The sequence below is a fragment of the Pseudoalteromonas sp. GutCa3 genome, from assembly GCF_002836155.1.
Lineage (GTDB): Bacteria > Pseudomonadota > Gammaproteobacteria > Enterobacterales > Alteromonadaceae > Pseudoalteromonas > Pseudoalteromonas arctica.
On record NZ_PJBK01000067.1, the window covers coordinates 1 to 57,671 of the forward strand.

General features: G+C 38.4%; 50 protein-coding genes (1 of these 50 running past the window's edge). 14 read left to right on the top strand and 36 right to left on the bottom strand.

Annotated features, from left to right (window positions below):
- Positions 1–65 precede the first annotated feature (65 nt).
- From CXF64_RS09970 to CXF64_RS09980, 3 genes are all read right to left on the bottom strand, one after another.
- Positions 66–1,079 (bottom strand): patatin-like phospholipase family protein, encoded by a 1,014-nt coding sequence (locus CXF64_RS09970; protein WP_101216921.1) that lies wholly within the window; start codon positions 1,077–1,079, stop codon positions 66–68.
- Between the two features lie 282 nt (positions 1,080–1,361).
- The gene (locus tag CXF64_RS09975; protein WP_007583209.1) at positions 1,362–2,351 is read right to left on the bottom strand and encodes an LLM class flavin-dependent oxidoreductase; all 990 of its coding nucleotides are present in this window, start codon (positions 2,349–2,351) and stop codon (positions 1,362–1,364) included.
- A gap of 141 nt (positions 2,352–2,492) precedes the next feature.
- On the bottom strand, positions 2,493–3,236 hold the full coding sequence (locus CXF64_RS09980; RefSeq protein WP_101216922.1) for a siderophore-interacting protein: 744 nt from the start codon (positions 3,234–3,236) through the stop codon (positions 2,493–2,495).
- A gap of 295 nt (positions 3,237–3,531) precedes the next feature.
- On the opposite strand from CXF64_RS09980, the gene CXF64_RS09985 reads away from it, so the two are divergent.
- From CXF64_RS09985 to CXF64_RS09995, 3 genes are all read left to right on the top strand, one after another.
- Positions 3,532–3,951, top strand: a complete 420-nt coding sequence (locus CXF64_RS09985) for a MarR family winged helix-turn-helix transcriptional regulator (RefSeq protein ID WP_007583213.1) — start codon at positions 3,532–3,534, stop codon at positions 3,949–3,951.
- Between the two features lie 81 nt (positions 3,952–4,032).
- A complete protein-coding gene (locus CXF64_RS09990) occupies positions 4,033–4,446 on the top strand; it encodes a S24 family peptidase (protein WP_010552918.1) in 414 nt (137 codons plus the stop codon).
- The gene (locus tag CXF64_RS09995; protein WP_101216923.1) at positions 4,434–5,693 is read left to right on the top strand and encodes a Y-family DNA polymerase; all 1,260 of its coding nucleotides are present in this window, start codon (positions 4,434–4,436) and stop codon (positions 5,691–5,693) included. Before CXF64_RS09990 ends, CXF64_RS09995 begins: the two co-directional genes overlap by 13 nt.
- A 20-nt stretch (positions 5,694–5,713) precedes the next feature.
- Here the strand turns inward: CXF64_RS09995 and CXF64_RS10000 are convergent, their stop codons facing one another.
- From CXF64_RS10000 to CXF64_RS10020, 5 genes are all read right to left on the bottom strand, one after another.
- Positions 5,714–6,175 (bottom strand): hypothetical protein, encoded by a 462-nt coding sequence (locus tag CXF64_RS10000; protein WP_101216924.1) that lies wholly within the window; start codon positions 6,173–6,175, stop codon positions 5,714–5,716.
- Between the two features lie 447 nt (positions 6,176–6,622).
- Complete coding sequence (locus CXF64_RS10005; RefSeq protein ID WP_007377587.1) at positions 6,623–7,141, bottom strand: DUF4240 domain-containing protein; 519 nt, start codon at positions 7,139–7,141, stop codon at positions 6,623–6,625.
- A complete protein-coding gene (locus tag CXF64_RS10010) occupies positions 7,141–7,332 on the bottom strand; it encodes a YwbE family protein (protein WP_007583223.1) in 192 nt (63 codons plus the stop codon). The genes CXF64_RS10005 and CXF64_RS10010 overlap by 1 nt, the downstream gene beginning before the upstream one ends.
- 68 nt (positions 7,333–7,400) lie before the next feature.
- Positions 7,401–7,682, bottom strand: a complete 282-nt coding sequence (locus CXF64_RS10015; protein ID WP_101216925.1) for a hypothetical protein — start codon at positions 7,680–7,682, stop codon at positions 7,401–7,403.
- Between the two features lie 15 nt (positions 7,683–7,697).
- Positions 7,698–7,910, bottom strand: coding sequence for a hypothetical protein (locus CXF64_RS10020; protein ID WP_007583226.1), 213 nt, complete (start codon positions 7,908–7,910; stop codon positions 7,698–7,700).
- Between the two features lie 100 nt (positions 7,911–8,010).
- Here CXF64_RS10020 and CXF64_RS10025 point away from each other — a divergent pair, with 100 nt between their 5' ends.
- A complete protein-coding gene (locus CXF64_RS10025; protein ID WP_101216926.1) occupies positions 8,011–8,820 on the top strand; it encodes an ion transporter in 810 nt (269 codons plus the stop codon).
- Positions 8,821–8,907: 87 nt separating this feature from the next.
- Here CXF64_RS10025 and CXF64_RS10030 read toward each other — a convergent pair whose 3' ends face one another.
- Positions 8,908–10,032, bottom strand: a complete 1,125-nt coding sequence (locus tag CXF64_RS10030; RefSeq protein WP_101216927.1) for a DUF748 domain-containing protein — start codon at positions 10,030–10,032, stop codon at positions 8,908–8,910.
- Between the two features lie 489 nt (positions 10,033–10,521).
- On the opposite strand from CXF64_RS10030, the gene CXF64_RS10035 reads away from it, so the two are divergent.
- On the top strand, positions 10,522–11,685 hold the full coding sequence (locus CXF64_RS10035; RefSeq protein ID WP_101216928.1) for a GGDEF domain-containing protein: 1,164 nt from the start codon (positions 10,522–10,524) through the stop codon (positions 11,683–11,685).
- Positions 11,686–11,917: 232 nt separating this feature from the next.
- Here CXF64_RS10035 and CXF64_RS10040 read toward each other — a convergent pair whose 3' ends face one another.
- The 18 genes from CXF64_RS10040 to CXF64_RS10125 all read right to left on the bottom strand — a co-directional run bounded on the left by CXF64_RS10040 (position 11,918) and on the right by CXF64_RS10125 (position 37,179).
- Complete coding sequence (locus tag CXF64_RS10040) at positions 11,918–13,807, bottom strand: putative bifunctional diguanylate cyclase/phosphodiesterase (RefSeq protein WP_232783797.1); 1,890 nt, start codon at positions 13,805–13,807, stop codon at positions 11,918–11,920.
- A gap of 338 nt (positions 13,808–14,145) precedes the next feature.
- Positions 14,146–15,285 (bottom strand): aspartate-semialdehyde dehydrogenase, encoded by a 1,140-nt coding sequence (asd, locus tag CXF64_RS10045; protein WP_033012476.1) that lies wholly within the window; start codon positions 15,283–15,285, stop codon positions 14,146–14,148.
- Between the two features lie 220 nt (positions 15,286–15,505).
- Positions 15,506–18,208: a TonB-dependent receptor domain-containing protein gene (locus CXF64_RS10050; protein ID WP_101163505.1), complete on the bottom strand. Its 2,703-nt coding sequence runs from the start codon at positions 18,206–18,208 to the stop codon at positions 15,506–15,508.
- A 64-nt stretch (positions 18,209–18,272) separates the two neighbouring features.
- Positions 18,273–22,361: a hypothetical protein gene (locus CXF64_RS10055; RefSeq protein ID WP_101216930.1), complete on the bottom strand. Its 4,089-nt coding sequence runs from the start codon at positions 22,359–22,361 to the stop codon at positions 18,273–18,275.
- Positions 22,362–22,645: 284 nt separating this feature from the next.
- Complete coding sequence (locus CXF64_RS10060) at positions 22,646–23,974, bottom strand: tetratricopeptide repeat protein (RefSeq protein WP_101217057.1); 1,329 nt, start codon at positions 23,972–23,974, stop codon at positions 22,646–22,648.
- A 69-nt stretch (positions 23,975–24,043) separates the two neighbouring features.
- Entirely contained in the window at positions 24,044–24,649 is a 606-nt protein-coding gene (locus CXF64_RS10065; protein WP_101216931.1) for an energy transducer TonB, read from the bottom strand.
- A 9-nt stretch (positions 24,650–24,658) separates the two neighbouring features.
- A complete protein-coding gene (locus CXF64_RS10070; RefSeq protein WP_024591042.1) occupies positions 24,659–25,069 on the bottom strand; it encodes an ExbD/TolR family protein in 411 nt (136 codons plus the stop codon).
- A 54-nt stretch (positions 25,070–25,123) separates the two neighbouring features.
- Positions 25,124–25,651, bottom strand: a complete 528-nt coding sequence (locus CXF64_RS10075; RefSeq protein ID WP_024591043.1) for a MotA/TolQ/ExbB proton channel family protein — start codon at positions 25,649–25,651, stop codon at positions 25,124–25,126.
- Between the two features lie 3 nt (positions 25,652–25,654).
- Positions 25,655–27,034: a MotA/TolQ/ExbB proton channel family protein gene (locus CXF64_RS10080; protein ID WP_101216932.1), complete on the bottom strand. Its 1,380-nt coding sequence runs from the start codon at positions 27,032–27,034 to the stop codon at positions 25,655–25,657.
- A gap of 10 nt (positions 27,035–27,044) precedes the next feature.
- Positions 27,045–27,797, bottom strand: a complete 753-nt coding sequence (locus CXF64_RS10085) for a DUF3450 domain-containing protein (protein ID WP_101216933.1) — start codon at positions 27,795–27,797, stop codon at positions 27,045–27,047.
- A 241-nt stretch (positions 27,798–28,038) separates the two neighbouring features.
- Positions 28,039–28,653, bottom strand: coding sequence for a DsbA family protein (locus CXF64_RS10090; protein WP_101216934.1), 615 nt, complete (start codon positions 28,651–28,653; stop codon positions 28,039–28,041).
- A gap of 13 nt (positions 28,654–28,666) precedes the next feature.
- The gene (locus CXF64_RS10095; RefSeq protein ID WP_101216935.1) at positions 28,667–29,749 is read right to left on the bottom strand and encodes a GGDEF domain-containing protein; all 1,083 of its coding nucleotides are present in this window, start codon (positions 29,747–29,749) and stop codon (positions 28,667–28,669) included.
- Positions 29,750–29,754: 5 nt separating this feature from the next.
- A complete protein-coding gene (locus CXF64_RS10100; protein ID WP_024591048.1) occupies positions 29,755–31,644 on the bottom strand; it encodes a methyl-accepting chemotaxis protein in 1,890 nt (629 codons plus the stop codon).
- 257 nt (positions 31,645–31,901) lie between these two features.
- The gene (locus tag CXF64_RS10105; protein ID WP_007583255.1) at positions 31,902–33,158 is read right to left on the bottom strand and encodes a sugar MFS transporter; all 1,257 of its coding nucleotides are present in this window, start codon (positions 33,156–33,158) and stop codon (positions 31,902–31,904) included.
- An 85-nt stretch (positions 33,159–33,243) separates the two neighbouring features.
- A complete protein-coding gene (locus tag CXF64_RS10110; RefSeq protein WP_101216936.1) occupies positions 33,244–34,137 on the bottom strand; it encodes a substrate-binding periplasmic protein in 894 nt (297 codons plus the stop codon).
- Positions 34,138–34,215: 78 nt separating this feature from the next.
- Positions 34,216–34,728, bottom strand: coding sequence for an RNA methyltransferase (locus tag CXF64_RS10115; protein WP_007583259.1), 513 nt, complete (start codon positions 34,726–34,728; stop codon positions 34,216–34,218).
- Positions 34,728–35,240, bottom strand: coding sequence for a YcgN family cysteine cluster protein (locus tag CXF64_RS10120; protein WP_024591051.1), 513 nt, complete (start codon positions 35,238–35,240; stop codon positions 34,728–34,730). Before CXF64_RS10120 ends, CXF64_RS10115 begins: the two co-directional genes overlap by 1 nt.
- A 97-nt stretch (positions 35,241–35,337) precedes the next feature.
- Positions 35,338–37,179, bottom strand: a complete 1,842-nt coding sequence (locus tag CXF64_RS10125; RefSeq protein ID WP_101216937.1) for a DUF885 domain-containing protein — start codon at positions 37,177–37,179, stop codon at positions 35,338–35,340.
- A 154-nt stretch (positions 37,180–37,333) separates the two neighbouring features.
- Between CXF64_RS10125 and CXF64_RS10130 the strand changes: the two genes are divergently transcribed.
- Both CXF64_RS10130 and CXF64_RS10135 read left to right on the top strand, forming a co-directional pair.
- Complete coding sequence (locus CXF64_RS10130) at positions 37,334–38,611, top strand: Xaa-Pro dipeptidase (protein ID WP_101216938.1); 1,278 nt, start codon at positions 37,334–37,336, stop codon at positions 38,609–38,611.
- 218 nt (positions 38,612–38,829) lie between these two features.
- Positions 38,830–41,250 carry a TonB-dependent receptor gene (locus CXF64_RS10135; RefSeq protein WP_101216939.1) on the top strand — a complete coding sequence of 807 codons (2,421 nt, stop codon included), beginning with the start codon at positions 38,830–38,832 and terminating at the stop codon, positions 41,248–41,250.
- A 128-nt stretch (positions 41,251–41,378) separates the two neighbouring features.
- Here CXF64_RS10135 and adhP read toward each other — a convergent pair whose 3' ends face one another.
- Positions 41,379–42,389: an alcohol dehydrogenase AdhP gene (gene adhP, locus CXF64_RS10140; protein ID WP_007583268.1), complete on the bottom strand. Its 1,011-nt coding sequence runs from the start codon at positions 42,387–42,389 to the stop codon at positions 41,379–41,381.
- Between the two features lie 206 nt (positions 42,390–42,595).
- On the opposite strand from adhP, the gene CXF64_RS10145 reads away from it, so the two are divergent.
- A complete protein-coding gene (locus tag CXF64_RS10145; protein ID WP_010552940.1) occupies positions 42,596–43,141 on the top strand; it encodes a GbsR/MarR family transcriptional regulator in 546 nt (181 codons plus the stop codon).
- 40 nt (positions 43,142–43,181) lie between these two features.
- Here CXF64_RS10145 and CXF64_RS10150 read toward each other — a convergent pair whose 3' ends face one another.
- Both CXF64_RS10150 and CXF64_RS10155 read right to left on the bottom strand, forming a co-directional pair.
- Complete coding sequence (locus tag CXF64_RS10150; RefSeq protein WP_007583269.1) at positions 43,182–44,198, bottom strand: lytic murein transglycosylase; 1,017 nt, start codon at positions 44,196–44,198, stop codon at positions 43,182–43,184.
- Entirely contained in the window at positions 44,191–44,472 is a 282-nt protein-coding gene (locus CXF64_RS10155) for a YcgL domain-containing protein (RefSeq protein ID WP_007583270.1), read from the bottom strand. The genes CXF64_RS10150 and CXF64_RS10155 overlap by 8 nt, the downstream gene beginning before the upstream one ends.
- 155 nt (positions 44,473–44,627) lie before the next feature.
- On the opposite strand from CXF64_RS10155, the gene minC reads away from it, so the two are divergent.
- Genes minC through minE form a run of 3 tightly spaced genes read left to right on the top strand, consistent with a single transcriptional unit; the run spans position 44,628 to position 46,412 of the window.
- Positions 44,628–45,332, top strand: a complete 705-nt coding sequence (minC, locus tag CXF64_RS10160; RefSeq protein ID WP_007583271.1) for a septum site-determining protein MinC — start codon at positions 44,628–44,630, stop codon at positions 45,330–45,332.
- A 5-nt stretch (positions 45,333–45,337) separates the two neighbouring features.
- On the top strand, positions 45,338–46,147 hold the full coding sequence (gene minD / locus CXF64_RS10165) for a septum site-determining protein MinD (RefSeq protein WP_007583272.1): 810 nt from the start codon (positions 45,338–45,340) through the stop codon (positions 46,145–46,147).
- Between the two features lies 1 nt (position 46,148).
- Entirely contained in the window at positions 46,149–46,412 is a 264-nt protein-coding gene (minE, locus tag CXF64_RS10170; RefSeq protein ID WP_004334706.1) for a cell division topological specificity factor MinE, read from the top strand.
- 314 nt (positions 46,413–46,726) lie between these two features.
- On the opposite strand, the gene rnd is transcribed toward minE, so the two are convergent.
- The 3 genes from rnd to CXF64_RS10185 form a co-directional block, all read right to left on the bottom strand.
- Positions 46,727–47,857: a ribonuclease D gene (gene rnd / locus CXF64_RS10175; protein WP_007583273.1), complete on the bottom strand. Its 1,131-nt coding sequence runs from the start codon at positions 47,855–47,857 to the stop codon at positions 46,727–46,729.
- 51 nt (positions 47,858–47,908) lie between these two features.
- Positions 47,909–49,561 carry a long-chain-fatty-acid--CoA ligase FadD gene (fadD, locus tag CXF64_RS10180; RefSeq protein WP_101216940.1) on the bottom strand — a complete coding sequence of 551 codons (1,653 nt, stop codon included), beginning with the start codon at positions 49,559–49,561 and terminating at the stop codon, positions 47,909–47,911.
- Between the two features lie 115 nt (positions 49,562–49,676).
- Positions 49,677–50,528, bottom strand: coding sequence for an alpha/beta hydrolase (locus CXF64_RS10185; protein ID WP_101216941.1), 852 nt, complete (start codon positions 50,526–50,528; stop codon positions 49,677–49,679).
- Between the two features lie 415 nt (positions 50,529–50,943).
- Here CXF64_RS10185 and CXF64_RS10190 point away from each other — a divergent pair, with 415 nt between their 5' ends.
- Entirely contained in the window at positions 50,944–52,233 is a 1,290-nt protein-coding gene (locus CXF64_RS10190; protein ID WP_007580632.1) for an alkaline phosphatase, read from the top strand.
- Positions 52,234–52,489: 256 nt separating this feature from the next.
- Here the strand turns inward: CXF64_RS10190 and CXF64_RS10195 are convergent, their stop codons facing one another.
- The 3 genes from CXF64_RS10195 to CXF64_RS10205 form a co-directional block, all read right to left on the bottom strand.
- On the bottom strand, positions 52,490–52,819 hold the full coding sequence (locus tag CXF64_RS10195) for a hypothetical protein (protein WP_007580633.1): 330 nt from the start codon (positions 52,817–52,819) through the stop codon (positions 52,490–52,492).
- Positions 52,820–52,887: 68 nt separating this feature from the next.
- Positions 52,888–53,589, bottom strand: coding sequence for a tRNA (adenosine(37)-N6)-threonylcarbamoyltransferase complex dimerization subunit type 1 TsaB (gene tsaB, locus CXF64_RS10200; RefSeq protein WP_024607770.1), 702 nt, complete (start codon positions 53,587–53,589; stop codon positions 52,888–52,890).
- A 9-nt stretch (positions 53,590–53,598) separates the two neighbouring features.
- Entirely contained in the window at positions 53,599–55,515 is a 1,917-nt protein-coding gene (locus CXF64_RS10205) for an ATP-dependent DNA helicase (protein WP_101163490.1), read from the bottom strand.
- Between the two features lie 332 nt (positions 55,516–55,847).
- On the opposite strand from CXF64_RS10205, the gene CXF64_RS10210 reads away from it, so the two are divergent.
- On the top strand, positions 55,848–57,131 hold the full coding sequence (locus CXF64_RS10210) for a cation:proton antiporter (protein ID WP_007580638.1): 1,284 nt from the start codon (positions 55,848–55,850) through the stop codon (positions 57,129–57,131).
- 283 nt (positions 57,132–57,414) lie between these two features.
- Positions 57,415–57,671, top strand: partial view of a cytochrome c/FTR1 family iron permease gene (locus CXF64_RS10215; protein ID WP_101217058.1) — the beginning only. It continues 1,600 nt past the right edge of the window; 257 of the gene's 1,857 nt are visible here — the first part of the coding sequence; the start codon lies at positions 57,415–57,417; the stop codon falls past the right edge of the window.

Sequence of the window (57,671 nt, forward strand, 5' to 3'; positions counted from 1 at the left end):
ATGAGGATTAAGAATGGCAAAAAAATAGCGCATAAAGTTATGCGCTTTTTTGTAATTATATTTAATTAGTTATAGCTGTATTGTGTAGGTGCACTGTAATAGTTGTTGCTGTTAATCTGTAAATTTTGCATTGCTAAGTATGAGCGACCGGCATCTAAGCCTAATTTATGATCAAAACGTAAATCATTATTCGAACTACCTAATAATTTGCTATGCAGTTTTTCGTCTGCAAAAATTTGTATTATTTCTACATCACTTGGTGGTTTTGCAATAAACTCTAGCTCATCTAAATACGCTTTCTCGTGCTGTATTAAGTAGTCCAATGTTTTTGGACAATAGCCTGATGCTATAGCAAATGCTCTTAGCTTTTGTACCCATGCAGATTGCGCTTGAAAATTAGCGTCAACCGTTCTTATTACTACAATTTTACGAGCGCCTCGGTTGTAAGCTTCACGTACTGGTAATGGAGCTGCTAAACCGCCGTCTAGATAAAAATCGCTCTGTACTTGCTCTTCAGCAAGGTGTATTTCGTTAGCTGCTTTTGCGTTTAACCAAGGTGTTAACTTTACACCTTGTTTGTATAAAAACGGGAGTGCGCTAGAAGCCTTTAACAAATCACGCCATTGGCCACTCTCACCCGTAGGTGATAGGTAATATGCTTTTCTGTCTCGTGCATTAGTGGCTGTTATAAGTAGCTCACGCGCGCCTAAACTCGTTTTAGCTGTTTTAAAATCTATGGCTCTTTTTACCTCGGTGGTTTTGTCAAAGTACCAATCTAAATCAACTATGTGTTTACCCACTAATCCGCGACCAAGCTGAAAAAAACGTTTGTTACGCGAAAGCCCTCTAATTAGGCGTTTGGCATAGCCTTTTTGACGCGCTAAGTAACTAGTTAAGTTTTGCGAACCTGCAGAGGTGCCAATGAATAAATCGAATGGGTCATATTCTTGCTCTAACCACGCATCAAGTACGCCAGCTGTGAAGATCCCTCGCTGCCCGCCACCTTCAGCAATCAGTGCAACTTTTGGTTGCGCTGTTTTGTTAACTGAATTAGCTGTTGCGCTATTTAGAGACTTCACGGTGAACCTACCTTTATTTAATGATGTTTGGTTTAATACATACATTATAAAAAATAAAAGTGATATCTTAAAATTGATTATTTAAATCAGTTCGATTGAAAAAACAGAACGATATATAAAGCAAAATATATACTAAAAATAGCAATCAAATTTACTTTGAATATTTAAATAACAAATACAGACATCACTTAAAGTTAATAAAATGAGTTAAAAAAGTTTAACTTTTGATGATGTCTGTATGCTAACAAGCCCAGAGTGTACGCTTGCTTAACTAACTATATTTTAGTGCTTTATTTCCATTAAAATTTCGAGTGCACGGTGGCGTTTTTCACTATCGAATACATCATTGGTAAATATAAACTCATCAACTTCTAGCTGTTTCGCTATCATCTCTAACTTGTGTTTAATACTTACATGTCCGCCTACTACGCTTAGACTTAAAAAGTTCTCTACATGAGCGCGTTCTTGTTCGCTCCATAACCCATCCATGCTTTCAACAGGTGGTTTTAGCCACAGCTCGTTACCGCGTATCAGTTCGAGCACACGTTGCTTAGAAGTAGTCGACAAGTATTGCGCTTCATCGTCGGTGTCTGCTGCCACTAAAGGCAGTGCAAGCATTACGTATGGCTTATCAAGTACGCTTGATGCTTTAAATTCGCGCTTATACAACGCTATTGCATCGTGCACGAAGCGCGGTGCAAAATGTCCTGCAAATACATACGGTAACCCTTTTTGCGCCGCTAGTTGCGCGCTAAATAAACTCGAGCCTAATAACCAAATAGGAACGTTTGTGTCCTCACCCGGTATAGCACGTATAGGGTGCGTACCGTTGTAAGGACCTAACAATGTTTGCAGTTCAGTTACTTCACCCGGGAAGTTTTCTGCACGGCTCATATCGTTGTTTAATGCACGACTCGTTACAGGGTCGCTGCCTGGTGCGCGCCCTAGTCCTAAATCTATTCGCCCTGGATATAAGCTCTCTAACGTACCAAATTGTTCAGCAACAACTAATGGGGAGTGGTTTGGCAGCATAATACCGCCCGATCCAACGCGTATCTTTTTGGTATTACCTGCAATATGGCCAACCAAAATAGAAGTGGCAGCACAAATTATTCCTGGCATATTATGATGCTCAGCAAGCCAAAAACGGTTAAAGCCAAGTTCATCTGCACGTTGGGCGTATTTAGTACTTTTATGAAGAGTGTTAGTAACGCTGTCCCCTTTGATCATGGGGGCAAGTTCTAATAACGAAAAAGGAATGGAATTTAACAAAATAGCAGCTCCTAAAAATGCATGCTAATAATGGATTACATCATTAGCATAAAACACTTAAATGGGTCTGCTATTAGGTCAATTCAAGTTACGCAGAGGTATTAAAGCAAAATAGGTATATGTTATTTTGCTCTAAGGTATTCAGGCAAGCTGTGCATCACGTTGGCGCTGCTTTTTATAGCCTTCTGAGTCTACGCCTTTTTTCCAATAACCTGAGGAAACAATATTACTGCGCGGTATATTAAATTGCTCTGTTAGCAGTGTTTTTGCCCTACGTACAAGCCCAGCTTCCAATGCCATAAATACAATGGGAGGCTCTGCTGTAATGTGCAAATTTTGAAGCGCGCTAAGTAGCGCTTCGTCAGCGTTGTCGGTAACAAGCCAATTAACATCGCGGCTTGTTTCTAAATCAATAATGTCTTTTTCGGTGGGTACATGTACAAAAGCATCAATTTTTGAAGTTAAAGGTAATTGCTGCGCATACCCTTTTATTGCATTTACCGATGTTAAATCGCCTAGTAATACATAATGCGAATGCTCATAATTATCTAGCTTTTTAGGGCCTGGTCCTGCAATACCTAGCTCGTCGCCTACTTTTGCAATTTTAGCCCAGTCAGTTGCAGGGCCTTGGTGCATATTTATAACAAAATCAAGCGTTAGCGCCCCTGTTTGTGTATCTACATGCCTTATTGTATATGACCGTATACAGGCTGTTTTTAAGTTAAAATCTACTTCACCATTTTTTGGAAATAGTACTTTTACATAGTTACCAATGTACTGTGAGGTTAAGTCGTTAAAATCTTCAGAGCCTACAACAATACGCTGTAGGTGGGGTGTGATTTGCTGTGTACTTAATACGTTGGCTTTGCGAACTTGTTTACTCATGTATTACCTCGTTTTACAAAACTTAGACTTTAATACCAACCTGCATAAATCTTTGATCAATTTAACGAATTAAATTGCACTATAACGTTGTTAACAATTTTTTATTTAGAACAACTAGATACAAAAATTTTGCCTAGTTCTAGCGTAATTTTCTTAACGTTAAATAGACCCCATATATAAGCAGATTGGTATAATAATTGGCTGCTATAAAAAGCAGGTATTGCACAACGCCCCATTGGTTGATAAAATCAACTATAGCAAATTAATTGACTTTGTCAACTATATTGAGAATTCTATGAATACACCTTTATCAAATACGCTGTTTGAACTAATGCAAAATTACCGTGTCACAATTCGTGAAGCAATTAACGCAGGCGAACTTGGTATTAATGCTATGCACGTACGCTGCATACATATTATCGCGAACGTAAATAACTGTACGGCTAACGATATAGTTACTAAAACACAGCGCGACAAAGCGCAAATAGCACGTTTAATTAAAGATCTTATTGGCTTAAATTTAATTAATAAACAGGCGAGTGAGCACGATAAACGCTGCTTTATTTTGTCGCTCACAGAGCAAGGTAAAGTTCTTTTTGATAAGTTATTAGCCTCAGAGCAGAAAATAAATAATCAAATGTGTAAAAACTTAAACCCTCAACAAATCAAAGACTTTTTAGATACCGCACAACAAATGATCAAAAACATGGATTGATCAGCCATACATTTCTTGGCATAACTTACACAAAACGCATATACTGTACACTTATACAGTATATGCGTTTTAGGTTGTGTTATGTTTGTCATTCCCATTTATATAGAAGCAGGCGTGTGTGGTTTTGAATCCCCCGCAGCGCAGTACACCGAGCTAGGTGTAACCCTTGATGAGCTTTTAATAAAGCATCCAGATGCTACGTTTATTGGTATTGCATCGGGTAACTCTATGCAAGAAGTCGGAATTTTTGAAGGGGACTTATTAGTTATCGACCGTGCAGAGCCTGCAGAAAATGGTGACGTTATTGTTGCTAACTTAAATGGTCTTTTTGTATGCAAACTACTTGATAAAACCAATGCACGGCTGCTTTCAGCTTCTTCTTTACATAAGCCTGTACAACTAACCTCTGCAGACGAATTTCAGCTAGAAGGCGTAGTAACGCTATCAATAAGAATGCACAGGCAAAGCCCAGAGTTACTAAAATGTATGCCTTAGTTGATGCTGTGTCGTTTTATGCCAGTGCCGAAAAAGTATTCGACCCTGCTATTCGCTCCAAACCCGTGGTTGTACTTACCAATAATGATGGCTGTGTATGCGCTATTTGCCCTATTGCTCGGCGCTTAAATATTCCTAAATTTGGCCCGTACTTTAAAGTTAAGCATTTACTTGAGCAAAACAACGTTGTTATTCGCTCTAGCAATTACGAGCTTTATGCTGATTTAAGCGACAAGATGATGAATATTATTGGCCGCTTTTGCGATACACAGCACATATACAGTATTGATGAATCGTTTTTGCACTTTGATGGCTACACATCATTAATTAAAGACTGGCATGAATACGGCCATACAATAAGGCGCACAGTATGGCGCGAAACAAAACTTCCTGTAGGTGTTGGTTTTGGCCCGACCCCTACTTTAGCAAAAGCCGCTAACCATGCCGCTAAAAAGCTCAGTGGCTTTAATGGTGTTGCAGTAATAAATAGCGAGCAAACTCGCCAAGCTATTTTACAAAGAATGAGCTGCGAAGATGTCTGGGGAATAGGCCGGCGACTAGCTAAAAAGCTTAAAATAATGAATATACACACCGCTTGGGACCTTGCTCAGCAAAACCCTAAAGCAATGCGCCGTGCATTTAGTGTGGTTGTTGAACGTACAGTAAGCGAACTTAACGGGATAAGATGTTTAAACTGGGATGATGTACGACAAGACAAGCGGGAGATTTATTCGACCCGTAGTTTTGGAGAGCGCATATGCGAGCCAACAGCCCTTAAAACAGCGCTAATTAACCATGTAACCACAGTGGCTAATAAACTAAGAGCGCAACGCTCGCTTACTCACCAGCTTTATATTTTTGCAGCCAGTGGTGCGCACGAAAACAGATATTATAAAAAGTCGTTTGTGTATAAGTTCCCCTCACCCACTAACGACACTTGCGTGATGGCTAATGCTGTATCTGAGGTATTTAATAATATTTACCAACCGGGGATCCGATTTTATAAGTGTGGTGTGGGCGCGGTAGAGCTAATATCAGAACAGTTTCAGCAAAATGACTTATTTAATAAGAGCCCTGATAATCCAAAGCTTATGCAATGCCTAGATACAATTAACAATCGATACGGAAAAGGGATGCTCAGCCTTGCAAGCAGTAAATTAAATGACCGATGGCACATGAATCGTGATTTTTTATCGCCGCAGTACACTACGCGTTGGCGCGATATCCCTAAAATATACTGCGAATGATTTACTACTTACTAGATGCTTTATTTGCTCTCGTCTGCTTTTTTAAATGTGCACTCTACACTAGGTTCGCTTAATGTATATTTTAGTGTGTTATCAGCTAAAAACTTGATACTTTGACTGATTGTTTTTTCGTTTGCAGGGTTTTCACAACGGCTCATTCTTAAACCGTTTTCAAGGCCATCACTTTTATATTTAAGCGTACTGGTTATAAAACAAAAGTTTGGTTTTTTAATAGTGCGAGTACCATTATGGAGCGATCCAAATACAATTTGTTCTCCAAGTTTAAAACCTGCACTTAAATCACTTACGTCTGTCAAACTCAAATCGCTATTAACGCATAACCCTGAATTGGTCGACACAACTTCGTATGCCCCCAATTTTGACTTTAAAAACGGTATAAATCGTGTTTTATTACTCGGCTCAGAAAAAGCATTTGCACTTGTAAAAGCGACAGTTAATAAAGCGAGTGTTAAATATTTCATTTCGTGGGTGTATCCTCGTGAGTCAGCGTGTTAAATAATAGCAAAATGCCTAATCACTTAGCTTTTATAACTTTTAACAACTATAACAGAGATTTACTATAAAAGGAGAGAAGTCGTATTACAGGAGCGAGCGCGTGAGTAGGACGCGGAAGCTTTGCTCGGTTTTTATTATTCTTACATGGATGTAAGCCATTAGAATAACGCAGGAGCAGTTGTCGAGCCCACTAGGTTACAAATCTCGCGCCGCGATTAAATCCTTCTTGGATTGAACAAATTCAACCACCAAAGGTAAACATGCCCTAGATACTCATTACAAACCATTTTGTTGTTAAGCACTTTATTTAATACGTACTTAAACAACAAAACGATTTATACCAATGCGCCTAATTGTAAGGGTCAATTGAACTCATTAGATTGTTTAACTAGTTATACGAATTGGTATTTATTTTATTGCCAGTACTTTGCAAATAATAAAGGGTAGCTTTGCTTTAAAAACTTAGGTTTGTCTTTAAAACGTTTACCTTTGGGTTCATCACTGCCAGATGGGATAAACGGCAATTCGTCTTCACTGCGTTCTTCAAATAATAAACCGGCTATTAAGTCATACTCATCAATGTACGGATAAGGCTGCTCGTTTAAGTAATAAACAGGTGTACACTGCGCTATAGAATCAGCATTTTCTAAGGCGTTTTCGAAAACTGTTTTACCGCGCGAAATTAACCAACATCTAAATTCGCTAAAGCCGTAATCGTCGTTACATCCAGCCATCACAAAAGCGGCACCAAATAAATCCCAGGTAAAACACTTGCGCATATGTATGCCAAAATGCTTATCAAAATCAATAAGGTGTTGATCGCTTAAATCATTAAGTTTAGTTTTTAGGTTATCGCTCACACTTTGCGGATCGAGCCCTAAATCAGGCGTTGTTACTAATTCCCAAAAAGCCTGTTCTGTTAACGCTGCCATTATAAAATCTCTTTTACTCGGCCAACTTGACCATCTTCTAAACGTACTTTAATGCCGTGTGGGTGATTTGGTGATTTTGTTAAAAGGCGCTCAACAACACCCTCAGTTAATGTGCCGCTGCGTTGATCTTCTTTTAATACAATATTTACTGTGGTACCTGGTGAAATTTGCGAACGCGTAGGAACAGCCATAATTTAAACCCTAAAAATAATTTATCTAATTATAACGTCCATGTGCTATCAAACCAACAAAAGCTCTGTTAATTGGCGGAAAATGAAATATGTGCTGGTTTTGCGTTCAACTTAATACTCGAAAGCTCTTTGAGTATTATATTTGTTAATTCGTTAAGTTGCGGTTTTGCACTTTCAAGGGCTATATCATCATTAAAATAACACTGTACTTTTAACGTATTAGCCTCGTTATTTAAATCAATAGTATGCGTTAGATAATCAAAACCAATTACGCTTTCTTTTATTGCCTCGCATGCATTAGTAAGTGCTAGTCGAATGTGCTTATCGCGCTGCTTTTGAGTTTTAGTCATAAATATAAAGGTTACTTATTTAGTTTCTGCTTGTTGCTGTTTTTTAAACTCTTCGTAGTTAGAGTCTTGTTTATCTAGACATTCGTAATATTCTTTGTCGGCTTTATAGTTACATTCATCAAGGCGCGCCGATTGAACTTCATGAAAACGCGCGTCAGAGCTACAACCAGCTAAAACACATAATCCAACAATAAGTAATGCGCTACTTTTTAGTTTATTGATAAACATTAAATTTCCTTACACTTTCTATATCGAAAAAGCGTTAAATTATTACAATATTATTGTATATTAGCGCCATAAAATCTTAATCTCCAAAGGATCTATTTCTATGATGTCGCAGTTACAAAAGTTGTTTCAGCGTATAGACAAAAGCAAGATATTTCAATCATTTGTTATAGCTGTAATTATTGTTTCTGCCCTGACAGTCGGTGCGCACACTTACTCACTACATCCTACCGTAGAGCTTGCTCTAAATTGGATGGACGTTGGCATTACCGCATTCTTTTTAATTGAGCTAGTAATCCGCTTTATTGCAAGTAAAGGCATAAAACACTTTTTTTCTAAAGGATGGAATATATTCGACACCATCATAGTATTGGGCAGTTTATATCCTGCTGCTGGCTCTACTATGTTAATTGCTCGTTTACTGCGCATATTTAGAGTACTGCGATTGGTATCGATGATCCCAGAGCTGCGCTTATTGGTTAACTCATTGCTTAAAGCCATTCCGCAAATGGGTTATATAGCCCTATTAATGTTTGTTATTTTTTATATATACGCTGCAATGGGCAGCATGATGTTTGCGGAAATAAACCCCGTACTTTGGCAAGACGTATCAATCTCAATGCTTACCTTGTTTAGGGTGGCCACGTTTGAAGATTGGACCGACATAATGTACGAAACAATGGCGGTGCACGAATTAAGCTGGATTTATTACCTTACGTTTATATTTTTAACCGCATTTGTATTTTTAAATATGATGGTAGGTGCCATTTTAGAAGTTATGAGTGAGGAGCACCGCAAAGCGCGAGAAGAGCTCGCAGACGACAGCTCATTACCTGCAACGCAAGGGCAAGTAAACGAACTACAATCCCAAATTGCTGAGCTTAAAGAGCTATTGAGTAACCGCAAAAACTAATCTGATAAGAGTACTAAAGCACCCACTTAAAGTTTAAAAAGTGGGTGCAATTTAAAGATCTAATTGAAATAGAATTACCAAAGAGCTTTAATTTTCCTCGTTATCAGGTTTGTTATCCGTATCTTCAAAAGAAATAACGTTATCTACTTTCATCTTAAACGCATCAAAAAATGCGTTTTCTAATACCGAAATCACAGCTTGAAAAGTCGAAACATCCGTATTATCTAGTTGTCCCTCTATAGGAATACGTGCAGCAACAAGTTTTGACTCATCGTTTTCGAGTATAGAGCCCAGTAAATCAACACTGCCTTCAAATATGGCCGTAAATATGCCGTCGTCATCTTTTTCTATATCTTCGCGCCACGAGAACACACTCAAGTTTTGAACGCCCGCTTTTACATAACCATTCAAGTTATTATCTTTGGCCACAAGTTCCATAGCGCCATCAATGCCTCCCGCTTCAATATCAAACGGTGTATACACTTTAAATACAGTGTCTAAATTTTTAACTGAAAAGCGCTGTACCTCTGCGTTAAAATCAAAATTAGCCTGCTTGCTAAAAGGGTCTAATTTGCCATTAAGCTTCAAAGCGGCCTCGCCCATTAATGCTCCCTCTACGTTTAGAGTAGTCACAAGTGTTTTTGATAGGTTTTGCGCATTCGTAATATTTTCAATTTTGGCGTTAATATTTGATATAAAAGTGGGTTTTTCACCGCTATTGGTTGAGTTAACTAAGGTTAACTTTCCTTGCTCAATTGTTAAGGTATCAATAGAAAACAGTACTAAGTTATTGGCGAGCCCTACCCAGGTAGTTTCGTCTTTTACTTGTTTATTTTGCTCAGAAGCATTGGGGTCTTTATCGTAAATAACTATTTCAGGACGTGTAAAGGCCATGTTTGTTACTAAATTGCCCTTTAAAAGGGCTGACCACGCGAGTGAAAAATCGAGAGTTTGAATACTCAGTAAAGGCTTCGGAGCTGAAGTTGCATCAACAGCGTAAATTTCAACGTCGTCAATCGCGTAGGCACCGCGATATAAGAACAAATCGACATCACCAACATGCCCCGTAACACCTTGCGTATGTTTTAGCTGATAATTTACGTAGTATTGAACTACATAAGGCGCGGCTATTCGCATTAATATAAGCAATACAATCAGCGCTATTACACCTTTAAAATATTTGGCGTGAAATGTTGTAGATGAAAAATGCATTCTAATTTCCTTTGCTAAAAACCAGGACCTATTGACCTTTAAGGATTAAAATTTGTTCTATTTAGGGGCTGCGTATGTTTGGCATTAATGCTGCGTTATCGCATATTTATGAAGAACAACCACACAACATAGACTCAACCTTGTCTAAAAACCAAACGTACAGCTGCACATTTAACCTCGAAAGATAAACAGGCTCTAATTAGTTAAACTTTTTAATTAAGTACATAAATAAACGTGTAAAAATTACTAATATTTGTAACTTAAGTACCTGTTAGGTATAAAATTACAGATAGAGCAAAGTCATATAAGCTTAAAACTTTAAACTACAATCACTACAGCAAAGGATATACCACTATTCAAATACACCGCTTAATGAAGTGATTGCCATGCTTATCTATCTATAGTTTTGCCAACTAATAACCTGCATTGATTCGAATAAACCGCTTTCATCTACTAAAGTAAAATTAACGCAAACAAGAATAAAAATACATGACCCCTATTTTTTATATATTAGTTACCCTCTTTTTAACCAGTGTTATTTGGTCTGTCATATTTTTAATGTCGTGGTTTACGTTAGGTAAAAAGCAATATGCCATGCTTTGGACAATCGCATTCGCACTCTCTGCATGCCAATGGGCAACAATATTAGCAGAACCATTATTTGACTCTCACACACTATATTGGATGTTAGGAAGCAGCTTCTCAGTAGGCTCTGTGCTACTTGGTACATGGGGGCATTGCATTAGGGTAAATTCGAGTATAAAAATTCGCTATTTAATCATCTCGGCAATAGTAACTCTTGCTGCTGTTTATTATTTTACAGCCATAAATGTGCATGTTGGCTTATTTATGTCGTTGTATGTGTATTACGATGTGATCTTACTGATACTAAGTGCGGTTATTATTTTCAGGCATAAGCAAAAATCACTCCCTGCTGAAATAGGCGCTAGTATCACTTATTCGCTATGTGGATTACTTTTATTTGTTGCAGCAAGCATAGCATTACTGCAAGGCAGCCAAGTGAATGAAGAATATATAGCGCTATATACATTAATTAATTTTATGACTGTCCCTGCTGCTCATGTCGGCATGGCCGTATTTATGATATTCATAATGGCGTCTGATTTAGCCGAAAAAATGAACCATCTTGCAATGACTGATGTACTTACGGGCTGCTTAAATAGGCGTGGGTTTTATAATAAAAGCCAAGAGCAACTAAAAGATAAACTTAATAATTATAAGTACGTAAGCTTAATTTATTGGGATATAGATAAATTTAAAAAAATAAACGATGAGTTTGGACATGCAGGAGGTGATGTGGTGTTAGTAGAAGCGGCGAAAATAATGCAAGACTGCATAAATCCAGATGATTTGTTTGGCCGAATTGGTGGCGAAGAATTTACCTTATTAATAGCACGTAACGACGAGCCTACAGCTAAAGCATTCCCCGAAAAACTAAGAAACGCACTCGCCAGTAGTCCCATTCATTTTAATGATAAAGTAATTAATGTTACGGCAAGTTTTGGCGTAATAAATATTAAATGCAATAAAACCGCAATTGAAAGCGCAATAAATGAGGCAGATAAAGCACTCTACCATGCTAAAAATGGAGGGCGTAATCAGGTAGTTCATATAAGCGAATTAAGTCAATAAAGTTCATTATTACTAAGGCCTGCCTATCTTTTTAGCTTGAATTTTCGGCAGCATCTTTAGGCAAATAGCATTAAAAAAACGAGGCGGATTGCTCCGTTTTAAGTTATTTTCATATGAATGTAAGCTAATAGAATAACACAAAAGAAGTTACCGCTCGCAGCGAGCCAGAAACGCACGGCACGCTTAAATCGAACCTAGATAAAACAAACTTTGTGCCTGAAAAGTCAGCGCTCTAACTAATAAGTTTAAGCGCATCGGCAAATCTAACTGGTTTACTGAATATAAAACCTTGATACTTATCAATTTGTAAGCTTTGTAATAACGTTAGCTGAGCGGGGTTTTCTACGCCCTCCGCTATTACTTGGCATCCAATCATATGCGACATGTTAGTTACCGCAGATACAATACTTTTATCTTTTGAGCATTCACAAATGTTATCAATATAAGATTTGTCTATTTTAATGTAATCAACTGACAGCTCCTTTAAAACCGATATAGAAGAAAACCCAGTACCAAAATCATCAATAGAGATACGCACACCGGTATTTTTTATGGCCGTAATCACTTTTGACAAATACGGTAAATTTTTGATCATGACTGTTTCTGTTATTTCTAAATGCACATTGTATGGTTTAACTGCGTATCTATTTAAAAGCGCAACTAAAAAATCTAAAAAGTTATGGTTTTCTAGTTGCAACACCGACACATTAATCGACAATCCAATCTTACTATTCACAGCGTTTAACTTACTTAAACTCGCAATGGCTTGTTCTAGTACAAATTCGCCGAGGATATTAATTTTTCCATATCGCTCTGCAATATCTATAAATTCTGAAGGGGGAATAAATTCATCATTAAACTGCCAACGAAGTAGTACTTCAAACGTGGTTATCTCATTTGTGCTTATATCAACAATAGGTTGATAGCACAGATGAAAGTCACCTTTTTCTACGCACTCTTTAATTGAGCTGCGAAGTACTTCTTCTCTTTTAAGCGATTCATGCATTCGCTCGTCAAATACCGATATTTCATTACGGCTTTTCTTACCTTCATACATAGCAACATCAGCGTATTTAATCGCGTCTTCAAGGTTAAAATTTTCACGCGTAAAATACAGCCCAACTTTAAAAGAAGGGTTTACTTGATAGCTATCCATGCTTACTGTTTTCGTTAAAGTTTTAACTAATCTAAAAACACAGTCAAAAAGTTCGTCTTCGGTGTTACTACGAGAATAAAAAATAAACTCATCCCCTCCCCAACGACAAGCAATAAAATCGCCCTGAGTTTGTGTTTCAACTAATCGTTTACCTGTTTGGGCCAGAACAAAGTCACCAAAATCGTGACCGTATTTATCGTTGATGATTTTAAAGTCATCCATATCTAAAAATAAAACGGCTTTAATATCATCATTTTGATTGGCTAAATCAAGTTCAACATTAGAAACAAAGCTCCCCCTGTTAAACAATTTAGTTAAATTGTCTTTTTGCTCTAAAAGGATTATTTGTTCGGTACGAAGTTGCACTTCGTTTTCTAAGTTTTCAATAAATTGATCTAACTTAAGTTCATTATTAATTGATGACTTTACATCTTTAGCAGAACGTACAGCGGTAACAAAACACAAAATAAACCATAAAACGAGCCCTAAAATACCTAGTACATTCTCATCTTCAATAGGCTGTAAAAGTAATAAAATACTAAAAGGAACCAGTAAACAGGTTATATACGACAAGGAGGAACGAATATCAGAAGCTAAAACATTTACACCGCCACCAGCAAGGGAGCTAAAAACAACGAGTGATACAAACTTCTCCTGCATTGGCATATTTTCATAAAACAAAATAGGGAAAGCAGCCCATGTTAAAGCCGTTAATAATAAACCTATAAAATACAGATGATATTTAAAAGCATGGGTGTTGTTAACAAATACATGGCTGGCTATTCGAAGTAATGAAATAAATGATAACGTAAAAAGCCAGTAAAGTTTTTCTTGCGAGGCGCTGTGGTTAATACTGCTAAAAATAAGAAAACAAGAAACAACCGTGTTTATAGCAATTGCAGAACTAAAATAGGAGCTAACAAATGCTAATCGCTTATTGGCAAAGTTATTTGTATGAGAGGTCATTAATGTTACTTGAATAGGCTGTTGCACAATGTAAACAGTTTACTTAAGTTCAATAATAAACAACAGTGAACATTCATAAAAAAGTATTGTTTAAGCCTCTTAAGCGGTTTTATAAGCCATTAAACTAAAAAGGGCTGGCAAATTGCCAACCCCTTTTGTTAATACTGATTATATATTATACCAATTCGCTTAATTAAGTGATCTATTTTGAGAGAAGAAAATCGTGTCGATAACAAGGCAAAAATTTCGTTATTTAGTTGTTCTATATCAGAAATATTTAACGTAGTTAGCGTCAGATTTACCCCCTCAAATTGATTAAGTATTATTGCGAATTGGTATTACTCACCATCAACAATTATGCGGAGCATACGACGAAGTGGCTCTGCCGCGCCCCATAAAAGCTGATCGCCTACTGTAAATGCGCTAATGTATTTTGGTCCCATCGCAAGTTTACGAATACGACCAACAGGAATTGTTAAAGTACCTGTTACTTTAACTGGTGTTAAGTCTGTTGCGCTAATTTCGCGCTCATTTGGAATTACTTTTACCCATTCATTATGAGACGCTAAAATTTCTTCAATTTTTTCTACGCTAATATCTTCACGTAATTTAATGGTCATCGCTTGTGAATGACAACGCATAGCGCCAATACGTACACATAAACCGTCAATAGGTACTGGTTGCTTTGAAGAACCTAAAATTTTATTCGCTTCAACCTGTGCTTTCCACTCTTCTTTAGATTGACCACTTGGCATAGGCACGTCAATCCAAGGGATTAAACTGCCCGCTAATGGCACACCAAACTGGTCTTGTGGTAAGTCTTTTGACGCCATTGTTTCACTTACTATTTTATCAATTTCTAAAATAGCAGAGCTTGGATTATCTAGTTTATCTGCAACACTTGCATGAATAGCGCCCATTTGTGCAATAAGCTCTTTCATATTTCGTGCACCAGCGCCCGACGCCGCTTGGTAAGTCATTGGGCTTACCCATTCAATTAGGTCTTGCTCAAATAAACCACCTAATGCAAGTAGCATCAGCGATACAGTACAGTTACCGCCCACAAAGGTTTTAACGCCTTGCTCTAAGCCTTGTTCAATAACATCTTTGTTTACGGGATCAAGCACTATAATGCTGTCCTCACTCATACGCAGCGCTGAAGCTGCATCAATCCAGTAACCATCCCAACCCGACTCTCGAAGTTTTGGATATACCGCATTGGTGTAGTCACCGCCTTGGCAAGTAACAATAATATCCATTTTAGCAAGTTCGCTAATGTCACTTGCATCTAGTAATGGTTTTGCGTCGCCCGCTATATCTGGGCCTAGTTGACCCGCTTGTGAGGTAGTGAAAAAGGTGGTGTCGATATGGGCAAAATCACTTTGCTGCTGCATACGTTCTAATAACACAGAGCCAACCATGCCACGCCAACCGACTAATCCTACTTTTTTCATTGTTTGTTCCACTGTTTGATTCATAAAAGATGCCTTAATACATTAAAAATTAAATTCATTGCGTGAGATTTAATTTTCATTAACGCTAAACTAACACTCGTAGACGGCTAAAACTAGCGAATAAAACAGAACTTAAATATTTTTCATACTGAGCATAAACACAAAAAAGCTCTGTATCAAAATACAGAGCTAATAGATAGTGAAGGTTATTATTTCATTCCTTGAGTTTTATTTTAAATAAAGCTTAAAACTCATAGCTATAACTTAAACTAAACTCAGTGCCGGTGTCTTGTCCCCAAAGGGTAAGACCTTCTTGTTCAATTTCTTTTTCTTGGCCAAGCATGTTCTTAACCTTAAAATTAACTTTGGAGTTAAAGTTAGGGAAGTAAGAATAAACTAAATCCACTGAGTGAAAGGACTTTTCTTCTGCATCTTCATTACCACGTGTACCAGGTACAATTATACGAGGACCAAACACATTATAAATTAGTGAAGTAGAATGAAATCCATCATCCGAGTCATAGCCCATTTGTAAGTTTGCAACCCACTCAGAATGACCAACTAAACGACGCTCATTGTTAGTTACAATATTCGATACCGTATCGGCCTCAAGGGCTTCTTTAAGCTGTGTTTCAAACAGTGAGTCAACACCGTCTGAATCATTAATCCCCAAATTAACACTTGAGTCAGATAGCGTAACGTTGCCTGACAAGAATGCTGAGGACCAATCTTTATTTATAAAGCCAAAGTCAGTTAAAAAATCAACTTCAATACCCGACAATTTACCCGACTGAGCATTAGCTGTTAATAACTGTGGAGATGCTCCCCCTACGCCCGCAAGCTCAACCATTTCAATTGGGTTTTCAATGTCTTTATAAAACAATGCAACAGAAAGGTTATTACCTGATGGCATATACCATTCAAACCTAAAATCAACATTTTTTAAATTAGAACTTTGTAAACTAGGAGACCCTCTCACTAGAAACTCAGTTAACGGGTCAACAAAGAAAGAAGAGCTTACATCACGTAGGTCAGGGCGAATGGTTGTTTCACTTAAATTTAAGCGAAATTGCATTTCTTCATCCATGATGTACGTAACAGCTAAAGAAGGAAAAAAGTTATCTTCATTAATAGCTACATCTTGGATTTCTTGTAGTGTATTTTCAAAGAAATTAGTATGCGCTTCATAACCGACTGAGACTTGCGAAAAATCTTCCCATCGAACGCCACCAGTAAAACGCCAAGTGTTTTGATAGAAGTAATCGGCCATAAAATAATAAGCATCTAATTTATGCGCTGCACTGTACTTATCACCATCAGTGGTGCCGTCATCAAAAATACCTGAACCAGTTACACTTGCATAAAAAGCGTCATTCGCCGTGTTTTCATCAGCAAAAATATCGCTTACGTTAGAACCGAACGAGTACTCATCGCTTATACCACGGTGCGTAATGCCAAACTTCACATTACTTGCATCACGTTTTTTCTCTGAAAAATCGCCGCCTATTTTTAACTCAAGCTCATAGCCGTCACCATAAAAAGGCATACCCATATTCCAACCAAATGTTTCAACATCGTCGTGTAATACTTGATACTCACGGGTGATATTTGTTGCAGCTACATCTTGTAATTGTTCAGATTCAAGCACGCCATCAACTAAGTTTTGCTGATAAACAACATCTAAACCACCTGGTGCATTACGGTTTGCTCGACTTAAACCGCCATACCAATCAAAAAATAAATTATTTAGCTCTGGAAAGTTGTGCGTCCCCTTAAGCTGAGTCGAAAACATTTCGCGCTCTTCGTACGTAATATCTACTCGGCGTAATTCGGTGACACCTTCTTCGGTTTCATTTGCATCAAAGTAATCGCGGTTACGTACGCGGTCACTCATGTCATGAAGTGCAATATTAGTAAGCTCAAACTTATGGTTTGAATTTAACTCATATCCTAAATTTAATGTGCCGCTCCAGCGTACATTTTGCTCAGTCGATGTACCATCGTAATACTGGGCAAAACATTTGTCTTCACAGCCTAAGCTACCAAGGCTTGAGCCGCTTTGCTCTTGAACTACTTCCCACTCGTTATCGTAAGATACGGCTGCAAGCACACCAAAAGTACCGACCTCACTTTCAAATCTATCACCTAAGGCAATAGAGAAGTTCATAGCAGGGTCAACATCCTTTTCTGAAATACCTACATCCCAATCAAGCGATTGAATCAGGTTTTTACGCTCAGCTAACGTAGTGTTTATATTGCCCTCAAGACCAGCATCACTGGTAAGCGCAGTAGTAAACACATCCGATAATGCTCGCGAACCATCATCTCGACCCATCCAGTCATCATCACCGCCACTGTAAAAGTAACCGGTATCGCTATTAGAAGTATTGTACGATGTACCCACTTGTACTTTTAATAAAAAGTCAGAAGGAATTGATTTAGTGCGAATATTTACATTACCACCACCAAAATGCGCTGGCATATCCGGTGAAAATGACTTCTGTACACTCAAGCTTTCAATAATTTCAGATGGAAATAAATCCAAAGGAACCACTGAGCGAGTAGGATCAGGACTTGGTACATACATGCTATTTAGCTGAGTACTAGAATAGCGTTCACCTAAACCACGCACATAAATAAATTTGCCATCGACTAACGTTAAACCAGTAACACGACGAAGTGCAGAGGCGGCATCGCCATCACCAGTACGTGATATTTGATCTGCACCCATAATATCAGCAACAAACGCTTGGTTTTGACGTTCTTGCAGTACCGCACCCGCACTGCCCTTTAATCGTTGCCCTACAGCAACAACTTCTTCTATTTCTTGCTCTTCTACTTGCTGCTCAGCAGCCGTGGCTGTATTTACTGATAAACCAAGTAACGCAGCCATTACAGCGTAGTTTAATTTTGATAAAGCAAGTGTAGAGGGTTTAAAAGATTTCATTTTTATACTCCGAAACAAAACAAGACATTAGCCGAGCTTTCGCTCGGCTATAATGTGGTGTGGGTTAAAGGCCTACTTTTACCCAACCTGCTGTCCAGTCTGTTTGTGCATCCATCGCACCAATATAATCTACAGAATCAAAGTAACTATCTAAGCTTGATGAATCAAAGCCATTACCAAGTAATAACGACTCAGCAGTTGGCATATAGCCATTATCTGCAAGCCCAAGGTCAGCGGCTACTTGAACTGAATTGCCTGTTTGTCCTAAGAACCAAGATTCAACATTCCCTGTACCAATTGCTTGCGTACCAAAGTTGTTAGCGGTTTCACACGCAACGATTGAGTGAGTAACAGTTAATGTACCGTCCTCTGCTCGCGGCGCTGAATCAGAGCCTACTCGTAAACAATTTGAATAATCTGCCCCGCCTGTAACCACTACATTTTTAAGCATACCCGCAGTACCTGCACGTAGGCGGATACCATTTACACCCACATTACCAATAATTGTTACATTAGAGATAGTTGGCATTGTTAGCGGCGTTGCACTTGAATCAAACTCAGAGTTATCAGCTTCAATTGCATTGTCGCCCTCAGAGTCTGATTGTTTAATCAGTACATATTGCGCTTTACCCGTCCAACCGAATGACCAATCAAGTGAATCATCGCCTATGCTTGTTAAAACAAGGTGACTAATATTTGCAGTACCACCAAAAAATTCAACACCATCGTCTAGATTTTCATGAACGTGAATGTAATCTAGTTCAGTCTGACGACCAACACCCGCAAGTGTAATACCGTTAAGTTCATCGCCATTACCCAGCGTTTTACCCGCTTGCTTAACTGCAACATATTTTAGCGTACCTGAATTATCTTCAGGGTCATTACCACCGAACTGGCCTGCGTCACCTTCAGCAGACACACCGCAACTGGCAAGTTCTTCTGCGGTTGCTTCACCTTGTTGGTCGCCACATGAGTTAGCAGGTGCATTACCCAATAATACTAAACCGCCCCATTGACCAATCGTAGTTTCGCCGCCCGTCATATCCTGGATTGACGTCATAGTAATTGGTTGATTTACACTGCCTACCGCTTCAATTTTAGAACCACGGCGAACAACTAAGAAGTCATCACCCGACTCACCAATTAACGTTGTACCAAACTGAACATAAAGTGTTGTGTTGTCAGCGCGGTCATTACCAACGGCTGTACGTCCTTTTAAAATCCAATGCGCATCGTTAGTCAGTGTTACATCAGATGTAAATACAACATCAGAGGTTAATTGATATACAGGTTTGTCTGTAATTGTAGGGAAGCTAGCAGAAACATCTGTTGCAAGTCCTTGTGCTAATGCATTAGCAATATCGTCAGGAAAGCTTGGTGTAATAGCAACTGTCCAACCATCCATCCAATTATTATCACCATCGAATGCGCCGATGTAATTTGTTTTGGTAAAGAACGAGTCAAGCTCTGATGAATCTCCACCAGCACCTAATAAAGGTGAACCCGATTTTGGTGTAAAGCCGTCTGTCGCTAAATTAAGTGCTGAAGCCGTAAGCGTTAAGTTACCCGTTTGACCTTCAAACCAAGACTGCACATTGCCACTACCAATTGCTTGTGAACCAAAGTTATTATCTTCATTACATGCAACGGCTGAGTTTTCGATAGACAACTCACCCGATTCTGCATTAGCAGCAGAGTCTGAGCCTACACGTAAACAGTTTGAGTAACCTTCAGGGCCCGTTATAACAACATTTCGTAGAACGCCCGCTGTACCTGCACGTAAACGAACACCGTTAGTACCATCAGCACCTACAATTGTTACGTTAGAAATTAGTGGTTTAGTCAATGGTGTCGCATTTGAATCGAATTCTGAGTTATCAGCTTCTATTGCGTTATCACCCTCAACTGAACTTTGTTGAATATAGATATTTTGTGCACGACCCGACCAACCAAATGACCAATCGAATGCATCGTCGCCAATATCAGTTAGTACAATGTTACGAACATTAACTGTGCCACCAAAAAACTCAACACCATCATCTAGGTTTTGGTGAATTTGAATGTATTCAACTTTCGTTTGTGAACCAACACCTGCAAATGAGATACCGTTAAGTTCATCGCCATTACCCAGCGTTTTACCTGCATGTTTAACAACAATATAACGAAGAACACCTGAGTTATCATCGCTAATATCACCACCAAATTGACCAGCGTCACCTTCAGCTGATACACCACAGTTAGCTAATTCTTCAGCTGTTGTTTCACCGATTTGATCGCCACACGAGTTAGCGGGTGCATTACCTAATAATACTAAGCCGCCCCATTGACCAATCGTTGTTTCAGCGCCTGTTACATCTTGAATAGATGTCATAGTGATTGGCGCAGTTGCATTACCATTAGCATTAATTTGTGAACCACGACGTACAACTAAAAAGTCATCACCTGTTTCACCAATTAGCGTTGTACCCGCTTGAACATATAATATAGTTGCATCTGCACGGTCATTACCAACTGCAGTACGACCATTTAAAATCCAATGTGCATCGTTAGTAAGCGTTACATCTGCCGTGAACGTTGTATCTTCAGTTAAACGGTATACTGGTTTATCTATAATTGCTGGAAATTCACTAGAAACATCTAATGCTAAGCCTTGTGCAAGCGCGTTATCAATATCAGTAGGGAAGCCGCCATTAATACCGACAGTCCAACCTTCCATCCAGTTAGTTGATCCATCAAAAGCACCAATTTGACCATTTGCGATAAGCGGTGAACCAGCAAGTGGCGTGTAACCGTCATCAGCAAGCATAAGCTCTGCAGGCGTAAGTACTTGGTTACCATCTTGTCCTTCAAACCAAGATTGTACATCGCCACCGTTAATTACTTCACTACCAAAATTATTTGCCGTTGTTTGACACGCCACAATAGAGTTTACAATCGTTAGTGTGCCATCTTCAGCGCGAGGAACTGAATCAGACCCTACACGTAAACAGTTTTCGTAAGTAGCAGGACCTGTTACAAATACATTTTTAAGAGCGCCCGCAGTACCAGCGCGTAGACGAATACCATTATTACCTTCTGCACCGACGATTGTTACGTTAGATATAGTAGGCAGTGTTAATGGCGTGGCGCTTGAATCAAACTCAGAGTTATCAGCTTCAATAGCGTTATCGCCTACGTTAGCGGCTTGTTGAATGTAAACATTAGTAGCCGAACCCGTCCAACCAAAAGACCAATCAAGTGAATCATCACCAATGTTAGTCAGCACTACATTACTTACATTAACCGTACCACCAAAAAACTCGATACCGTCATCAAGGTTTTCATGAACCTGGATATAATCAACCGTAGTTGCAGAGCCAACACCGGCAAATGTAATACCATTTAACTCATCACCATTACCAAGCGTTTTACCTGCTTGCTTAACAAGTACATATTTTAGAGTACCTGAATTATCATCACTGATATTTCCACCGAACTGACCTGCATCACCTTCAGCTGACACACCACAGTTAGCAAGTTCGTCTGCTGTTGCTTCACCTTGTTGGTCTCCACATGAGTTTGCAGGTGCATTACCAAGTAATACCAAACCACCCCATTGGCCAATTGCTGTCTCGCTACCCGTAACATCTTGAATTGATGTCATCGTAATTGGCTGGCTTGCAGTGCCTACTGATTCAATTTGTGAACCTCGACGCACAACTAAAAAGTCATCACCTGACTCACCAATAATCGTTGTACCTTGCTGAATATAAAGCGTTGTACTATCTGCGCGGTCATTACCCACAGCAGTACGACCACTCACAATCCAATGTGCATCATTAGTTAATGAAACATCAGCAATCAATGTTGTATCAGCACTTAAGCGATACACTGGTTTATCTGTTATTGCTGGAAATTCACTTGAGACATCCGTTGCTAAGCCTTGAACAAGTGCATTGTCGATATCAGCAGGGAAACCCGTAGTTCCATTTTGAGAATCATCACGCGATGATGTTTCATCTACTGTATCACTGCCACCTTCAACAACATTAGTAACTGTATCGCCTTCATTTATTGTTGTGTCGCCTTCAGATACAACTAAGTCACCACCACAACCCGCTAATGATATTGCAGTTGCAATCAAACTAACTTTAAATAAGTCAGATAATTTCATTGTTCACTCCGTTAAAGTATTTAATTATTTTGTTAAGTGCTTTAAATAAACTCAAGTCACCTTAAAACATTAAGTAATGCTTTAAGGTCACTTGAGTTATCAGCAGCGCCTACCTTACGGTAGCTATATGACATTACAGTTACACTTTAATAAACATAAGATGACAAAGTTATTTACATAAAATTCAAGTAGTTAATTTATTAAAAACATAAAAAAACCACACTAAAAATAGTGTGGTTTGGATTTGCGATTATGAAATTATATTTAAAAGTTATTACTAAAGCTTAAAGCAGTGCCGTTCTTAATGTTTCTGCATGCACTTTCTCGCGCTTTACATATTTAATCCATTGCTGCGCTAAACGCTGTGATTTTTTATGTTTTTCGGCTTGTTCAAATGCTAAAATTGAGGCATCAAAATTTTGTAAGTTGTACTGAGCCATACCCAAGGCTACAAATGCATTTGATTCAAAATCAAGTGAACCTTTATTAAGTGCTTTACGCGCTGCGTCGGCCGCTTCCTCGTATTGCTCAGTATTAACATACACTTCAGCTAAGCGTTGATCATACTTACCACTGGGTGATAAATCGGCTGCTTTTACAAAGTATTTTATTGATTTTTCGTCTTCTTTTGCTTGGATCATCGCCTCAGCTACAAAGGCATAGTTTTTAGCGTTTTGCTCTGCAATCCCTTTTTCAATCGCATCACTCATAACGTCTGCGGCTTTAAATGCTAAGCCGTTATATAAATACACTTGCGCTAATTGGCGTAGATCAGATTTAGACGTTAAAAAACCTTGCTGGTAAGCTGCTTCAATAATGGCTAGCTGCTTTTTTTCTTGCCCAGTTTCGCCATACATACCCGATAACTGTACCCAGAACTCAGGTTTGTTATAAATCTTTACCATACGCTCAAGTACTTCAACAACTTTGTCAGTTTGATTAAGCGAGTAATACATTGCACGCTGCAGCACTAACCAATTTTCTTTAGGGGCTTTACCTTCGCTGTCACTTAAAGCAATAACTTGAGATATATACTCAAGCCCTTTTTTATAATCCTTTAACTGATAGTATGTTTGAGCCCTTAACAAGTAATAGCCTTCTGTTTTAGGCTTAGTGTTAATAGTGTCCCAGTCATCTAAAAATGCAATTACCTTTTTGTAATCACTATTAGCCATTGCCAGTTGAGCCAAGCTAAACGTAGTACTTAAACGAAGTGACTCAGGAATGGCCTCCTCTGCTACGACCTTTTCAAACGAAGCTATCGCTTTTGGAAAATCGTTTTCGTTGTAATAAATAAACCCATAAAAATTATGCATCATCGCAATTTCGTACGAGTTCATGCTCGATGAACGCTCATTAATGCTATCAAGCGCTTCAAGTCCACCTTTAACATCGCCATCATCAGCGAGTTTTTGTGCACGTGCGAGTTGGCTGTAGACCTTTTCGCGTAGCGCTGGTACACGTTTTGTTTTTTGCTCTTGCTCAGCATATGCCGTAGCTACATTTAACCCTGGCATTAGGCTTAGGGCACTTGGTACAACAATACTTGTACTTATTGCAGCAGTACAAAATAGTGTTAATTTTAAAAATGTAGCTGTAGGGCTTAATTTCATAACAGATTTAATAAATAGTTTCATAATCGCCTCGCATTTCTGTCCGTTTACTCGTGGTTAATTACTAAATTAATCGCTAATTTGGAAAGATATTTTGTTCTGAACACCCGCAACTTCAACGGCTTCACCATTTACTACGCGCGGTTTATATTTAAATTTAAGGGCTGCATCCATCGCCGCTCTATCAAAGAGAGACTCAGGCTCTGCTTTAACCACTTGTGGGTCTCGCACCGTACCTTGCTTAGTTACTGTAAATTCAACAATAACGTAGCCTTCAATGCCACGTGATAATGCGCGACGAGGATAAACAGGCGCCACTTTAACAATGGGTAAATACTCACCATCACTTGTTTCAAGTGCTAAACCACCGGCTAAATTTACATCTGCATCCACATTGGCGCCAAAGTCGAAGTTATTAGCGTTCGCAGTCGCGTCGCTATTTTGCATTTGCGGCGATTCCATTGGCGGAGGTGGCTCTTTAGGCGTTGGTGGCTTTTGTGGTTTACGTTCTTTTTTTTGCACGCTTTCTTCTTTTTTAAGCCTGACAAAATCAAGTACATTACCCTTGGCGGGTTCACTCATTACACCTTCGCCACCAGTAATAAGTGCCTGCATGCCTAAAAACAACATAAAGGTCACTACACCGGCTATAACTAATGCTACTAAATAACGCATTGCCTGCCCTTATGCTTCTTGAGCCGCAATCGACACATCAAACACACCTGCTGCGCGTGCTGCATCCATTACTTTTATTAAAGTATCGGTTGTTGATTTTTTATCAGCTTGAATAACAACGCTACCTTGCGGGTTTTCTGCTTTTAAACGCTCAATATTGGCTTGCACTGCACGTATGTCAATTTGACGTTTGTTAATCCAAATTTCACCCGTGTCAGAAATCGCCACTAAAATGTTTGCACGTTCTTTTTTAACAGCAGTTGCTGCTTCAGGGCGGTTTACGTCAATACCCGATTCTTTTACAAACGACGCTGTAACAATAAAGAAAATAAGCATGATAAATACAACATCTAACATAGGTGTCATGTTTATTTCTTCAGCTTCGTCTTCTTGCATTAAATTACCTAAAGGGGCTCTCATTTTTTATTCTCCTAGGATGAACGGCTTTAAATGGGCCGCTTATCAAAATTTTGCTTAATGGTCTAAAACCATGCTGTCTTGTAGTAGCTCTACTTCTCGCTTGGCTTTGCGTTGTAAATACGTTGAGGCAAATACACCCGATAACGCACCTACCATACCCGCCATTGTTGGAATAGTTGCTTTAGATACACCCGATGCCATTGAGCGCGCACTGCCTGTGCCTGTAATTGCCATAACATCAAATACTTCAATCATCCCTGTTACTGTGCCCAATAAGCCAAGTAACGGACATAACGCAACCATTACGTTAATAAGCGGTAAATTAGTATTTAGGCGCATACTTGCACGCGAGATCATCGCTTGGCGAATTTGCTCTGCATTCCAGCTGTTACGCTCACAGCGAGAACTCCATGTGCTTTTAGCGTCTTTTTTATAACCACGAAAACCATTAAAAAAATAAATAAATCGCTCGAGTATCAATAACCACATCGCGAAGATTAACACCCCGATGACCAAGAGAACTTGGCCACCAGTGTCGAGAAAATCACGGATAGCATTGATTGAGTCAATCAATAGCACCATGGCTTATTCTCCTTTCTCACTTCGCTCTGCAATAATACCGGCGCTTTGCTCTTGTAATATAAGCAGTAAACCTTTTGAGCGAGTATTAAGTAGCGTGTAAATAAATACGGTTGGTATTGCAACAACTAAGCCTAATACGGTTGTTACTAGTGCTTGAGAAATACCACCAGCCATTAGTTTAGGGTCGCCAGTACCAAATAGTGTAATTGCTTGGAAGGTATTGATCATACCGGTTACCGTACCAAGTAAACCTAATAGCGGTGCAACTACCGATATAATTTTGATAAGTGTTAAGTTACGCGTTATTTTTGGCATTTCGCGTAAAATAGCTTCGCTTAATTTAAGCTCTAACGTGTCGTAGGCAACATTTGGGTAGTCATCTTTAACTTTCATAACACGACCTAGTGGATTGTCATCTCTCGCTACGCTGTCTTTTAGCTGGCGGCGAATTTTCCCACCAACAAGTAATAGCGATACAAAACGCTCAATTGCAATTAATAATGCAAGTAAACCTACACCTAAGATTACGTAACCAACAGCGCCACCTTGATGTACTTGCTCTGCAGTATCTGGGGCTTGAACGAGTAAACCTAAAATTGAACCACCTGTTGGGTCAAGTGCAAACTGCACAACACCTGTTTTAGCGTCTTGTAAATCGCCCGCTGTTGATGTGTAGCGCGATACTGGTTGGCGAGTTAGTTCGCTTAGTGTATTCGTACCTGGGTTGTATTCTAAATATTTACCGCCCGATATAAGGTTAAAAGCACCTACGCGAACAACTTCTTGCTGTGCTTTATTACCACCTTCGACTATAACCGTAGTATTAAAGCGACTTACTTTGCCTTGCTCGGTCATTTCGCGTTGCAGCTCGTACCACACTTTTTCAATATCGTCGATTGAAGCAAGCTTTGATGTTGAGCCCATTTTTTGAGCGAGATCGTCCATAAAAGCACTTCGCCCCGGAATTTCTGCCGATACAACCGATGTTGCAAATTTATTGCTTGAATCACCAGCAACTTGCTGAAGAACGCCATATAGTTCTTTAAGTGATCCCATACGCTTTGATAAAGTATCGGTTAAATTAGCAAGCTTAATTTCGTTTTCTTCAAACTGTGTTTCTAATCGCTCTGATTCACCAAGCATTTGACTGCGTTTTGCTTGTGTATCTTTTAGCATTTGCACTTGTTCGTTTTGACGCGAGGTAAATTCTTGCTCTCGTTGCTTGTTTTGTGCGCTTTGAACCGATTTCCCGTCTTCGATTGATTTAAGTAACGAGTCAAGATTCATTGACTCTGCCGCGATACTATTACCTGTAAAACCTAGGCTTAGTGTAAGGCTTGCAGCAAAAAGAGCCTTTTTTGTCATTTGAGTAAACAATTTCATTTTTAACCTCTTATTCTGCTGCGTGTACTGGCAGAGTTAACATATCTGGGGCAAGTTGCTTACGCGCTATGCGAAGACCTTTGTTAATTTGGCTTATAGTAGAGTCAGGAAGCGCTACAAACGTTTTTGTGTTTGTATCCCAACTACCTGCTTGCTTGCCATCGCGCGTTAAATAAATAAGCTCTAAACGACCAATGCGTAAAAAGTCTACTTCTCGCTCTTTACCACTTACTTCTAATAGAGCGGTATATGCTTCAATGGTACGCCCGTAATCAACTTCCACTTGATAAGCTTCCAAAACACGGCGAAATTTCTCGCTTGAGGTGATATCAGCGCGATCCATCATGGTTTTTAATGAGGCTAAACGTTTTGCACGCTCATCTTGTAGAAATGGCACGTCGAGTGATACAAACTGCTCAAGGCCTGTGATCATACGCATCATTAAAGGTGTAATTTGACGTTCAATAATAGAAACCTGATCCATTGACAGGTTTAACGATTCCATCTCTTCTATTTGATTATTTAACTGTTTAGTTAGCTGAGCGTTGTAAACAGCTAAACCGTCAATTTCTTTATTGAGGGTTTTAAACTGCTGTAAACGTCCTTGCATTGAATCTGCAATCTTGTCTATTTTTATTTGTGATTGCGCAGCTGATTTATTAATTTCACTGCTTTTATCAATAACCTTATCTAAATCGTTTGCGTGTACTGCTGCACTTGCGGCCACAATACCAGCTAAGATTAATGGTTTAACGCCTTTCATCGCATACACCTTTACTCGTTAGTTAGCGGATTTGCTAGTTTGTTTTTTTAGGTCATAAACTTTGTTATATAAATAATTTATGACTTAATAATTTCAATGAGCAGGAGTTTATAGATGAAACATGACAAGGATGTTGCGCAAAAAAGTCGCTTTTATGACAATGGTAATAATTAAGACTTACGAGGAGGTTTTTAAGATGATAAGAGCATTTGTTAACCAAATGCCCTATAAACAGGCTGGGTTATTTTAAAATTGAATTAATTTGATTAAGGGAATAATGCCAATCGGTGTAATTTATTTCAATTGGGTATGCTTTATTACCTTTAATAAGCACTAGTGAGGGAAAACCTTGGATTGGTAGTGTACGAACAAAGGATAACTCAGCTTTAAATTCATCATTAAGCTCGCTTGACGTTAGCTGCGCGGTAAACTCATTTTTATCTAAGCCAATTTTTTCAGCCAAACTAATTAATGTACTTTCATCTGACGGGTTTTGCGCATTTAGGTAATAAGCATTTTGAATTGCAGCTACCATTTGAGCTTCTTTATCTGCTTTGCGCGCTATAAGTGCAGCTCTACATGCGGGATAAGTTGAACGCCTTGGCTGGCAATCGCGCCAAAAGTTATAATTAAATTTCGTACCTAACTGCGCTGAAATTTTATGCCAAGTACCCTCAAGCATCTCTTTCATATTTTGTGGCATTGGGTCTTGGCTATCAGGTGCTAATCCACCTACTTTATATTCAATTGCTACTTTACCAGCAAGCTCTGATTTTAGCTTAAGCCAGGTTGGTGAGTAACCCCAACACCAGCTACACATTGGGTCATGAACATATATTAATTTACTTTGAGACATATTAATCCTTCAACTAGTTCGAGACGACACTATTACGACCAGCAGCCTTTGCACTATAAAGAGCTTCATCAGCTTGTTTTAACGAATCATCATAATCAGTTACTTTATTTACTTGGGAAATACCAATACTACAGGTGATTGAAATACGCTGCTTGTCATCAGTAAATATAACGTGCCCTGCGACAGCCTCTCGAAATTTGTTTGCTATTACAGTGGCTGTAGTAACAGTAACCTGCGGTAAAATAACAACAAACTCCTCACCGCCATAACGGGCCTTTAACGCAGTTGCCAAAAACTGTGATTCAAGGAGCTTAGTAAATTCAATCAATACCGTATCACCAAAATCGTGACCATGCGTATCGTTTAAAGATTTGAAGTTATCTAAATCAATTAACAAAATTGAAAAAGGTAAGTACTGCTCTGGGCGTGTTTGGGCAAGCTTTAAAAAATGAGAGGTAATAAAACGTCTGTTTGCTATGCCAGTAAGGGGGTCGGTATAAGCATCTTGTTTTTGCTCTAGCGTAATATCGGCAATAGCCATGTGGCTTTTATGCCTAAAATACTCACCAATAAATGAGAATAAAAACACCATAGAAAAGGACGCTATAAACCGTGTTTTTTCTACATTGCCATAGCTAACTTGACCCAAGTCAGGGCCGTATAAAATAACAATACAAGAAAACAGTAAAGTAAAACCTAACCAAGCACCCAATCTGACCCCTAAAGATGCAAACGTCACTACAGGATAAAACATAAGCCAATATAGCGCGGTGTTATCTTTACCACCGGTATAAACAAGTGCAACAAACATCATGCACACAATGCTCATACTTATTAATGCCACTACTTGAAGATTACCCGTTTTTATAAAGTAGATAGAACAGCTTATATTTGTAATGTTAACGATAATTAATGAAGCAGTGAGTATCGGTGAGTAAACCTTATAATTCAAAAACACTAATACTGCGATCACCACAATTGATATCCCAATCATGGTAAATAAAGAAAACGCTTTGCGTTGCATGTCTGAGCTATAAACACTGTCGATATTTATTAGACTGAGCCAATTTGGTTTATTCACATTTTTTTTAGTCATTAATTTTATACTTTAAACTTTTGAACCATATTTTCTAAGGCACTAAACTGCTGTTTTAGTTTGGTACATTCGTTAAGCGTGTCATTTAAGTTAGCCTTGCCTTGTATAGAAAGCGCACTAATTGTTTGAATATCAGTATCTAATAACTTAACAACTTGGTTTTGCTCATCGGTTGCACTGGCTACAGAATGATTTGCATCGTTAATTTGCTTAATAGCTTGTATAACATGGCTCATTAAATTGCCGACGGCATCTGCTTGTTGTACGCTTTTTTCACTGTCTTGAAGGCTTGTTTTCATAAGCTCTACAGCAAGGTTTGAGCCTTTTTGTAACTGGCTCACCGTGTCTTCAATTTCTTGCGTTGATTGTTGAGTGCGGTGTGCTAATTGGCGTACTTCATCTGCTACAACGGCAAAACCGCGTCCTGCCTCTCCTGCTCTAGCGGCTTCTATTGCTGCATTTAGTGCCAATAGATTAGTTTGCTCGCTTACACCTTTAATAACTTCAAGCACTTGCCCAATACTGGCTGTGTGCGTATTTAAACTGTTTATAGTTTGCTGAGCTTTCTCCATATTAGCTGAAAGCTGGTGGATGGTTGTAACACTGTGACTTAACGCTTCTTGGTTTTGTGTTGAGTGCTCATCTGCATTTTTAGCAAGCTGCGATGCACTCTCTGCATTATTTGAAATATCCATTGATGTAGCTGAAAACTGGTTAATAGCCGCTGCAACACTATCGGTTCGTTTACTTTGATCATCATACATAGACAGCGATGAATGTGTTTGTGATACCAAGCTCTCAATAGCTGTATCTAATTGCTCTGTTGACTCTTTTACTTGCTCTATTGAATGCTGAATTTTTTCGATGAAAATATTAAACGAATGGCTTAAGTCGCCAAACTCATCATCATTTTCAACGGTTAAGCGCCTTGTTAAATCGCCTTCGCCTTGTGCTATATCTTTAATGGCATCGTTTAAACGGTTCATAGGCTGCATTAAATAGCGTAATAAAAGCTGCATCATAATAATGATAGTAATGATCCCTATCACCATAAAAACAGCCGCAGTTTGGCCAAAGTTAGAAACGCTGACATACGCTTTATCTTTATCTATGACAACACCTAGGTACCAATCTACGTTTTCAATACCACTGATTTTTGTAAACGAGATAAGCTTAGACTCTCCGTTTATCTCGTATTGGGTAAACTCACTTTGCAAGGGCGTATTAGTACCAAAAATGTCTGATGTATTTTTTAAGTTTAACTTAGCATTAGGATGGCTTAACACTTGACCTTTGTTATCGAGTAAAAAACCATAACCGAGACCTAAAAAATCAATATCGTTAATAATTTTAGTCACGGTTTGCATATCAATATCGGCACCTGCAACGCCGCTAAACTGGCCATTTTGTAGCATGGGTACTACCGCTGAAATTGTAAGCTCGTTAGTTGTTACATCAATATAGGGAGTTGTAAATGCGGTATTTGATTTGTTTTCGACTAATTTGTACCAAGGGCGAGAGGTCGCATCAAAATCAGCAGGTAAAACGACTGATTGATCGTTTAATATAAACGTGCCGCTGGATTTACCGATATACGTATTTTTAAAGCTTCCGGCAAGCTCTGCAGTATTTAATTGTGAAAGGGTGAGTGCTTTAGAATCATTAGCTTTATGGGTTTTAGCAATTGATATAACAATCGCCAACTTTGCATTTAACCAACTCGCTATATTTTGTGAAACAGATTCGGAATTTTGTTGTAATACCAGGCTTAACTGCTGCTCTGTTTGCTTGCGCATCGCAATGTAGTTATTAAAAGTAAATAACCCTAGCACCAAAACCAAAATTAAAGAGGCTGCAATAGTCACTTTGGAAGTAAATTTCAACGAGTTAAGCATATACATCCTTTTTATTATTTATCTTTATTATCCATACAGTTTTAGCAAAAATTTAGCTAAATGTCCTAATAAATAAGGCTTGCGACTAGGTTATTAGATAAAAATAAGGATAAAGGATTAAAAAACAAAAGGCTGTAGGGGGTAACTGACTAATATTGAAATAAATTGTGACTCGTATTAATTGCTTATGGAACGTTCCTATTAAATGTAGCTTTATAAGTGACTGAATACGTATTCAGTCACTCTTGTATAGTCTGTTATTTCCACTTATTTGCTAAGCGAACAACATTTAATCCGTACCATGCAATAAATACATAACATAGCATTGGAACAAAAAAGCTTTGCTGTATATTTACTGTGTCAGCTATAAACCCTTGCAGTAATGGTACAAGTGCACCACCTACAATAGCTAAGCACAACCAACCAGAACCCTTACTGGTCAATGATCCTAGTCGCTCGATTGCAACTGAAAATATAGTCGGGAACATAATTGAGTTAAATAAACCAATTGCCAATACTGAATATAAAGCGACGTCACCTTGAGTAAAAATGGTGATCAGCAATAGCGCAATAATACTAAATGCATTAAATGCGATCGCCTTAGAAGGCGCTATTTTTTGTAATAATACAGAGCCAATAAAACGCCCTACCATTGCCCCGCCCCAGTAATAACTAATAAGTGCAGCCGCAGTATGCTCTTCAAGTCCTGCTATGTGCGCCTCACCAAAGTAGTTAACTAAAAAGCTGCCAATGGCAACCTCCCCACCTACATAACAAAATATAGCAAGTACACCCATAGTTAAGTGCGGTGCTTGAGTTAATGAACGAGATTCTACTGCAGCATTATTTTCCTCTTTATGGGCTTCAATTTCTGGAAGCTTTATAAAGGCAAATATAATAGCGATAAGTAATAAGGCACCAGCAAGCATTAAATAAGGCACTTTTACAGACTCAGCAGTTGCTGCAGAAGCAGCTAGACTACCTGCTGTACCAAAAAATAATAAACCACCTACATAAGGCCCAACGGTAGTACCAAGCGCATTAAGTGCTTGTGCCAAATTTAAACGAGAAGAAGCTGTTTTTTCGCTCCCAAGAGCAGCAACATAAGGATTGGCAGAAACCTGAAGCACCGTTACACCAGCGGCAAGTACAAATAAGGCGCTCAAAAATAGCCAATATTCATGTACTACAACAGCAGGATAAAACAACATGCACCCAATTGAAGCCACAATTAAACCAGTTAAAATCCCTTTTTTGTAACCAAACTGCTTAACTAAAATCCCCGCAGGGATAGAAACAATAAAATAAGCACCAAAAAAGCAAAACTGTACTAGCATCGCTTCAAAAAAGCTTAAATCAAATACGCCTTTTAATCGTGGTATTAGTACATCGTTTAAAACAGTAATAAAACCCCATAAAAAAAATAGGGTCGTCATTGCAGTCAGTGGAAACAGATAATTTTTATTTGGCTGTTCGTTGACCGCGAATGATTGATTTGTATTTATTTCACTCACGTCGTTTTCACTCCATTAACAAGTTGAAAACGATTCTACATGTTTATATATAAATTAGTCAGCGCAACAAAGGAACGTTCCAATTTTATGGCTTGCATTGAGTATTTGTCGTATTGATAATACGGTCTATCTCGCCACTATTATGAAACTGATAAAGCCCTTCATTTATGTCCTCTAAGACTAAAAGCCATTTAGGTGTAAGCTTACTAATAGCAAAATATAAAGGGTTGTATTGCAGAGGAATGCTTTCTTGCTCAATAGAAGAAAGCAAAGATTGTTTTTCAGGTTTAGTTAAAGAAGAGTACGTTACAGAGAATTTAAGAACTTGAGGATCGCCTATAATCAAATCAACACGTTTAGTAACCAGAAGTTGAACAAGCTGTAAATCATCAACAGAGGTGATAACTTCAAACTCGCCATTGTCCATCATGGCATCAAACTCAGGCGTATTTTGATACCCACGAACAACGCCAATTTTTTGCCCTTTAAGCGATTTTAAGTTTCCAGTGAAACGGTCTGTATCGCCTTTCCTTTTTAAAAATGCAATTTCTCCACCTTTAAACGAATTAGATAAACCGAGTAATTCTCGACGTGTTTTACCATTAACATAATCGGAGGGGGCTGTATCTTCTATAAAATATTCAGGCATTAATATATCAGCTTTGCCTAGTTCTACATTTCGTACAGCTCTTGCCCAAGGCAAAAATTCAATATATACGCTGTAGCCCTTACTATTTAATAGAGCAATTGAAAATTGATAAACCCAGCCTTTATTACATAAATTATTACCAATATAAGGAGGCCAATCGAGTGTGGCTAAATGGAGTGTTTGTTTGGGGTTTTTCGCTTCATAGAGCACTCCTGATTTGTGGTAATGTCCAGTTAAAACATGTTGAGTACCATTTTGATAATACTCAACTGATGTTTCAGCAAAACAATTACTACTTGTCAGTAATAATATAAAATAAAACCAGCGCATTTTAGTATCTATTTATGATTTATAATGTTTTTAAGTTTAGTCAAAACTAACATTTTTGCACAAATAAACCTTAACTAATCAGCTTTTTTGCCACCTCATTTTATTGTTTGTATCACGAGAGCTAATAATAGTATCGTCACTACTCTCAACGCCGCCTAATTTAGCTAAGCGATCATACAAAACAACATTACAGGTAGCCGCTAAGTTCATGCAGCCAATAGTTGGAATATATACCACTTCATCACACCACTTTAAAACGTCTTTTGGCACAGAGCCATCTTCAGGGCCAAAAACATAGAACGCATTTTCAGGGTGCTTAAACTCAGGTAAAGGTGTTGCACCTTCAATAAGCTCAATAACAACAACGGTTGCGCCCTCTGGTTTTACCGCTTCTAAACTATTGGTTTCAGTTAAAGGGATACGCTCAAGTGCGTTCTTAGTATCGGTATGAAACTTTTTAGCGTTTAAGTAACGATTACCGGTAAAAAACACTTGTTTGGCGTCGTAACAACCTGCTGCACGCAATACACCGCCAACATTAGTCGGGCTTTTAGGATTGATTAAACCAATTACCGCTTGTTGTTTGCTCATTACTCAGCGTCCTTTGTTGGCCACTCTGCAATGTACAAATCAAAGTCGTCTAGCTTTACATCGCAATCTTTTACTGTTTTGTCTTTTACAGAAATACCTAGCTCATGCATCTTTGTTTTATCGCCACTATTTAATAATGGGTGCCAAGAAGCCAAACCCCGGCCTTCATGTAAACGACGGTAACTGCAGCTTTGTGGCATAAAAAAGATGTCTTTAAGGTTTTCTTTTGTGAGTTTTACACAAGAAGGAACAAGCGTTTGGCGGTTTTCGTACTCGCTACAGCCACAGGTGTTGTTATCAAGATACTGACATACAATATTAGTAAATATTAATTGCTCACCTTCGCGTAACTGATCGGTGGCGGTAAATTCGTCTTCATCTTCGCTATCAATAAACGTATTTAAACAACATTTTCCGCATCCATCACAAATGGCTTCCCATTCGTTTTGACTCATGTCGCTTAAGCTTTTTTTAAGCCAAAATTGTGTATTTGCTAATTGTTGATCAAACATAGTTTACTCGTGCCCCCTAAAGAGCGCGCATTCTACCGTATTGCTGTAAATGGCGCAAAGCCAATACCCTTTCAAAGTACAGGCTTTGCGCTACAAATTAGCTTTGAGATTTAACCCAACGCTTAATTTTTTCCTCAAGGATTGGCATTGGCAATGCGCCATCAATTAATATTTGCGTGTGGAACGCTTTAATATCAAATTTATTGCCGAGTTCTTTTTTAGAAAAATCACGTAATTCTTGAATTTTAAATTGCCCTAACTTGTAAGAAAGCGCTTGGCCTGGCCATGCTATATAGCGCTCTACTTCAGCAATTACATCACTTTTAGCCATAGACGAATTTGCAAGCATGTAGTCTATACCTTGTTGACGCGTCCACCCTTTTGCATGAAAACCAGTATCAAGCACTAAACGCATAGCGCGTAATTGCTCATCCGATAAACGCCCGTACCACATATAAGGGTCGGTAAATAAGCCAAGCTCTTTGCCTAAGCTTTCTGCGTAAAGCGCCCAACCTTCTGCAAACACAGTGTAGCCACCAAATTTACGAAAATCAGGTAAGCCCTCTATTTCTTGCTGAAGTGCTATTTGAAAGTGATGGCCCGGGGCTGCTTCGTGAATTGATAAAGTTTCGAGTAAAAATTTAGGCTGCGCTTTTAAGTTATAAGCATTGATATAAAAAATACCAGGGCGAGAGCCATCAGGTGCCGGAGATGCGTATGATGCACCTGCTGCAGACTGCGCTCTGTATGCTTCAACCGCTTTTACAACGTAAGGTGCTTTGGGTGCGATGTTAAAAAGCAGAGGCAAACGCGCGTCTATTTTTTTCTTAACGTTTTCATATGCCGCAATTAACTCCTCAGGCGTGTTGTAGTAAAATTCATCTGAATCACGTAAATGGTCAAAAAATTCAGATAACTCACCTTTAAAGCCTACGGTTTCTTTTACTTTTTTCATTTCGCTTAGAATACGCGACACTTCACTTAAACCAATGTCATGAATTTCATCTGCAGATAAGCTAAGCGTCGTGTTTTTCTTAATTTGGTATTCGTACCATGCTTTACCGTTTGGTAAGTCACTATAACCAACGCTTTCTCGGCTATTTGCAATATACTGATTAGCTAAAAAGTCACTCATGCTTCTATAAGCCGGTACTAAGTGCTGCATAATCAATTGACGATACTGCGCTGTAATTTTTTGCTTTTGCTGTGCGCTAAACGAGTTTGGTAATTTTTTAATTGGTCCCCAAAATAGTGAGTCTTCAGCATTTTTAACTACATGAGCCGCAAATTGTGGCTGCAGTTTTTCAGCAAGTGGTTTTGGTAACGTAATACCTAGTTTAATGCCTTGCGCCATTGAGCGCTCTACACTGGCAAGCCACTTTACAAAACCTTCGCTACGCGAGATAAAAGCAGTGTAATCTTCAACGGTATTAAACGGCTGAGCACTTTGACCTGAACCAAAACCTGCAAAGGTGTTATGCGCACCCGCCATTTGGTTAATTGGTAGTAAATAATCAGGAAACTGCATGCCTTCTAATTTAAGTGCAAGGTCGCGCTCTAATATTTCAAAACTTAAAAGCGACTGCCCTGTTAACTGTGCTTTATCTATAAAGTTTAAGCGCTGTTGATATTTTTTATAAAAAGCCGCTTTTTTAGCTCTATTTTCTTTTGAAATCTCAGGCGTGAATTGATCGTTAAACTCGTTACGACCATTATACGTTGCACTGATGGGGCTGTATGTGAGCGATTCATCGTAATACTGCGCAACAAGTACATCGAGCTGTTGCTCTGCCGAAAGCTCTGAAACAATACCTGCCGATGCGTTAACGGTGTTTAACTGCGCACTGGTATTAGTGTGTGTACTAAGCTCAGTATTCATACAGCCACTTAAAGCAAACATAACGCCACTGGCAACTAATGCTAATTTAATTGATTTCATGATAATCCTTTTTAATATCGTTTTTTAATTATGCGCATTAAACCGTGCTTAATAAAGAAATTACGATAGATTGCATTCATCGTATTAAATTTGCACTTTTATCTGAACTTGTTACATTTCTATTAATTCAAATATGATTTAAAAGAAAAATAAAATGAAAAAACAACTACTCAGCACCTCTATTGCCTTACTTTGCTTAACCACTTTTAATACCCATGCAGTTACATACCTATCGGCTAAAGCCATGGTTAATGTTGAAGATGGCACGCTCATTAAATCGCCCTTGATTACTATTGATGATGGTGTAATTACAAACATTGAACAAAATAAAAAACCAACGCTGACTAAAGATGATGAACATATTCAACTACTTGATTTAACCCTTATGCCAGGTTTAATGGATATGCATGTGCATTTAACAAGCGATCCAACTGTGCCGCGCAGTGAACGTTTAGGCCAGTCAGTTCCTAGAATGGCAATTAAAGCGGCTCATTTTGCTAAAAGAACCTTAGAAGCCGGATTTACAACAGTTCGTAATGTTGGCGCTGAAGGTTACAGCGTTATAGCAGTGCGTGACGGCATAAATGCAGGTGACATAGTTGGCCCTCGTATTTGGGCTGCAGGCCCATCACTCGGAATTACTGGCGGGCATTGTGATAACAACCGCCTACCTCCTGAGCTTAAATATACTTCAAGTGGCGTTGCAGACGGTCCATGGGCTGCGCGTATAAAAGTACGCGAAAACATTAAATACGGGGCAAACGCTATTAAGTTTTGCGCCACAGGTGGAGTATTTTCAAAAGGGACTAAAGTAGGTGCACAGCAGTATTCTTTTGAAGAAATGAAAGCCATCGTTGATGAAGCCCATATGCGAGATTTACCTGTTGCAGCTCATGCACACGGTACAAGCGGGATTAAAACAGCCATTAAAGCAGGTGTTGATAGCGTAGAGCACGCCAGCTTTTTAGATGACGAAGCGATAGCCCTTGCCAAAGAGCATGGAACTTGGCTTTCTATGGATATTTATAACACCGAATACACGCTAACTTATGGCGAGCAAAATGGCGTAGACGAAGAAAATCTAAATAAAGAACGCCAAGTATCAAAAAGGCAACGTGATAGCTTTAGCCGTGCTGTAAAAGCGGGTGTGAAAATGGTCTTTGGAACAGATGCAGCAATTTACCCGCACGGAGATAATGCAAAACAGTTTAGCCGCATGGTTGAATTTGGCATGACAGAACTACAAGCCATTCAAGCATCCACTATTAATAGCGCTAAGTTATTAAAAATGGATACTCAGTTAGGACAAATTAAAACCGGATTTGCAGCTGATATAATTGCTGTAAAAGCAAACCCTCTTAAAAACATTAAAACCTTAGAGTCAGTACCCTTTGTTATGAAAGCAGGTGTTGTTTATAAAAACCAATTGTAAATACAAGCTATTAAGGCTGAGCTTACTTAGCCTTAATAAACCCCTCAGCCATCTCAAATATCCTATAAAAGGTACACCGTACCCTTATTAGGCTTGGTTTTGTGTATTAATTATCCGAACAGTTTTATTTAATCAAATAAAATGAACTTTCTATTCACTTTAAAAACAATAACCATTATCATTCGCGCAAATTCAATAACGCGAATAGTTATCACTCTATGAAAACGTTTCAGTACTCTCTTATTACTCTTGCTTGTTTAAATGCAAATATGGCATTTGCCCAAAATACACAAGTTGATGCTGATATTGAACGCATCAGCGTATACGAAAAACAAAACCGCGTGGTGATGAGCTCAGGTCTTGCTACTAAATCAGACATGTCTTTAATGGAAACACCTGCACCGGTTGTGATTATTGACCGTGAACTTATTGAATCTCAAGGTGTAGATAGCCTACAAGATTTAGTTAGAAACGTAAGTGGTTTAACACAAGCAGGTAATAACTACGGTATTGGTGATAACTTAGTAATTCGTGGTTTAGATGCAAACTACACCTACGATGGTATGTATGGTGGTGCAGGCCTGGGTAATACATTCAACCCAACTCGTTCACTTACAAATGTTGAATCTGTTGAGGTTTTAAAAGGCCCAGCAACAGGTTTATATGGCATTGGTAGTGCGGGTGGCGTAATTAACCTAATTGAGAAAAAGCCAGAGTTTGAAGAAAAACACAAAGTATCGGCTGAGCTTGGCCAGTGGGATAGCTATTCATTATCGTTTGATAGCACTAACGCTATAACAGATGACTTGGCCTATCGTGTAATGGCTAAAACAGCGTCAAGTGACGGCTTTCGCGATTTAAAAGAAGATCGCGACGAAATTTATACTTCGCTTAAATACGTGCTAAACGACAGACAAAACATCATGCTTTCTGCAGCATATATAAAAGATGAAATAGCGGTTGATTCTATTGGTCACCCTATTCGTATTTACAATGCAGAAACTGCAAATGGTTTAAGCGCGGGTGAAGTAACCGGTGCCGATTTAGTAAACGATCCGACAGGAAGCGGCGTACAGTTAAGTGATGCACAACGCGACCAACTTGCTAATTCGCTATCTGCATCTGATGGATTAACACCTTATAGCTTTGGCACAAATGGTATTATTTCACCAATGGCTGATGCTAACGAAGGTGAAGAACTGCGTTTTAAATTAACGCATAACTATTACATTACTGACGATTTGTTTTTAAACCAGCAGCTACAGTACCGTAACTACACATCAAGTTTTGCGCGCCAAACAGGTGCTTATAACTACGTTTACTCTACTCGTGATGGAATTATTAATAACGACCCTCGTGCTCCATTAGTTGAAGACGGTGTACTTTACCCGTATGCAGCACGTCGCCAAGAATACCGCCAAGTAGAAGCAGATGAAAAATCATGGCAGTACTTTTTAGATTTACGTTATGACTTTATGTTAGGCGACGTAGATAACGAATTACTTGTTAACGCAAACTACGAAGATAGAGATATTCGTTTTAAACAATTCTCAATATGGGATCAAGATTACGTACTCACAAACGATGCTGGTGATGTAACGTACCAAGGTTCATTGCCGTATATTTACGATATAAGAGAACCAAATTGGCCATCTGGCAGCTTTGATGACTTCGATCCACTTAAAACCAGCGACTACAATAAAAAAGTACAAGCATGGGGCTTAGGCATTCAACATGTTGGTTATCTTACTGAAGAGCTTACAACGCGTATTGGTGTAGCATATAACCGAATTGAGCAAACTTACGAGCACTTTGGTGTAGATGAGCGCTATAGCTCAAGCCGCGCAGAGCCAACACCTGAAGCGAGTACATCAGATTCTGGCTTAACGTATAACCTGGGGGCGACGTATCAGCCATCTGAAGATTTATCTGTATTTGTAAATCATTCAAAAGGCCGTACAGCGTATAGTGTATTAGGCTCTGTGGCGGGTAATGAAGCAGACAGAGAAGATTCTGAATCAATGAGTAACGATTTAGGTTTTAGATTTAAAGCGTTTGATGATCAGCTACTAGCTTCTGTTGTTATATTCGAAAGCTCTCGTACTAATTTAGAATACGCAAATCCGCTTTATGACGCTTTAACATCAGGCTCAAATGTACCTGAAAGCTATTATGATGGTAAAGAAGAAACAACAGGTATTGAACTTGATTTAAACGCTTACTTAAATGATAAATGGAAAGTAAACGTAAACGGTATTTATCAAGATGCACGTGACAAAAGTAATCCTAACAGCAGCAGTTACGACACACGCCAAAAAGGTGTACCTTACGTAACAGCAAGTACATGGGTAACCTACTACGCGGATATGTTTAATTTACCTGAAGCTGTAAATATAAGTGGTGGTATTACATTTGTAGATAACAGAAGTACTAATTCAAGTTCATTCTCGATTCCTGATGGTTACGTACCAAGTTACACGACTTACGATACAGCGGTATCGTATACAACGGATAAATGGCATATGCAGTTAAACTTAAATAATTTGTTTAACAAAAAATATTACTCAAAAGCAATGTTTTTAGGTGGTATGCCAGGCGAAGAACGTAATGCAAAACTAAGTTTTAGTTACACACTTTAACTAGTTAACCTGAACTCTGGATAATAAATCTATCTCAACCAGAGCTCAGGTTAATTAAATACTTAAAAAGCACGGTTTTCTAATTTAGAAGCCGTGCTTTTTTGTGTTTTATAAATGCTTAATCTAAATTAAATAGTAACCACTATGCGACCGTTAATTTCACCTTTGAGCATATCATCAAAAATTTCGTTAATGTCCTCTAAGCGTTTTTCTTCAATAATCGCTTTTACTTTACCTTGCGCTGCAAATTCCAAGCATTCTTGCAAATCTTTACGTGTACCAACAATAGAGCCCACTACTGACACGCCATTAAGCACAGTATCAAAAATAGGAAGCGGCATATCCTCTGGAGGTAATCCCACTAATACACATTTACCGCCACGGCGTACACTCTTATAAGCTTGTTCAAACCCAGCTTTAGATACCGCAGTACACACAACGCCATGCGCGCCACCTACTTGTTCAAAAATAGCTTCGCTAGGAACAACTTCTTTAAAATCGAGGGTAATATCTGCGCCTAGCTCTTTAGCAAGCGCGAGTTTTTCTTTACCTGTATCAACAGCTATTACATTAAAACCCATTGCTTTAGCGTACTGTACTGCTAAATGACCAAGCCCGCCTACACCAACAATAGCAACCCACTGCCCAGGTTTAGCACCGGATACTTTTAATGCTTTATAGGTTGTAACACCTGCACAAAATAATGGGGCAGCTTCAGAAAAGCCTAATCCCTCAGGTATTTTTACAACATAATCACCATGCGCTAAACAATATTCTGCATAACTACCATCAATAGAATAGCCAGTATTATGCTGCGATAAACACAGTGTTTCTTTGCCATCTAGGCAAAACTCACAGTGCCCACATGCACTATAGAGCCAAGGAATACCCACTCTATCGCCAACTTCTAAGTGCTTAATGTTGCTTCCAACTTTATCAATAACACCAACTCCTTCATGCCCTGGAACTAATGGCATTTTTGGCTTTACCGGCCAATCACCATGACAGGCATGTAAATCGGTGTGGCAAACGCCACAAGCGGCTATTTTTACTAAAACATCGTTTATTCCAACCTCAGGAATTGGCAGATCTGTTATTTGTAATTTACCTTTGTATTCATTATTAATTGCAGCTTTCATAGTCATTCCATCGTATGTGAAAAAAAATTAAAAATAAGGATTTATTTACGTATTTTTGTGTACAACATATCCCAATATAGATGTATAAATATTAATCTAAATCATACTTTAGTCGTTAAAATCAATTTATAAAATGGCTAAGAACTTGCTATCCAAAATGAGCGTGCTAGCATTTACTTTCTGAAATTACTGAAAGTTACTAAGCTATGAGTTTATCCGAAAAGAATTTTGCCTTTGTAATGCATTGTGGAGAGATGGGCAGCCGCTGGGGATTCAATCGTACGATTGGGCAAATGTGTGGTTTGCTGATTATTACTAAAAATCCAATGACAGCCAATGAGATTGCAGATGCGCTTAGTATTTCTCGCGGTAATGTAAGCATGGGTATTAAAGAGTTGCAATCATGGCAATTAATTAAAGTGCAGCATATTCCTGGCGATCGAAAAGAGTACTACGCCCCTGCTGGCGATATTTGGGATATGGCAAATCGCGTATTTGAAGAACGTAAAAAGCGCGAAATTGAGCCCACCTTAACATTACTACGCGATAACTTATTAGATGAAGCCAGTAACGACGATGAACTTTACGCACAAAAACAAATGGGGGAAATTCACAACCTACTTGAAACTGTCACTAAATGGTCATCAGAGCTGCAACGTTTAACACCAGAGCAACTTAATAAGCTGATGAAGCTAGGTTCTGGAATTGGTAAAGTTATTGACTTAAAAGATAAGATATTCAAAAAAGAATAAAGCCGCAATTGCGGCTTTATTTTTATGTATATTTTAATAATTAGATTTTTGGATAACCAATTCTATCCGACAAGTAACCTACGCTAGTAGCAAAGTAATACGAGCGATTCCAATGCATAAACACTTTGTAGTTATCGTACGCTAAGTACATACGGCCATTTATATCATCAGGCATAACCAGTGCAGCACGTACGTCTACATTAGGTAAATCAGAACCATCAGCTTTACGAACACCCAGTGCTTGCCAATCAGCTAATGAGCGCTCTGAGTCATTCCAATATTCTAACCACTGCTTACGTGTTTTAGTACCGCGTACTAAAACGTATTTACTGTCAAAGTTTTCAGGTAATTGAACTTGGCGACCCCACGTAAGAGAGTCGTTCCACCCTTCTTGCTTTAGATAATTAGCAATTGAGGCAAAAGCATCTTCCTTTGTGGTCCAAATATCTTTGCGACCATCATTATTGTAATCAACCGCATAAGCGTTGAACGATGTAGGCATAAATTGTGTTTGCCCCATAGCACCTGCCCACGACCCTTTAAATTTATCTAAGGTAATGTGACCCGATTTTAAAATATCCAGTGCAGCCCAAAGTTGGCGTTTATAAAGCGCTTCTCTGCGTCCATCAAAAGCAAGTGTAACAAGTGACGAAATAACATTATGGCCACCTTGAATGGCGCCAAAGTTACTTTCAAGTCCCCACAATGCCACTATAAAGCGTGCTTGTACGCCAAACTCTTTCGCTACTTTTTCAAGTACATCTTTGTTTTCTGCATAAAGCTTGCGTGCGCGGTCTATTTTCCACTGTGGTACGCGTTTTGGTAAATACGTTTCAAGGGTTTCTTTTACTTCTGGCTGGTTTTTATCAGCCGAAACCACTTTTTCTTTATATGTTGCTGTTGCAAAAGCATCATCAATAAGTTTTGCTTCATAGCCTTTTGAGATGGCTTCTTGCTTTAAATTTGCTAAATAATCTTGAAATTCGGCCTGTGTTTTTGCCATCACAGATGAGCTTAAACATACACCACATAATATAACGATAAGTTTTTTAATCACTATCAACTCCATTTTCTTTTCGTAACTGACTTAGCAAATTTTGTTCCGGTGGAGGAAGTTGTAAATAATAACCCTGATCACTTAGTGCACCTTTTACAGCTTCTAAATCAGACCCACCTAAATGCTCACGTTTTGCTAAGTTGATGATCATCACATAAAGAGGTTGACCAAACATAGCCATTAAAGGTTCCGGAACTTTGTCAAAATCATCTCTTTTTTCAACAAATAAGAACGTATCCGCTTTTTTCTTACTTTTATATACTGCAGTGAGCATTATGACCCTATAAATTCTTGCTTAACAATGCCGCACACTATAACATGAGAGTAATAATAAGTTAGAAAAATTAGATTAGAAATTTCAATAAAGGCCCTATTCAGCCTACGTTTATCTAAAATTAATTTCTAATCAGACAATTCAATTGAGCGTGTATGTCGGACCAAATTTTTGAGTTAAAAGGGAATCTTTTTACGTTATCAGTTTTGCATCTTTATAGTACTGATATAAACCTTTTAGCAGAACAACTATATATAAAAATAGCCCAGGCCCCTAAGTTTTTTGAGGGTGCTCCTATTGTTGTTAATTTAATTGAAATTAAAAACAGTTCACTTGATTTTGTACACTTAAAGTCATTAATCGAGCGTATGAGCTTTAACGCTGTTGGTGTATGTAATGGCTCAGATGAGCAACATACACAAGCTAAAGCTGCTGGCTTATCTGTTTTGAATTATTCACAAGACGTTAAGAGCGAACCTGTTAAACAAGAGGCTAATACGTCGATTGTAGAAAAAACAGTGCATTTACCAGCGCAAATTATTAGCGGTACAGTTCGTTCTGGACAACAAGTGTATGCAAAAGATAGAGATTTGATAGTACTTGGCGCGGTTAGTCATGGTGCTGAAGTTATTGCCGATGGAAATGTGCATATTTATGGCACGCTACGCGGTCGCGCTATTGCAGGCGCAAAAGGTTTTAAAGAAGCACACATTTTTTGCCAAAAACTTGAGGCCGAGCTGGTTTCAATAGATGGTAACTACTGGATCAGTGATTCACTACAAGGTGAACATTGGGGAAATGCAGTGCAAATACAACAAAAAGACGAATCATTAGAAATTTCAGCTTTGGTTAAAGGATAAATCTCATGGCAAAAGTAATTGTCGTTACCTCAGGTAAAGGCGGTGTTGGTAAAACAACATCAAGTGCTGCAATTGGCACAGGCTTAGCGTTAAAAGGCTATAAAACAGTTATTATCGACTTTGATATTGGTTTACGTAACTTAGATTTAATTATGGGTTGTGAACGCCGTGTTGTTTATGACTTTGTAAACGTAATTAATGGTGAGGCAAACCTTAACCAAGCGCTTATTAAAGATAAACGTGTAGATAAATTATTTTTACTACCCGCTTCACAAACTCGTGATAAAGACGCATTAACTCGTGAAGGTGTTGAACGCGTATTAAACGAATTAAAAGAAGACTTTGATTACATTGTGTGTGATTCACCAGCAGGTATTGAAGCTGGCGCTATGATGGCAATGTACTTTGCTGACGAAGCAATCGTGACAACAAATCCAGAAGTGTCGTCAGTTCGAGATTCGGATCGTATTTTAGGTATTTTACACAGCAAATCAAAACGTGCTGAAGAAGGCCTAGAAAACATTAAAGAACACTTACTATTAACACGCTATAATCCTAGTCGTGTTGAAAAAGGTGAAATGCTATCGGTAGAAGATGTGCAAGATATTCTGTCAATCCCACTATTAGGTGTTATTCCTGAATCGCAAGCGGTATTAAGTGCTTCAAACTCAGGCCAACCTGTTATATTGGATACAGAATCTGATGCAGGCCAAGCTTATTCTGATGCAATTAACCGCTTACTAGGTGAAACCGTCGATTTTCGCTTCTTAGACGTTGAGAAAAAAGGCTTATTTAAACGGATTTTTGGAGGTTAACGTGTCTTTACTTGACTACTTCCGCTCAGAAAAGAAAAACAGTGCGTCACTAGCAAAAGAGCGATTGCAGATCATTGTCGCGCACGAGCGTTCTCAACGAGGAACGCCGGATTACTTACCACAATTAAAACAAGACATTTTAGATGTGATCCGTAAATACGTGAACGTAAGTACCGATGCAGTTCAGGTTCAGTTTGATCAGAACGAAGACGATTTAGCCGTACTTGAGCTAAACGTTACGCTACCTGATGAAGAAAAGAAGTAATTGAAGAAAGGGCGCTTTATAAGCGCCCTCTTTATTTTCGCAATAACTTTCTAAATATGTACGTTTTAATCCCCTTCGTGCAATTAAAACTTTTAACTATGTAACACAAAAATTATAGATAATACCAATTCGCTTAATTAAGTGATCAATTTTGAGGATGGAAAAACGTGTTGATAGCTAGGCAAAAAATTCGCTATTTAGTTGTTCTAAATGAGATTTTTTTAACACAGGTAACGACACGTTTAGCGCCGCAAAATGATTAAGTATTATTGCGGATTGGTATAAGTATTACACAGTAAAAAAAATATCTAGTCTTAAGTATCCCATTCTTTTAAAGCGTCTTTAACGTAGGTATATCGCCAAGAGCTCAATAAATCAGGCTTTATATGACTCTGTTTTTGCTCATTAGTTAACTTCCAATTCCAACTAATCAGTTGATTGACTTGCTTTTTAGAAGCCATAACATCTTCTGGAATATTATGCTCTTTAGCTACTTTAGTGATTTTTTGTTTTATATCTTTTGCTACTTTTTTATAAGTAGGAAAATCAATTAAGCGCTTAAGTACATCAGGGTGCTGAGCATCTGGAACTTCTTTGGCAGCTTCAATACACTTTATTATATCTACACCAGAGCGATTAACTTCAATAGCTTCAACACCTGGAATTTGACGTAGAGCATTTAAACTTGAAGGACCACGTTTGGCAATTTCAGTCATGTTATGTTCTTTTAACACAAAATTAAGCGCCAAATTTTTCTTGATAGCTTTATTTCTTCGCCATACAGCAAGCTCTTTTAACACCGCAAGTTCGTGCGGTTTAAGTTGCCATGCATTTTTAATATCTTTATATAAAAGCTCGTCAGGTGTTTGAAATGCACGTTTTTTGGCAATCAATTCACTTTCGTTTATTACAATGTCAAAGAAGCCAGCGGCATTAATGCGATCGATAATCAGCTCAAAACACGGTAATAAGTAAAAAGTATCAGCAGCCGCGTAGTCTAATTGTTTTTTAGTTAACGGGCGTTGCAGCCAGTTAGTGCGTGACTCGCTTTTATCTATTTCAATACCTTGCAGCTCTTTTACCATAAGAGCAAAACCCATACAGTTACCTTCACCGAGTAGCTGCAACGCAAATTGTGTATCAAATAATGGGGCTGGGACAAAGCCTGCGTACTTTTGAAAAACTTCAATATCTTCTGAAGGAGAATGCAGTACTTTTAAAACCGCAGGATCTTTAAGTATTTCCCAAAAATCAAATAGTGAAAGTTCTGCTAATGGGTCAATAAGCGCTAAATGCTCACCATCAAAAACTTGGATAAGTGCAACTTCTGGATACAAAGTACGACGACGCATAAACTCAGTATCAATAGCTAAAATAGGTTTATTTTTTATTTGTTCAACAAAAGTGTTCAGTTGATTTTGGGTTTCGATCAATTGGTATTGCACTTAATCTCCTACAATAAAAAAGCCGACATATGTCGGCTTTTTTATAGGTTGCTAATCTTTCAAGGCTCTTCGGAGTATCTTACCTACGTTAGTTTTAGGTAACTCATCCCTAAACTCTACCAGCTTGGGGACCTTGTAATTAGTTAAATTATCACGACAGTGACTTATTATATCTTTTTCAGTTAAAGAAGGGTCTTTTTTAACAACAAAAACTTTAACTTGTTCACCACTTACATCGTGAGGAATACCAATAGCAGCAACTTCAAGCACACCTTCGTGCATAGCCACTACCTCTTCTATCTCATTAGGGAAAACATTAAAGCCAGATACGATGATCATGTCTTTTTTGCGATCTACAATAAAGAAGAAACCTTCATCGTCATAAGTTGCAATATCACCTGTTGCAAACCAGCCATCTTTTAAACATTCAGCTGTTGCATCTGGTCGCTTGTAATAGCCCACCATAACCTGCGGGCCTTTCACACACATTTCACCCGGTTCACCTTTAGCGGCCTCTTCACCGTTATCAAGTATTAGCTTAATCTCAGTATTAGGCGCAGGCAAACCAATAGAGCCGTTGTATGCTTCTAAATCATAAGGACTAATAGTTACTAATGGAGAACATTCTGTAAGGCCATAGCCTTCCATTAATTTTGAGCCAGTCACTTTTTGCCACTTTTCAGCAACAGGACGTTGCACGGCCATACCGCCACCAAGTGACATTTTTAAATGACTGAAATCAAGCTCTGCAAAACCTGGTGTGTTTAATAAACCGTTAAATAACGTATTAACACCAGTAATAGCAGTGAATTTATGCTGACCTAGCTCTTTAACAAACCCAGGCATATCTCGTGGATTTGTGATTAATATATTTAAACCACCGTACTTCATAAATGTTAGGCAGTTAGCTGTTAAGGCAAATATATGATAAAGCGGTAAAGCAGTCACAACCACTTCTTCACCACGGTTTAACACTTTGTCTAAACAACCTGAAACTTGTTCAAGGTTACCAACCATGTTGCCATGGCTCAGCATTGCCCCTTTAGATACACCTGTTGTGCCACCGGTGTACTGTAAAAATGCAAGATCAGACAAGCTCATTTCAGGGCGCGTATATTTAGCTTCATCTGCAGCTAAAACGTCTGAAAATTTAATTGTGTTAGGCAAGTTGAACTTTGGCACCATTTTTTTAATGTGCTTCACGACAAAGTTAACTACATGCTTTTTAAGCCCGCCAACCATATCGCCTACTTGCGTGACCACAATATGCTTAACATCAGTATGAGCAAGTGACTTTTCAAGTGTGTCAGCAAAGTTTGCTAGGATGAAAATAGCTGTAGTGTCAGAGTCTTTTAGCTGATGCTCTAATTCACGTACTGTGTAAAGTGGGTTAACATTTACAACCACACAACCTGCACGCAAAACACCTAAAATTGTGACTGGTGTTTGTAGTAAGTTAGGCATCATTACGGCAACTTTGTCACCTTTTTTAAGACCCAAATCATTTTGAATATAGGAAGCAACTTTTTTTGTTGCTGTGTCTATTTCATCGTAAGACATCGTTTTACCCATATTCGTAAATGCAGGTAAATCGGTGTAGTCACTAAAACTTTTTTCGAACACTTCGAGTAACGAGTTGTAATGCTCAGGATCGATTGTTTCAGGCATACCCTCTGGGTAGCGCTTAAGCCAGATTTTTTCCACTCTTAGCCCCTGTTTATAATTATATTTTTATTAACCTTAATCTAAGTAAGGCGCTTTAACAATTGAGCAAATACTCTAATGCAGGAATAATCCCACATTTAACACAAACTTACAATTAACATGCACCATTTTGCAGCATAAAGTCTTGAATATGCTCAAAACAGTGTTCACTGCTTTGCATGTGGCAATGATGCCCACCATCTACATTAATGACCTTCAAGCTATTGTAATAACTAATATACTTTGCCAAATTTTGTTTTACAAACGAATAACCTTCGTTACCTAAAATTAATTGACATGGTGCAATTAAATCTTTTATTGCACCAATACATTGCGCCTCATCAAACCTAAAACCTGAGTGATTTTTGAGCTTTGGATCTGTTGTTAGCACAAAACCATCTCGAACCTGTTTTATATTTCGCTGCATTAATAGCGTAATAAGCTCGCTATTTAAATCGGTTGTTTGAGCGCGTGCTTCATAAATAAGTTCTTTCGATTTATAAATTCTCGACTTTTTATTTTTTAAACGTGCTCTATTTAGTACCGCACTTTTTAACTGTTCACACACACCTTCACTCGGGGTTGTAACACAACCAATTCCCTCAATAAAGGTAACAGACTTTACATAATCGCTAAAGCAGCTTGCAAAAAGTCCTGCAACCATAGCCCCCATTGAATGACCTACTAAATGTACTTTTTTAACACCAAGCGCATTTATAAGTTGGTACACATCATCAATATAATCAATAAAATAATAGTGTGCATCATCACTTCGCCAAGACGATAAACCGTGCCCAACAAAGTCAATGCAGTACCAAGTGTGTTTTGGGTTAACGTTGTTTAACATTGGCATAAAGCTATGGCAGTTGTCTAACCACCCATGCAACGCTATTACTATTTCGTTCCCTGAACCTACTTTTAAGCCATGAATATTTAAATTATTGGTTTCAATATTAAATGGCTGCACGGTAAGTCCTTTATTAATTTAGAGCATCATTATTTATAGCATACAAGTTGTCAGACCACTAACTTAGAAAATGGTGCCAAATTCACGATTTAATTATCTTCCTGGTATCAAATATAGCACTGAGTAGAAAACCAAACTCAATATTTTCAATAACTTAAAAATGGAGTAATAAGCAAAGTTTTTTTAACATATTAATTTTGAGTACCTTTTAAACAAATAAAAGGTGAGAGCACCATATATAGATAGCTTATAACTAGTATAATTTAAATAAATAGAACTAACAGCGTTAACTACAATTCTATGTATATAAAATCAAAGTATAAATTATAAATATCTCAGATATTCATTTATTTATCATCCTATCTGTATACAATATCAGCGGCTATTAAATAAGGTACACTCATAAGGTACAACCATGAAAAAACAGATCAGCTTATTGGCACTTTTATGCACCGCTTCTGGTGCTTACGCAGAATCAGCACCTAAAAATGTAATTTATATGATTGGTGACGGCATGGGTCCGGCTTACACCACGGCTTATCGCTATTTTAAAGACGACCCTGCAACAAAAGAAGTAGAAGGCACGGTTTTTGACACTATTTTAAAAGGCATGGCTCATACCTACCCTGATGACCATACTTATGTAACAGACAGTGCTGCGGGTGCTACAGCGCTTAGTAGCGGTCATAAAAGTTATAATGGCGCAGTTGCTGTAGATACAGACAAAAAACCAGTTAAAACTATGCTTGAAATAGCAAAAGAGCGTGGTATGACAACAGCGCTTGTTGTAACGTCACAAATAAACCATGCAACGCCTGCTAGCTTTACAGCTCACAATGAATCTCGTTACAACTATGATGATATTGCTAACGATTATATTGATAATAAGATTGCTGGTAAATTACCCGTTGATTTAATGCTAGGTGGCGGTACTAAATATTTTATTCGTGATGACCGTAATTTAGTTGAAGAATTTAAAGCGGCAGGTTACCAATACGGTGACGATATTAATAATCTGGGCCAAATTACACAAATACCTGCCATTGGTTTGTATGCAAGCAAAGGCCTGCCATTTGCACTTGATATAAACCCAACTCGCCTTACTCAGTTAACATCTAAAGCGCTTGGTTTACTAGATAACCAGAACGAAGAAGGCTTTTTTGTGATGATTGAGGGCAGCCAAATTGATTGGTGTGGTCACTCTAACGATATAGCCTGTGCGATGGCTGAAATGGACGACTTTGCTAAATCAATCGAAAAAGCAAAAGCGTACGTTGATAAAAATAAAGACACTATACTTGTAGTCACAGCCGATCACTCAACGGGCGGTTTAACTATTGGTTCGCACGGCCAATTTAAATGGGAAACAGACGTAATTAAGGGTGTTAAGGCAACTGCTAGTAAGTTAACTGACAAACTTATGGAGTCTAAAGACTTAAAACCAGTATGGACTGCTAACACCAATATTGAATTTACAACCGAAAACCAAATCAAACTTGAGCAAGCTAAAAAAATGGGCGAAAAAGCGCTTAATTTAGCTGTTAAAAGTATTATTAGTGATGCGAGCTTTACTGGCTGGACAACCGGCGGACACACCGCTGTAGACGTTCAAGTATTTGCCTATGGCAAAGGCAGTGAGCAATTTATTGGCTCACAAAATAATACTGATATTGCCGATAAGCTAATTGGCTTTATTGAACAGTAATACCAATCCGCAATAATACTTAATCAATTTGAGGGGTTAAATCTGACGTTAACTACGTTAAAAATTTCTGATATAGAACAACTAAATAACGAAATTTTTGCCTTGTTATCGACACGATTTTCTTCCCTCAAAATAGATCACTTAATTAAGCGAATTGGTATAATTTCACCTCGTTTTTAACACAAAAAGCCCGAACACATGTTCGGGCTTTTTATTAAATTTTATCACTGTATTTATCTAAACGTTTGAATGAGCTTTAAGCGTATATATCAACGCCTATTAAATTTTGTACTTCGGCTCTGCGTTCTAAATTTGCAAATTCAGTATAAGTAGAAATCGCTTTGCTTACTTGAGCTGTCGGTTGGTCGTAAATTGTTTGGCTGTATTCATTGCTTTTAGCACTGCTTTTAAACAGTTGATTAGCCAGTTCGACGCCCTCGACACTGCTTTTTACATAATCGGTATTCGTTTTTTGAGCAGCCGGCTGGTCTAATAAACTCTGTGGTTTATTAGTAACAACTTTAGTAGGGCTAACCCTACCCGGAATATCTCCGGTAAAAAAACCTGAACCAATAGGCAGCGTCATTACGCGTCTCCAACCTTAATATCGCATAAAATTATGATTTAAAAACAACCAATTTGCAAATAATATGATTACTCACGTCCTGGTAGCTTTTTCCACGTTACCGTATCGCGCACATATTTAGGTTGAGCGTCACTCGCTTTTACAACGTCACCCGCTAAAAACGCGGCTTCAACATGCGCTAACATATAACGCGCATCAGGCAATGTAATATCAGTATTAATTGTCACGTTTTCAAAGTCATTAAGCGCATCAGGATAGGTTTTAAAGCCCGTGCCTACCGCTACAGATGGCTCATTGGTCGCTATATAATCATTGTTTAGTAAATCAGGTTTTATAACGCATTCTTGGTTAACTAAAAGCATTAGATTATTTTGCGCTTGGTAATGTGCAAAGTATATCTCCCCCATACGCGCATCTATGCTTGGATAAACACTCACACTACCGTTTTGTTCAAACGCTTGTTGCGCCATAATAGCCAAAGTAGACACACCTACAAGCGGCAAATTAGTTGAATACGCTAAACCTTGCGCTATTGCTACACTAATACGCACACCAGTAAAACTGCCCGGGCCTTGCCCAAAACCAATGACATCTAAGTCTTTTAATTTACAGTTTGCTTTAGTTAATAGCTCATCCACAAGTGGAAGTATTTTTTGGCTATGTTGCTGCGGACATTCTTCAAAATGATGAAATGTTTGGCCCTGAAAATGTAAAACAATTGAAAGTGCTTCAGTTGAAGCATCAAGGGCAAGAATATTACTTTTGATCATTTTATTACTCTAATTAATTTGTTTTAAAAATGTATTGGCATCTTCTAAGCTTCGCGTGCGGCGCATCGGCGGTAAGCTTTTTAAAAATACTTGGCCATATTGGCGTGTAACTAAGCGATTATCGCATATTACAAGTACGCCTTTGTCTTTACTATCTCGAATTAAACGCCCTACACCTTGTTTTAGCGCAATAACAGCCTGCGGTAATTGTATGTGTGAAAAAGGGTCTTTTCCCTGCATTTGGCAATCTTGCATTTTAGCTTGAAGCAATGGATCGTCAGGGGCTGCAAATGGCAATTTGTCTATAATAACACAGCTTAATGTGCTGCCGCGTACATCAACGCCTTCCCAAAATGAAGCCGTGCCCAGTAATACAGCATTACCATGGCGAGTAAATTTCTCTAAAATAATACGCTTAGACATTTGCCCCTGCATATAAACTGGGTAGTCTATTTGTGTGGTGAGCCCTTCGGCAACTAAGTGCATCATTCGATAGCTCGTAAATAACACAAAACAACGCCCTTGCGCTGACTTTATAAGCTCAAGTGTTAATTTTACAATTGCATGGGGCATATTATCAGCGTGCGATTCAGGTAAGTAACGCGGTAAACACAGCAACGCCTGATTAGGGTAATCAAACGGGCTATCTACCATCATGCTTTGCTTTGGTTTTAAACCAAGGCTTGCATTAAAGTGCTCTAGTTTGTTGTCGACCGAAAGTGTTGCTGAAGTAAATACAAAGCCTGCGCCCGTGTCTTGCATCATTTGAGCAAACTTAGCTGATACATTTAATGGCGTTATATTAATTGTTAAATAACGGCGCGTTGTTTCATACCAATAACTAAAGCCGGTTTGGGCTGTATCAAAAACCCGCTCTAACTGTCCTTTAAACGCAAGTGCACGTTCAAATGGATGCTCAATTTTGTCGCTTCTATCTAGGCAAAGTTTAAGTACTTGATAAACAAAATCTAAATCACTGATCACACGATGAAGTGCCGCGCATATTTGTTTATCACTTAGCTTTTCTCGCCAATCGCCTCTACTGCCATCAACACCAAACTGTAATCGTAAATCAGCAACGCTTGTTTCAAGCTTATTTAAGCTTTTACCTAGCTGCAGCATATCGGGAATTTCGGCTCTATAAATAGCACGTAAATCATTAATTAAATCCACCAGCTTTTTAGTACTAATACTCTCACCAAAATAATCACTGGCAATTTCGCTTAACTGGTGGGCTTCATCAAATATATACGCGTCAGCTTTTGGCATAAGCTCAGCAAAGCCACTTTCTTTTACGGCCATGTCGGCAAAAAATAAATGATGGTTAATAACAACCACATCAGCATCAGCTGCTGTTAATCGTGCTTTGCGTATATAACAGCTTTGAAAATCTGGACACTCTTTACCTAAACAATTATCGGCGGTTGAATTTACATAAGGCAGTACTTTCGCGTCATCTTCTATACCAATGCAATCGGCTAAATCGCCTGATTGCGTTTCACTGGCAAACTTAGCCACCATCGCTAGTTGGTGCATTACGTCGGAGTCATCAGTAGGTACATGCGCAACATGCTGATTAAGTCGGTAGGTACATAAGTAATTGGCACGCCCTTTTAATAAGGCGGTTTTTTTAGAAGCACCTAGCGCTTTCACTAATTGAGGTAAATCGCGGTGATATAACTGTTCTTGTAAGGCTTTAGAACCAGTCGATATTATCGTTCGGCCTTTTGATTTAAGTGCAGGGGCTAAATATGCAAATGTTTTACCAGTACCCGTGCCTGCTTCAACAACTAATTGCGAACTGTTTTTTAATGCATCTGCAACAGCTACTGCCATATCAATTTGTGGTTGGCGAGGCGTATATCCATCTAACGATGACGCCAAAGGCCCGGTTGCACTAAACAGCTGTTTGATAATACCAATCACTTTAAAATAAATAATAGCGGGATTTTACGTAAGCAAAGCATTTAGGGCAAGTAATTACAAAATCGACTTTTATTTTATGATGCAACACACGTTTCAATAATGTGATTAACCACTAAAGTTTACAACAAACACTGTATTTATAACGTACATTTAATTTAATAATGACAATATTTACAAAGCCACATTTCCTATTAACTCTTACTAAAAACAATCCTCATTAAAAGCTATATTTAGGCATAAATACTGTGACTCTCAAATATTACAGGAGTAACATACGCGGGTTTATAATCCTCCTTTTTGTGTGTCGTTTAAAAAATAGTTAAGGTTAATCAATGAATGCTTGGTACCTCATTTGTTTTCTCTCTGCAATTGCAATTTTTATAGCCTTTGCAAACCAGTACATCCTCAAAATGCAAACTACTATTGCCATTACTACCGGCTCTGTGGTTATTTCTTTATTACTGATTATTGCAGTAAAATTATTAGGCGATCAGAACGCATTAGCAATGACCCAAATTGTTTCCAGTATTGACTTTAACGAGTTACTACTTAAAGGCATGTTGGGGTTTTTACTTTATGCGGGTGCGCTCGAAATAAACCTACTTGCCCTGCGTAAGCAGCGGTGGGAAATTACTGCCCTGGTATTATTTTCAACCATTGCTTCCACATTTATAGTGGGTTATTTGAGCTTTTATTTATTTTCAGTTTTTGGTTTTGATGTCCCTTTTATTTATTGTTTACTGTTTGGTGCGCTTATTAGCCCAACCGACCCTATCGCTGTACTTGCTATTATTAAACAAATGCGAGCGCCAGAAGGCATCTCAGTTCAAGTAGAAGGAGAGTCGCTATTTAACGATGGTATTGGTTTAGTTATATTTACCACTATATTTTCTGTTGCTTTTTATGGCACAGATGCACAATTTGGTGACATAGCAGAGCTATTCTTTGTAGATGCAATAGGGGGCATTGCGTTTGGTTTAGTCATTGCATTAGTTGGCCACTTTTTAATTATTAATAGCCGCGATGTAAATATTCGCTTATTAATTACCTTAACTATCCCAACAGCAGGTTTTGCTGCAGCAAATATTTGGGAAATATCTGGCGCACTTGCCATGGTAACCAGTGGCATATTAATGGGTAATATTACCCGCACTAAAGCAACCGAGCGCACAGGGCCTGAAGATACCCGCTACGTAAAAGATTTTTGGCATGCAACCGACAGCTTTCTAAATGCTCTACTGTTTTTAATAATAGGTATGCTAATAGTCACTATGCCAATCACGCTTGGAGAAATTGGTTTAGGCTTATTAATGGTACCTGTTGTATTACTAGCACGCTTTATAAGTGTAGGCGCACCATTTGTAATTTTTAAACGCTTTAGAACTTACGATAAACACAGTGTTAAAATTTTGACCTGGGGTGGACTACGTGGTGGCCTTGCTCTGGCAATGGCGGCAGCAATCCCACGCGAGCAAGTTTTTGTAGGCGGTTCAGACCTACATAACCTAATCGTTATTGTTACTTACGTAGTGGTTATATTTTCTATTATTGTACAAGGCTTAACTATTTCGCCGCTTATTCAAAGTAGCATTAAGTCAGCTGAGCAAGCCAAGTAATAAATGCTTTGTCTGCAACACATTCAGTAACCAAGTTATTATAAAAATCACTTGGTTACTGTTACTCATGTGTTACAAAAACACTTTAAAGTTCTATAAATTGTTATCCTTTTTATTTATCTGCTTTGTTTAAATTAATCCGCTTGAAATGCAAATGAAAACAATTATAATTTTGACTTTTCCTCTACAGGGCTTTTCGATGTCCATAAATAATTCTCACATGTTTTTAAATTTTGTGTCTCTGAGCAAACGACAATTTCAATGTTTTTTTATGCTTTTTATAATGGTCATGGCAAGCTTTAGTGTTTCAGCCTCGCCTAATGAGCAAACAAAAATAAAACAAATTGCACAGCTTGCAGAGTATGTAGGTGTTGATTACGTGGCAGCTGTTGGGAATGGTGAAATACTTGATCCTGACGAATATCAAGAAATGACTGAATTTTCGCACGTTATTATTGAGCAAGCTGGACAGCTATCAAGCCAAACAAATGAGTTTGATACAGTAAAGGCACAAGCTAAAGCCCTGCATACAGCGATTGC

Bases quoted from the DNA above. Each gene is read 5' to 3' on its own strand.
- CXF64_RS10035 (WP_101216928.1), top strand. From the start codon at position 10,522: ATGACCCCTATTTTTTATATATTAGTTACCCTCTTTTTAACCAGTGTT.
- CXF64_RS10000 (WP_101216924.1), bottom strand. From the start codon at position 6,175: ATGAAATATTTAACACTCGCTTTATTAACTGTCGCTTTTACAAGTGCA.
- CXF64_RS10120 (WP_024591051.1), bottom strand. From the start codon at position 35,240: ATGTTTGATCAACAATTAGCAAATACACAATTTTGGCTTAAAAAAAGC.
- CXF64_RS10020 (WP_007583226.1), bottom strand. From the start codon at position 7,910: ATGTTTATCAATAAACTAAAAAGTAGCGCATTACTTATTGTTGGATTA.
- CXF64_RS10070 (WP_024591042.1), bottom strand. From the start codon at position 25,069: ATGAGAGCCCCTTTAGGTAATTTAATGCAAGAAGACGAAGCTGAAGAA.
- CXF64_RS09980 (WP_101216922.1), bottom strand. From the start codon at position 3,236: ATGAGTAAACAAGTTCGCAAAGCCAACGTATTAAGTACACAGCAAATC.
- CXF64_RS10210 (WP_007580638.1), top strand. From the start codon at position 55,848: ATGAATGCTTGGTACCTCATTTGTTTTCTCTCTGCAATTGCAATTTTT.
- CXF64_RS10110 (WP_101216936.1), bottom strand. From the start codon at position 34,137: ATGCGCTGGTTTTATTTTATATTATTACTGACAAGTAGTAATTGTTTT.
- CXF64_RS09990 (WP_010552918.1), top strand. From the start codon at position 4,033: ATGTTTGTCATTCCCATTTATATAGAAGCAGGCGTGTGTGGTTTTGAA.
- CXF64_RS10155 (WP_007583270.1), bottom strand. From the start codon at position 44,472: ATGCTCACTGCAGTATATAAAAGTAAGAAAAAAGCGGATACGTTCTTA.
- minC (WP_007583271.1), top strand. From the start codon at position 44,628: ATGTCGGACCAAATTTTTGAGTTAAAAGGGAATCTTTTTACGTTATCA.
- CXF64_RS10055 (WP_101216930.1), bottom strand. From the start codon at position 22,361: ATGAAATTATCTGACTTATTTAAAGTTAGTTTGATTGCAACTGCAATA.
- CXF64_RS10075 (WP_024591043.1), bottom strand. From the start codon at position 25,651: ATGGTGCTATTGATTGACTCAATCAATGCTATCCGTGATTTTCTCGAC.
- CXF64_RS10135 (WP_101216939.1), top strand. From the start codon at position 38,830: ATGAAAACGTTTCAGTACTCTCTTATTACTCTTGCTTGTTTAAATGCA.
- CXF64_RS10030 (WP_101216927.1), bottom strand. From the start codon at position 10,032: ATGCATTTTTCATCTACAACATTTCACGCCAAATATTTTAAAGGTGTA.
- CXF64_RS10005 (WP_007377587.1), bottom strand. From the start codon at position 7,141: ATGGCAGCGTTAACAGAACAGGCTTTTTGGGAATTAGTAACAACGCCT.
- CXF64_RS10050 (WP_101163505.1), bottom strand. From the start codon at position 18,208: ATGAAATCTTTTAAACCCTCTACACTTGCTTTATCAAAATTAAACTAC.
- asd (WP_033012476.1), bottom strand. From the start codon at position 15,285: ATGAATCAAACAGTGGAACAAACAATGAAAAAAGTAGGATTAGTCGGT.
- CXF64_RS10090 (WP_101216934.1), bottom strand. From the start codon at position 28,653: ATGTCTCAAAGTAAATTAATATATGTTCATGACCCAATGTGTAGCTGG.
- CXF64_RS09995 (WP_101216923.1), top strand. From the start codon at position 4,434: ATGTATGCCTTAGTTGATGCTGTGTCGTTTTATGCCAGTGCCGAAAAA.
- CXF64_RS10130 (WP_101216938.1), top strand. From the start codon at position 37,334: ATGAAAAAACAACTACTCAGCACCTCTATTGCCTTACTTTGCTTAACC.
- CXF64_RS10085 (WP_101216933.1), bottom strand. From the start codon at position 27,797: ATGAAAGGCGTTAAACCATTAATCTTAGCTGGTATTGTGGCCGCAAGT.
- CXF64_RS10060 (WP_101217057.1), bottom strand. From the start codon at position 23,974: ATGAAATTAAGCCCTACAGCTACATTTTTAAAATTAACACTATTTTGT.
- CXF64_RS10145 (WP_010552940.1), top strand. From the start codon at position 42,596: ATGAGTTTATCCGAAAAGAATTTTGCCTTTGTAATGCATTGTGGAGAG.
- CXF64_RS10010 (WP_007583223.1), bottom strand. From the start codon at position 7,332: ATGGCTGTTCCTACGCGTTCGCAAATTTCACCAGGTACCACAGTAAAT.
- CXF64_RS10100 (WP_024591048.1), bottom strand. From the start codon at position 31,644: ATGCTTAACTCGTTGAAATTTACTTCCAAAGTGACTATTGCAGCCTCT.
- CXF64_RS10015 (WP_101216925.1), bottom strand. From the start codon at position 7,682: ATGACTAAAACTCAAAAGCAGCGCGATAAGCACATTCGACTAGCACTT.
- CXF64_RS10040 (WP_232783797.1), bottom strand. From the start codon at position 13,807: ATGACCTCTCATACAAATAACTTTGCCAATAAGCGATTAGCATTTGTT.
- CXF64_RS09985 (WP_007583213.1), top strand. From the start codon at position 3,532: ATGAATACACCTTTATCAAATACGCTGTTTGAACTAATGCAAAATTAC.
- CXF64_RS10065 (WP_101216931.1), bottom strand. From the start codon at position 24,649: ATGCGTTATTTAGTAGCATTAGTTATAGCCGGTGTAGTGACCTTTATG.
- adhP (WP_007583268.1), bottom strand. From the start codon at position 42,389: ATGAAAGCTGCAATTAATAATGAATACAAAGGTAAATTACAAATAACA.
- CXF64_RS10095 (WP_101216935.1), bottom strand. From the start codon at position 29,749: ATGACTAAAAAAAATGTGAATAAACCAAATTGGCTCAGTCTAATAAAT.
- CXF64_RS10080 (WP_101216932.1), bottom strand. From the start codon at position 27,034: ATGAAATTGTTTACTCAAATGACAAAAAAGGCTCTTTTTGCTGCAAGC.
- CXF64_RS10195 (WP_007580633.1), bottom strand. From the start codon at position 52,819: ATGACGCTGCCTATTGGTTCAGGTTTTTTTACCGGAGATATTCCGGGT.
- CXF64_RS10125 (WP_101216937.1), bottom strand. From the start codon at position 37,179: ATGAAATCAATTAAATTAGCATTAGTTGCCAGTGGCGTTATGTTTGCT.
- CXF64_RS10115 (WP_007583259.1), bottom strand. From the start codon at position 34,728: ATGAGCAAACAACAAGCGGTAATTGGTTTAATCAATCCTAAAAGCCCG.
- CXF64_RS10025 (WP_101216926.1), top strand. From the start codon at position 8,011: ATGATGTCGCAGTTACAAAAGTTGTTTCAGCGTATAGACAAAAGCAAG.
- minD (WP_007583272.1), top strand. From the start codon at position 45,338: ATGGCAAAAGTAATTGTCGTTACCTCAGGTAAAGGCGGTGTTGGTAAA.
- tsaB (WP_024607770.1), bottom strand. From the start codon at position 53,589: ATGATCAAAAGTAATATTCTTGCCCTTGATGCTTCAACTGAAGCACTT.
- CXF64_RS10190 (WP_007580632.1), top strand. From the start codon at position 50,944: ATGAAAAAACAGATCAGCTTATTGGCACTTTTATGCACCGCTTCTGGT.